The sequence below is a fragment of the Streptomyces sp. NPDC058701 genome (assembly GCF_042715295.1).
GTDB lineage: Bacteria > Actinomycetota > Actinomycetes > Streptomycetales > Streptomycetaceae > Streptomyces.
In genome coordinates, this window is sequence record NZ_JBHXSY010000006.1 from 231,670 (window position 1) to 288,103 (window position 56,434).

Annotated in this window: 49 protein-coding genes, 1 tRNA gene and 1 pseudogene (2 of these 51 running past the window's edge); 25 read left to right on the forward strand and 26 right to left on the reverse strand. The window is 73.1% G+C overall.

All coding sequences use genetic code 11. The annotated features are described in order from the left end of the window. Window positions 1-541 (forward strand): annotated as a pseudogene (locus ACFWW8_RS08960) (class E sortase) (its annotated part extends 140 nt beyond the left edge of the window); the annotation flags it as partial. A 103-nt stretch (window positions 542-644) separates the two neighbouring features. Continuing rightward, window positions 645-1,349 (forward strand): class E sortase, encoded by a 705-nt coding sequence (locus tag ACFWW8_RS08965; protein ID WP_386525764.1) that lies wholly within the window; start codon window positions 645-647, stop codon window positions 1,347-1,349. A gap of 264 nt (window positions 1,350-1,613) precedes the next feature. Here the strand turns inward: ACFWW8_RS08965 and pknB are convergent, their stop codons facing one another. The 6 genes from pknB to ACFWW8_RS08995 all read right to left on the reverse strand — a co-directional run bounded on the left by pknB (window position 1,614) and on the right by ACFWW8_RS08995 (window position 9,749). Then, window positions 1,614-3,665: a Stk1 family PASTA domain-containing Ser/Thr kinase gene (pknB, locus tag ACFWW8_RS08970; protein ID WP_386525590.1), complete on the reverse strand. Its 2,052-nt coding sequence runs from the start codon at window positions 3,663-3,665 to the stop codon at window positions 1,614-1,616. A 215-nt stretch (window positions 3,666-3,880) separates the two neighbouring features. Then, the gene (locus tag ACFWW8_RS08975; protein WP_386525592.1) at window positions 3,881-5,344 is read right to left on the reverse strand and encodes a peptidoglycan D,D-transpeptidase FtsI family protein; all 1,464 of its coding nucleotides are present in this window, start codon (window positions 5,342-5,344) and stop codon (window positions 3,881-3,883) included. Beyond that, window positions 5,341-6,765, reverse strand: a complete 1,425-nt coding sequence (locus ACFWW8_RS08980; protein WP_386525594.1) for an FtsW/RodA/SpoVE family cell cycle protein — start codon at window positions 6,763-6,765, stop codon at window positions 5,341-5,343. Before ACFWW8_RS08980 ends, ACFWW8_RS08975 begins: the two co-directional genes overlap by 4 nt. A gap of 31 nt (window positions 6,766-6,796) precedes the next feature. Next, window positions 6,797-8,257, reverse strand: coding sequence for a Stp1/IreP family PP2C-type Ser/Thr phosphatase (locus ACFWW8_RS08985; RefSeq protein ID WP_386525597.1), 1,461 nt, complete (start codon window positions 8,255-8,257; stop codon window positions 6,797-6,799). A 144-nt stretch (window positions 8,258-8,401) separates the two neighbouring features. Beyond that, window positions 8,402-8,905: an FHA domain-containing protein gene (locus ACFWW8_RS08990; protein ID WP_386525599.1), complete on the reverse strand. Its 504-nt coding sequence runs from the start codon at window positions 8,903-8,905 to the stop codon at window positions 8,402-8,404. A gap of 10 nt (window positions 8,906-8,915) precedes the next feature. Then, window positions 8,916-9,749, reverse strand: a complete 834-nt coding sequence (locus ACFWW8_RS08995) for an FhaA domain-containing protein (protein ID WP_386525601.1) — start codon at window positions 9,747-9,749, stop codon at window positions 8,916-8,918. 293 nt (window positions 9,750-10,042) lie between these two features. On the opposite strand from ACFWW8_RS08995, the gene ACFWW8_RS09000 reads away from it, so the two are divergent. The 6 genes from ACFWW8_RS09000 to ACFWW8_RS09025 all read left to right on the forward strand — a co-directional run bounded on the left by ACFWW8_RS09000 (window position 10,043) and on the right by ACFWW8_RS09025 (window position 15,758). After that, a tRNA-Leu gene (locus ACFWW8_RS09000) sits at window positions 10,043-10,125 on the forward strand. Between the two features lie 195 nt (window positions 10,126-10,320). Then, window positions 10,321-11,985, forward strand: coding sequence for a sensor histidine kinase (locus tag ACFWW8_RS09005; protein ID WP_386525603.1), 1,665 nt, complete (start codon window positions 10,321-10,323; stop codon window positions 11,983-11,985). A gap of 8 nt (window positions 11,986-11,993) precedes the next feature. Continuing rightward, window positions 11,994-12,653 (forward strand): response regulator, encoded by a 660-nt coding sequence (locus ACFWW8_RS09010; protein ID WP_386525606.1) that lies wholly within the window; start codon window positions 11,994-11,996, stop codon window positions 12,651-12,653. A 138-nt stretch (window positions 12,654-12,791) separates the two neighbouring features. Further along, complete coding sequence (locus tag ACFWW8_RS09015) at window positions 12,792-14,192, forward strand: DUF2252 domain-containing protein (RefSeq protein ID WP_386525609.1); 1,401 nt, start codon at window positions 12,792-12,794, stop codon at window positions 14,190-14,192. 232 nt (window positions 14,193-14,424) lie between these two features. Then, window positions 14,425-15,276 (forward strand): J domain-containing protein, encoded by an 852-nt coding sequence (locus ACFWW8_RS09020; RefSeq protein WP_386525767.1) that lies wholly within the window; start codon window positions 14,425-14,427, stop codon window positions 15,274-15,276. A gap of 137 nt (window positions 15,277-15,413) precedes the next feature. Next, on the forward strand, window positions 15,414-15,758 hold the full coding sequence (locus tag ACFWW8_RS09025) for a rhodanese-like domain-containing protein (protein ID WP_386525612.1): 345 nt from the start codon (window positions 15,414-15,416) through the stop codon (window positions 15,756-15,758). Between the two features lie 92 nt (window positions 15,759-15,850). Here ACFWW8_RS09025 and ACFWW8_RS09030 read toward each other — a convergent pair whose 3' ends face one another. From ACFWW8_RS09030 to paaA, 6 genes are all read right to left on the reverse strand, one after another. After that, window positions 15,851-16,999, reverse strand: coding sequence for an acyl-CoA dehydrogenase family protein (locus tag ACFWW8_RS09030; protein WP_386525769.1), 1,149 nt, complete (start codon window positions 16,997-16,999; stop codon window positions 15,851-15,853). A 160-nt stretch (window positions 17,000-17,159) separates the two neighbouring features. Then, on the reverse strand, window positions 17,160-18,275 hold the full coding sequence (locus ACFWW8_RS09035) for a 2Fe-2S iron-sulfur cluster-binding protein (RefSeq protein ID WP_386525614.1): 1,116 nt from the start codon (window positions 18,273-18,275) through the stop codon (window positions 17,160-17,162). Further along, window positions 18,276-18,788: a 1,2-phenylacetyl-CoA epoxidase subunit PaaD gene (gene paaD / locus ACFWW8_RS09040; RefSeq protein WP_386525616.1), complete on the reverse strand. Its 513-nt coding sequence runs from the start codon at window positions 18,786-18,788 to the stop codon at window positions 18,276-18,278. Continuing rightward, the gene (paaC, locus tag ACFWW8_RS09045; RefSeq protein ID WP_386525772.1) at window positions 18,782-19,474 is read right to left on the reverse strand and encodes a 1,2-phenylacetyl-CoA epoxidase subunit PaaC; all 693 of its coding nucleotides are present in this window, start codon (window positions 19,472-19,474) and stop codon (window positions 18,782-18,784) included. Before paaC ends, paaD begins: the two co-directional genes overlap by 7 nt. 77 nt (window positions 19,475-19,551) lie before the next feature. Further along, complete coding sequence (paaB, locus tag ACFWW8_RS09050; RefSeq protein ID WP_386525619.1) at window positions 19,552-19,836, reverse strand: 1,2-phenylacetyl-CoA epoxidase subunit PaaB; 285 nt, start codon at window positions 19,834-19,836, stop codon at window positions 19,552-19,554. Next, window positions 19,833-20,834, reverse strand: coding sequence for a 1,2-phenylacetyl-CoA epoxidase subunit PaaA (gene paaA, locus ACFWW8_RS09055; RefSeq protein WP_386525622.1), 1,002 nt, complete (start codon window positions 20,832-20,834; stop codon window positions 19,833-19,835). Before paaA ends, paaB begins: the two co-directional genes overlap by 4 nt. 134 nt (window positions 20,835-20,968) lie before the next feature. On the opposite strand from paaA, the gene ACFWW8_RS09060 reads away from it, so the two are divergent. The 3 genes from ACFWW8_RS09060 (at window position 20,969) to ACFWW8_RS09070 (ending at window position 24,225) form a co-directional block, all read left to right on the forward strand. After that, a complete protein-coding gene (locus tag ACFWW8_RS09060) occupies window positions 20,969-21,655 on the forward strand; it encodes a DUF5819 family protein (RefSeq protein WP_386525625.1) in 687 nt (228 codons plus the stop codon). A gap of 77 nt (window positions 21,656-21,732) precedes the next feature. Next, entirely contained in the window at window positions 21,733-22,995 is a 1,263-nt protein-coding gene (locus ACFWW8_RS09065; protein ID WP_386525628.1) for an HTTM domain-containing protein, read from the forward strand. A gap of 474 nt (window positions 22,996-23,469) precedes the next feature. After that, window positions 23,470-24,225, forward strand: coding sequence for a TrmH family RNA methyltransferase (locus ACFWW8_RS09070; RefSeq protein WP_386525631.1), 756 nt, complete (start codon window positions 23,470-23,472; stop codon window positions 24,223-24,225). Window positions 24,226-24,244: 19 nt separating this feature from the next. Here ACFWW8_RS09070 and paaN read toward each other — a convergent pair whose 3' ends face one another. Then, window positions 24,245-25,927: a phenylacetic acid degradation protein PaaN gene (gene paaN / locus ACFWW8_RS09075; RefSeq protein WP_386525634.1), complete on the reverse strand. Its 1,683-nt coding sequence runs from the start codon at window positions 25,925-25,927 to the stop codon at window positions 24,245-24,247. A 124-nt stretch (window positions 25,928-26,051) separates the two neighbouring features. Between paaN and ACFWW8_RS09080 the strand changes: the two genes are divergently transcribed. After that, entirely contained in the window at window positions 26,052-27,572 is a 1,521-nt protein-coding gene (locus ACFWW8_RS09080; RefSeq protein WP_386525636.1) for a 3-hydroxyacyl-CoA dehydrogenase, read from the forward strand. Then, on the forward strand, window positions 27,569-28,159 hold the full coding sequence (locus ACFWW8_RS09085) for a TetR/AcrR family transcriptional regulator (RefSeq protein WP_386525638.1): 591 nt from the start codon (window positions 27,569-27,571) through the stop codon (window positions 28,157-28,159). The genes ACFWW8_RS09080 and ACFWW8_RS09085 overlap by 4 nt, the downstream gene beginning before the upstream one ends. A gap of 111 nt (window positions 28,160-28,270) precedes the next feature. On the opposite strand, the gene ACFWW8_RS09090 is transcribed toward ACFWW8_RS09085, so the two are convergent. Further along, complete coding sequence (locus tag ACFWW8_RS09090) at window positions 28,271-28,831, reverse strand: Lrp/AsnC family transcriptional regulator (RefSeq protein WP_386525640.1); 561 nt, start codon at window positions 28,829-28,831, stop codon at window positions 28,271-28,273. A gap of 177 nt (window positions 28,832-29,008) precedes the next feature. On the opposite strand from ACFWW8_RS09090, the gene pdhA (ACFWW8_RS09095) reads away from it, so the two are divergent. Genes pdhA (ACFWW8_RS09095) through ACFWW8_RS09105 form a run of 3 tightly spaced genes read left to right on the forward strand, consistent with a single transcriptional unit; the run spans window position 29,009 to window position 32,513 of the window. Next, a complete protein-coding gene (gene pdhA / locus ACFWW8_RS09095; RefSeq protein ID WP_386525775.1) occupies window positions 29,009-30,142 on the forward strand; it encodes a pyruvate dehydrogenase (acetyl-transferring) E1 component subunit alpha in 1,134 nt (377 codons plus the stop codon). After that, complete coding sequence (locus ACFWW8_RS09100) at window positions 30,142-31,158, forward strand: alpha-ketoacid dehydrogenase subunit beta (RefSeq protein WP_386525643.1); 1,017 nt, start codon at window positions 30,142-30,144, stop codon at window positions 31,156-31,158. Before pdhA (ACFWW8_RS09095) ends, ACFWW8_RS09100 begins: the two co-directional genes overlap by 1 nt. Further along, complete coding sequence (locus tag ACFWW8_RS09105) at window positions 31,158-32,513, forward strand: dihydrolipoamide acetyltransferase family protein (RefSeq protein ID WP_386525645.1); 1,356 nt, start codon at window positions 31,158-31,160, stop codon at window positions 32,511-32,513. Before ACFWW8_RS09100 ends, ACFWW8_RS09105 begins: the two co-directional genes overlap by 1 nt. A 432-nt stretch (window positions 32,514-32,945) precedes the next feature. On the opposite strand, the gene ACFWW8_RS09110 is transcribed toward ACFWW8_RS09105, so the two are convergent. The 10 genes from ACFWW8_RS09110 to ACFWW8_RS09155 form a co-directional block, all read right to left on the reverse strand. Beyond that, window positions 32,946-33,923, reverse strand: coding sequence for an NAD(P)H-quinone oxidoreductase (locus tag ACFWW8_RS09110; protein WP_386525647.1), 978 nt, complete (start codon window positions 33,921-33,923; stop codon window positions 32,946-32,948). Window positions 33,924-33,986: 63 nt separating this feature from the next. Continuing rightward, complete coding sequence (locus ACFWW8_RS09115; protein WP_386525649.1) at window positions 33,987-35,087, reverse strand: potassium channel family protein; 1,101 nt, start codon at window positions 35,085-35,087, stop codon at window positions 33,987-33,989. Next, the gene (locus ACFWW8_RS09120) at window positions 35,075-36,457 is read right to left on the reverse strand and encodes a molybdopterin molybdotransferase MoeA (RefSeq protein WP_386525651.1); all 1,383 of its coding nucleotides are present in this window, start codon (window positions 36,455-36,457) and stop codon (window positions 35,075-35,077) included. The genes ACFWW8_RS09115 and ACFWW8_RS09120 overlap by 13 nt, the downstream gene beginning before the upstream one ends. Continuing rightward, the gene (locus tag ACFWW8_RS09125; protein WP_386525653.1) at window positions 36,454-37,425 is read right to left on the reverse strand and encodes an NTP transferase domain-containing protein; all 972 of its coding nucleotides are present in this window, start codon (window positions 37,423-37,425) and stop codon (window positions 36,454-36,456) included. The genes ACFWW8_RS09120 and ACFWW8_RS09125 overlap by 4 nt, the downstream gene beginning before the upstream one ends. Window positions 37,426-37,803: 378 nt before the next feature. Then, window positions 37,804-38,343, reverse strand: coding sequence for a bacterial proteasome activator family protein (locus tag ACFWW8_RS09130; protein WP_386525656.1), 540 nt, complete (start codon window positions 38,341-38,343; stop codon window positions 37,804-37,806). 95 nt (window positions 38,344-38,438) lie between these two features. Beyond that, window positions 38,439-41,300 carry an ABC transporter permease gene (locus tag ACFWW8_RS09135; RefSeq protein ID WP_386525658.1) on the reverse strand — a complete coding sequence of 954 codons (2,862 nt, stop codon included), beginning with the start codon at window positions 41,298-41,300 and terminating at the stop codon, window positions 38,439-38,441. Next, window positions 41,297-42,043 (reverse strand): ABC transporter ATP-binding protein, encoded by a 747-nt coding sequence (locus tag ACFWW8_RS09140; RefSeq protein ID WP_386525659.1) that lies wholly within the window; start codon window positions 42,041-42,043, stop codon window positions 41,297-41,299. The genes ACFWW8_RS09135 and ACFWW8_RS09140 overlap by 4 nt, the downstream gene beginning before the upstream one ends. A 25-nt stretch (window positions 42,044-42,068) precedes the next feature. Then, complete coding sequence (locus ACFWW8_RS09145; RefSeq protein ID WP_386525661.1) at window positions 42,069-42,761, reverse strand: PadR family transcriptional regulator; 693 nt, start codon at window positions 42,759-42,761, stop codon at window positions 42,069-42,071. 141 nt (window positions 42,762-42,902) lie between these two features. Then, the gene (locus tag ACFWW8_RS09150; protein WP_386525663.1) at window positions 42,903-43,541 is read right to left on the reverse strand and encodes a hypothetical protein; all 639 of its coding nucleotides are present in this window, start codon (window positions 43,539-43,541) and stop codon (window positions 42,903-42,905) included. A 168-nt stretch (window positions 43,542-43,709) separates the two neighbouring features. After that, window positions 43,710-45,362 (reverse strand): protein kinase, encoded by a 1,653-nt coding sequence (locus tag ACFWW8_RS09155; RefSeq protein ID WP_386525665.1) that lies wholly within the window; start codon window positions 45,360-45,362, stop codon window positions 43,710-43,712. Between the two features lie 230 nt (window positions 45,363-45,592). Here ACFWW8_RS09155 and ACFWW8_RS09160 point away from each other — a divergent pair, with 230 nt between their 5' ends. Then, window positions 45,593-47,179, forward strand: coding sequence for a protein kinase (locus tag ACFWW8_RS09160; protein ID WP_386525667.1), 1,587 nt, complete (start codon window positions 45,593-45,595; stop codon window positions 47,177-47,179). Window positions 47,180-47,193: 14 nt separating this feature from the next. Here the strand turns inward: ACFWW8_RS09160 and ACFWW8_RS09165 are convergent, their stop codons facing one another. Both ACFWW8_RS09165 and ACFWW8_RS09170 read right to left on the reverse strand, forming a co-directional pair. Further along, window positions 47,194-47,610, reverse strand: coding sequence for a pyridoxamine 5'-phosphate oxidase family protein (locus ACFWW8_RS09165; protein WP_386525669.1), 417 nt, complete (start codon window positions 47,608-47,610; stop codon window positions 47,194-47,196). A 109-nt stretch (window positions 47,611-47,719) separates the two neighbouring features. Further along, window positions 47,720-48,382, reverse strand: a complete 663-nt coding sequence (locus tag ACFWW8_RS09170; protein WP_386525671.1) for a response regulator — start codon at window positions 48,380-48,382, stop codon at window positions 47,720-47,722. A 325-nt stretch (window positions 48,383-48,707) separates the two neighbouring features. Between ACFWW8_RS09170 and pdhA (ACFWW8_RS09175) the strand changes: the two genes are divergently transcribed. The 8 genes from pdhA (ACFWW8_RS09175) to ACFWW8_RS09210 all read left to right on the forward strand — a co-directional run. Beyond that, the gene (gene pdhA, locus ACFWW8_RS09175; RefSeq protein WP_386525673.1) at window positions 48,708-49,916 is read left to right on the forward strand and encodes a pyruvate dehydrogenase (acetyl-transferring) E1 component subunit alpha; all 1,209 of its coding nucleotides are present in this window, start codon (window positions 48,708-48,710) and stop codon (window positions 49,914-49,916) included. Window positions 49,917-49,921: 5 nt separating this feature from the next. Then, the gene (locus ACFWW8_RS09180; RefSeq protein WP_386525675.1) at window positions 49,922-50,902 is read left to right on the forward strand and encodes an alpha-ketoacid dehydrogenase subunit beta; all 981 of its coding nucleotides are present in this window, start codon (window positions 49,922-49,924) and stop codon (window positions 50,900-50,902) included. A gap of 31 nt (window positions 50,903-50,933) precedes the next feature. Then, entirely contained in the window at window positions 50,934-52,382 is a 1,449-nt protein-coding gene (locus tag ACFWW8_RS09185; protein WP_386525777.1) for a dihydrolipoamide acetyltransferase family protein, read from the forward strand. Window positions 52,383-52,511: 129 nt separating this feature from the next. Then, window positions 52,512-53,204, forward strand: a complete 693-nt coding sequence (locus tag ACFWW8_RS09190) for a GNAT family N-acetyltransferase (RefSeq protein WP_386525677.1) — start codon at window positions 52,512-52,514, stop codon at window positions 53,202-53,204. Between the two features lie 85 nt (window positions 53,205-53,289). Beyond that, window positions 53,290-54,054: a hypothetical protein gene (locus ACFWW8_RS09195; RefSeq protein WP_386525680.1), complete on the forward strand. Its 765-nt coding sequence runs from the start codon at window positions 53,290-53,292 to the stop codon at window positions 54,052-54,054. A 173-nt stretch (window positions 54,055-54,227) separates the two neighbouring features. Next, entirely contained in the window at window positions 54,228-54,470 is a 243-nt protein-coding gene (locus ACFWW8_RS09200; protein WP_386525682.1) for a glutaredoxin domain-containing protein, read from the forward strand. Window positions 54,471-54,543: 73 nt separating this feature from the next. Beyond that, window positions 54,544-55,119 carry a TIGR04222 domain-containing membrane protein gene (locus ACFWW8_RS09205; protein WP_386525685.1) on the forward strand — a complete coding sequence of 192 codons (576 nt, stop codon included), beginning with the start codon at window positions 54,544-54,546 and terminating at the stop codon, window positions 55,117-55,119. A 185-nt stretch (window positions 55,120-55,304) separates the two neighbouring features. Next, a protein-coding gene (locus ACFWW8_RS09210) for a C1 family peptidase (protein WP_386525688.1) crosses the window boundary here: on the forward strand, window positions 55,305-56,434 show its 5' portion. 754 nt of this gene lie beyond the right edge of the window; only the first 1,130 of its 1,884 coding nucleotides appear in the window; its start codon is at window positions 55,305-55,307; its stop codon lies off the right edge, out of view.

A 56,434-nucleotide genomic window follows, 5' to 3' on the forward strand; every position in this document is an offset into this window, starting at 1 on the left:
CTGGGAACGGGCGCCGGAGGCCGGGACCGGCGCCCCGCCGGTCTCGGCGTTCGAGCCGGGGCAGGGCTTCGCCATCCTGCACATCCCGAAGCTGGACGTGAAGGTCCCGGTGGCGGAGGGGATCAGCAAGCCGAAGGTGCTGGACCGCGGGATGGTCGGGCACTACGCCGAGGGCTCGCTCAAGACGGCGATGCCCGCGGACCCGCAGGGCAACTTCGCGGTGGCGGGCCACCGGAACACGCACGGCGAGCCGTTCCGCTACATCAACCGGCTGGTGCCGGGCGATCCCGTCGTGGTCGAGACGCGGGACGCCTACTACACGTACGAGATGACCTCCGCGCTGGCGCAGACGCCGCCGGCGAACGTCGCGGTGCTGAAGCCGGTGCCGGAGGGCTCGGGGTTCACCTCTCCCGGCCGGTACATCACGCTGACCACCTGCACCCCGGAGTTCACCAGCACCTACCGGATGATCGTATGGGGCAGGATGACCGGAGAACGCCCTCGCAGCGAGGGTCCGCCTCCCGCGTTGACCAGCTCGTAGCCGCCCGAAGGACGAATCAGCAGTGTCCCCTTCCCGCCACCGCCGCCGTCCTGCCGGCGCTGTCGCCCCGCCCGACGCCCTTTCCGCCGACGGCGGGCCCGCCGTGCGGCGCAGCGTCCTCGCCGGGTTCCTGAGCCTGCTGGGCGAGCTCCTGATCACGGTGGGCCTGGTGCTGGGCCTGTTCGTCGCGTACTCCCTGTGGTGGACGAACGTGCTTGCGGACCGGCAGGCGTCGGCGCGCGGCGACGCGGTCCGCCAGCAGTGGCTCGTCCCCTCCCCGTCCGCCTCTGAGCCCGCGAAGCCCGCGGAGCCGGGAGCCCTGGACACCGGGGGCGGGGTCGGCTTCCTGCACGTGCCGGCGATGAGGAACGGCGAGGTGCTGGTCAAGCGCGGCACCGCGCCTGACGTGCTGAACGACGGCGTGGCCGGGTACTACACCGAGCCGGTGAAGTCGGCGCTGCCGTGGGACGCGTCCGGGAACTTCTCGCTCGCCGCGCACCGGGACGGCCACGGGGCGAAGTTCCACCACATCGACAAGCTGAGGAACGGCGACGCGATCGTCTTCGAGACGCGCGACACCTGGTACGTCTACAAGGTCTTCGCGGAGCTGCGGCAGACCTCCAAGTACAACGTGGACGTGATCAGTCCGGTCCCGAGGGAGTCGGGTCGCACGGCCCCCGGCCGGTACATCACGCTGACGACCTGCACGCCCGTGTTCACCTCGAAGTACCGGTACGTCGTGTGGGGCGAGCTGGTCCGGACGGAGAAGGTGGACGCCGACCGCGGTCGCCCGGCGGAGCTGCGCTGAGGCCACCGGCGGCACGGCCGGCGGCGGTGCCCCGAGGACGACCCGAGGACGACCCGGGGGGACCCGCACCCGGGGCCGTCCTGGCGCCCCTGGAGACCCACCGGCCCCGTGGGCACGCGCCCGGGCCCGGTGGCCCCCCGAGCGGCCTCCACGGCCGCGTCACGGCCCGCAGCGAGGCCCGTACGACGAAGGTCCGGCCCCTCCCTCAGGAGGGGCCGGACCTTTCCGTGCCGGTGCCGCGCGCGCCGCGGCCCGCGCCCGGCGCTAGCGCCCGCCCAGACCGCCGATGAAGCCGCCGCCGCCGTTGTTGCCGTTGTTCCCGCCGTTGTTGTTCCCGCCGTCCTGCTGGCCCGGGAGGGTCCGGACGTTGACGGGCGTACCGCTGGGGAGCGTGGTGTTCGCCGGCGGATCGGAGACGATCACCGTCGCCTTGTCGTCCGTCGGGCCCGACAGCACGGAGCCGAAGACCAGGTTGGCCCGCTTGAGTTCGTCCTTGGCCTGGTCGACCGTCTTGCCGGCCAGGCTGGGCACCTGCGCCGTCGCCGCGGCCTTGGCGACGGTGATGTTGACCGTCTTGCCGATCTCGATCGGCTCGCCGGCCGCGAACTGCTGCGCGATGACCGTCTTCGGGGTGGCGCCGGGGGACTCGGTCTCCGTCGTGCTGCCGAGCTTGAGCTTGGCGGTGGTCAGGAGCCTGACCGCCTCTTCCCTCGACTTGCCCAGCAGGTCCGGGACCGTGGTCTTGGACTGCTCCTTCGCCACCGTCAGCGTGATGACGTCGTTCCTCTGGGCCTGGGTGCCGGCCTTGGGGTTCTGCTCCAGGACGATGCCGGGGGTGCTGTCGGACTCCTGGGTCTTGCGCTCGACCTGGAAGCCCTTGCCCTTGAGCGTCGTCTCCGCCACCTCGAACGGAACCCGCAGTACGTCGGGCACCGCCACCGCGGGCGCCCCCGAGGAGATCTTCACCTTGACGACGGAGTCCTTGTCGACCTTGGTGCCGGCCTCGGGGTTCTGCGAGCAGACGTTGCCCTTGGCCTGGCCCTCGCAGGGCTCGTCGGCTTCCTTCTCGACCTTGACCCCGGCGTTGACGCCGCTCCTCTGCGCCTGCTCCAGCGTCTGGCCGACGAGCTTGGGCACCGCGGGGCGGTTGTCGGCGCCGTCGCCCCAGAGGGAGCGGCCGATGAGGATCGCGCCGACGAGGACGAGGATGCCGGCCGCCACGAGGAGGATCGTGGACGCCTTGCTCTTCTTCTGGCGGCGGTGCGGGCCCTGGTCGTAGCCGCCCTGGTCGCCGTACCCGTACCCGCCGTCGCCCCCGCCGGGGGGCATGGGCGACATCATCGCGGTCTGCCCGTTCTCGGCGGTGCGCAGCGCGGTGGTGGGCTGGTCGTAGCCCTGGTGGCCGTAGCCGTAGCCGTGGCCCTGGTCGGGGTAGCCGTAGCCGGCCGCGCCCATGGAGGCGGTGGCGGCGACGGGCTGGCCGTCGAGGCAGGCCTCGATGTCCGCGCGCATCTCGTCGGCGGACTGGTAGCGGTAGTCGGGGTCCTTGACCAGCGCCTTCAACACGATCGCGTCCATCTCGGGCGTGATCTCGGAGTCGAAGTTGGACGGCGGCTGGGGCTCTTCCCGTACGTGCTGGTAGGCGACGGCCACAGGGGAGTCGCCGACGAACGGGGGCCGGACGCAGAGGAGTTCGTAGAGCAGGCAGCCGGCCGAGTACAGGTCGGAGCGGGCGTCGACCTGCTCGCCCTTGGCCTGCTCGGGCGAGAGGTACTGGGCCGTGCCGATGACCGCCGCGGTCTGCGTCATCGTCATGCCGGAGTCGCCCATGGCGCGCGCGATGCCGAAGTCCATGACCTTGACCTGGCCGGTGCGGGTCAGCATCACGTTGGCGGGCTTGATGTCGCGGTGCACGATGCCGGCGCGGTGCGAGTACTCCAGCGCCTGGAGGATGCCGATGCACATCTCCAGGGTGCGCTCGGGCAGCAGCTTGCGGCCGGAGTGCAGGAGCTCGCGCAGGGTGGACCCGTCGACGTACTCCATCACGATGTACGGGATCGAGATGTTGTCGACGTAGTCTTCGCCGGTGTCGTAGACGGCGACGATCGCCGGGTGGTTCAGGGACGCGGCCGATTGGGCCTCGCGCCGGAACCGGGCCTGGAAGGACGGGTCGCGGGCGAGGTCGGCACGCAGGGTCTTGACGGCGACGGTACGGCCGAGCCGGGTGTCGTGGGCGAGGTAGACCTCGGCCATCCCACCACGGCCGAGCACGTGGCTCAGCTCGTACCGGCCGCCGAGGCGCCGCGGCTCTTCCATAACGTTCCAGCCCTCTCCGTCAGTCCCGACCGCACCTGTGTGTGGTCCGGCGGTGTGCTGTTCGCGCAAAGGCTACCGGCCGATCGTCGGTGATCGGTTCGTGGCCACAGGCTGATACCGGACCGGTACCGTACGCTCGTATCCGTCCGGAACCAGTGACGCGGATCACCCCGTCGCCGCCCGCCGTTCGCGGTTCGTGCCCGGCTCGCACCGGCTCACCCCTGGCTCTTCAGCACGGCTTCCATCACGGCCTTCGCGACCGGGGCCGCGAGTCCGCCGCCGCTGATGTCCTCGCGGTCCGCGCCGCTGTCCTCGATGACGACGGCGACGGCGACGGGCGAGCTGCCGTCCGGGGCCTCGGCGTACGAGATGAACCAGGCGTACGGGCGCTTCTTGTTGCCCTCGCCGTGCTGGGCGGTACCGGTCTTGCCGCCGACCTTCGTGCCCTTGATCTTGGCCTGGGTGCCGGTGCCGGTCTCGACGACGTTGACCATCATCTCCTGCACCTTCTGCGCGTTGGCGGCGGAGAGGGGCCGGCTCATCTCCTGCGGCTCGTGCTTCTCGATGAGGTCGAGGTTGGGCGCGGTCAGCTGGTCCACCATGTACGGCTTCATCAGCTTGCCGTCGTTGGCGATGGCGGCGGTGACCATGGCCATCTGGAGCGGGGTGGCGGCGGTGTTGAACTGGCCGATGGAGCTCAGCGCGTTGCCGTCCGGGCTCATCTTCTTGTCGTAGACGCTGGCGAAGGCGCGGACCGGGATGTCGACCTTGTCGTTGTTGAAGCCGAACTTCTCCGCGGTCTCCACCATCTTGTCGCGGGTCACCTTGTTGCCGAGGTTCGCGAAGACGGAGTTGCAGGAGACGCGCAGGGCCTCGTTGAGCGGGGCCTTCTCGCAGCCGCTCGCGTGGTTGACCATCGGCGTCCTGGTGCCGGGCAGGATGTACGGCTCCGCGGTGTCCGTCGGCGCGTTGATGTCGGTGACGACACCGTGCTCCAGGGCGGCGGCGGCCGTGACGACCTTGAAGGTCGAGCCCGGCGGGTAGGTCTCGCGCAGGGCGCGGTTGACGAGGTTCTTGTCCTCGGCGTCCTTCAGCGAGACCCAGGCCTTCTCGTCGTCCTTGGAGTTGCCGGCGAAGCTCGACGGGTCGTACGAGGGCGTGGAGACCAGGGCCAGGATGGCGCCGGTGCGCGGGTCGATCGCGGCGACCGCGCCCTTGTTCTTGCCCAGCTTGGCGAAGGCGGCCCGCTGGGCGTCGGGGTTGAGCGTCGTGATGACGTTGCCGCCCTGCTTCTTCTCCCCGGTGAACATGCCGACCGTGCGGTCGAAGAAGAGCCGGTCGTCGTTGCCGGTGAGGATGCCGTCCTCGAGCGATTCGAGCTGGGTGGAGCCGAAGGCCTGCGAGGCGTAGCCCGTCACGGGGGCCCACAGGGGGCCCTCCTCGTAGGTCCGCTTGAACTCGAAGTCGCTGCCGTTCGTGGCGACCGAGCCGGTGATCGGCTTGCCCTTCACGATGATGTTGCCGCGCTCCGTCGCGTACTGGGCGATCTGGACCCGGCGGTTCTCCTTGCGCGTGCTGAGCTCCTCGGCCTGCACGTACTGCAGCCAGTTGGTTCGGATCAGCAGTGCGAGGACGAGCAGCCCGCAGAACAGCGAGATGCGGCGCAGGGGCTTGTTCATGACGGGCGGACCACCTGGGTCATCTCGGAGTCGGGGGACGGAGCGGGAGCCGGAGCAGGTCGGCGTGCGGTGTCGCTGATCCGGATGAGGATCCCGATGAGGGCCCAGTTGGCGAGGACGGAGGAGCCGCCGGAGGCGAGGAAGGGCATCGTCATGCCGGTGAGGGGGATGAGGCCCATGACCCCGCCGGCGACGACGAAGATCTGGATGGCGAAGGCGCCCGACAGTCCGATGGCGAAGAGCTTGCCGAAGGGGTCGCGGGCGGCGAGGGCGGTGCGGACGCCCCGCTCGATGATGAGCCCGTAGATCAGCAGGAACGCCATCACGCCGGCGAGTCCGAGCTCTTCTCCGACGGTGGAGAAGATGAAGTCGGAGTTCGCGGCGAAGAGGATCAGGTCGGAGTGGCCCTGGCCCAGGCCGGTGCCGAGGACGCCGCCGGAGCCGAAGCTCATCAGGGACTGGCCGACCTGCTCGCAGGCGCCCGAGGTGGCGTAGCAGGCGAAGGGGTCGAGCCAGGCGGTGACGCGGGCCTGGACGTGGCTGGCGAAGGAGGCGACGACGACGGCGCCGCCCACCGACATCAGCAGGCCGATGACGATCCAGCTGGTGCGCTCGGTGGCGACGTACAGCATGATCACGAACATGCCGAAGAAGAGCAGCGAGGTGCCGAGGTCGTTCTCGAAGATCAGGACGAGCAGGCTCATCGCCCAGATCATCAGGATCGGGCCGAGGTCGCGGCCGCGCGGCAGGTAGAGGCCCATGAAGCGGCGGCTGGCCAGCGCCAGGGCGTCGCGCTTCACCATCAGGTAGCCGGCGAAGAAGATCGCGATGACGATCTTCGCGAACTCGCCGGGCTGGATGGAGAACCCGCCGACGCTGATCCAGATCTTCGCGCCGAAGACGTCGGCGCCCAGGCCCGGGATGACGGGCAGGATCAGCAGGACCAGGGCGCCGGCCATCGAGATGTACGTGAACCGCTGCAGGACGCGGTGGTCCTTGAGCAGCAGCAGGACGGCGGCGAACAGGGCGATGCCGATGGCCGTGTAGAGCATCTGGTTGGGCGCGGAGGGGGAGAAGTTGCCGAAGGAGCGCTTCGCGAGGTTCTGCAGCCGCTCGGACTGGTCCAGGCGCCAGATGAAGACGAGGCCGAGTCCGTTGAGCAGGGTGGCCAGCGGCAGCAGCAGCGGGTCGGCGTACTTCGCGTAGCGGCGCACGACGAGGTGCGCGACCCCGGCGAGCGCGCCGAGGCCGAGGCCGTAGGCGAACATGCCGGGCGGCAGCGTGCCGTTGATCGCGAGACCCACGTTGGCGTAGGCGAACATCGGGATGACCACGGCGAATCCGAGCAGCATCAGCTCGGTGTTCCGCCGGCTCGGCAGCTCGATGGCGCCGATGGTGGTCGTGTTGGTGACAACGCTCATGGTGTGGCAGGCCCCCTGCGCCCGCGTGTGTCTACTGCTTTCCGCACAGGCCGACCAGCTGCTGCTCCGCGGGAGTCAGGCCGGCGGCGGGTGTCTGGTTCTGCGCCTCGGCGTTGCGGCGCTCTTCGTCCTTCTTGCAGGCGGACACCTGAAGACCGAGGTCGTCGATCTTCTCGCGCGCGCCGTCCAGGCTGCTCTCGCTGATGGTGGCCTGTACGAGCTTCAGCTTGAAGGGCGGGAGGTACTTCAGTTCGATGTCGGGTCGGTCGGTCTCCACCTCGGAGAGCCCGACCGGCCCGAGCTTCTGGCTGATGCCCTTGAAGAGCGCCACGTGGTCGCCCTTGACGCCGATGTAGTACTGGGTCTGCGTCCAGCGCCATCCGGCGTAGAGGCCGCCGCCGATGACTCCGGCGACGAGCAGCAGCATCAGCGTACGGGTGGTCCACTTGCGCCCTTTGCTGCGGCGCCTGCGGGGCTTGTCGTACGTGTCCTCGTACCCGGAGTCGGGGTCGTAGCCGTCGGCTTCGCCGAAGCTGCCGTACCCGCCGCCGCCCTGGCCGGGGTCCGCGTACCCGTAGCCGGGGGCGTCGCCGCTGCCGGGCGGGCCGAAGGAGCCGGCGGGCGGGGGGGCCTGGCGGCCGAGCCCGGAGGCGCGGCCGGCCGGGGTGTGCATGGCGTTGCCGCCGTCGAAGAGCTGGTGCTGGTTCTCGGCGACCGCGCCGACGACGACCGGGGTGTCGCTCACCTGGGCGGCGAGCGTGTCGCCGCTGTCGGTGTCGAGGACGTCGGCGACGATGCAGGTGATGTTGTCCGGACCGCCGCCGCGCAGCGCGAGCTGGATCAGGGACTGCACGGTCTCGCGGGGGCCGTGGTAGTCGGCGAGGGTCTCTTCCAGGGTCTGGTGGGAGACCACGCCGGACAGCCCGTCGGAGCAGATCAGGTAGCGGTCGCCGGCCCGGACCTCGCGGATGGAGAGGTCGGGTTCGACGATGTCGCCGCTGCCGAGCGCGCGCATCAGGAGGGAGCGCTGCGGGTGGGTCGTCGCCTCCTCCTCGGTGATGCGGCCCTCGTCGACGAGGCGCTGCACCCAGGTGTGGTCCTGGGTGATCTGGGTGAGGACGCCGTCGCGCAGCAGGTAGGCCCGGGAGTCGCCGACGTGGACGAGGCCGAGGCGCTGGCCGGTCCACAGGAGGGCGGTCAGGGTGGTGCCCATGCCCTCGAGCTGCGGGTCCTCCTCGACCATCGTGCGCAGTTGGTCGTTGGCCCGCTGCACGGCGGTGGAGAGCGAGGTGATGATGTCGGAGCCCGGGACGTCGTCGTCGAGCTGCACGAGGGTCGAGATCACCTCGGAGCTGGCGACCTCGCCGGCGGCCTGGCCGCCCATGCCGTCGGCGATCGCGAGGAGCCGGGGCCCGGCGTAGCCGGAGTCCTCGTTCCCCTCCCGGATCATGCCCTTGTGCGATCCGGCGGCGAACCGCAGGGACAGACTCATGCGCACCTGCCCTGTCGACGCTGCCTCCGGGTACAACCGGTCTCGAGCCACACTGCCCACCCTCCGGTCGGGAGCGCGCACGGGTCCGTTTCCCCGGTGGGACGGATCTCCGCGGCTCGCTCGCTCCGCTCGCTCATTCTCGTACTACTTCCGCAGCTCGATGACGGTCTTGCCGATGCGGATCGGGGCACCCGGCGGAATGGGCGTCGGGGTGGTCAGCCGGTTCCGGTCGAGATACGTGCCGTTGGTGGAGCCGAGGTCCTCGACGATCCACTGCCCGTCACGGTCCGGGTAGATCCTGGCATGACGGCTGGACGCGTAGTCGTCGTCCAGCACGATCGTCGAGTCGTGGGCGCGGCCCAGCGTGATCGTCTGGCCCGCGAGGGCCACCGTGGTGCCCGTGAGGGTGCCCTCGGAGACGACGAGTTTGGTCGGCGCACCGCGGCGCTGGCGCTGCTGGGGAGGGGTCGTCTGGCGGCCCCCCGCCTGCTGCTGGGCACCGGCAGCCGCGCCGCCGCGGCGGGAGCCGCGCTGCGTCACCCTCGTACCGAAGAGGTCGCTGCGGATGACCTGTACGGCCACGATGACGAACAGCCACAGAACGGCTAGGAAACCCAACCGCATGACCGTCAGGGTCAGCTCTGACATTGCCCCCGCTTCACCCTTCGGCTTGCCGGTAAATGATGGTGGTGCTGCCCACGACGATCCGCGAGCCGTCGCGGAGCGTAGCGCGGGTGGTGTGCTGCCCGTCCACCACGATGCCGTTGGTGGATCCGAGATCCTGGATCGTCGAGGGCGTTCCGGTCCGGATCTCACAGTGCCGGCGCGAGACGCCGGGGTCGTCGATCCGCACGTCGGCTTCCGTGCTTCGGCCGAGTACGAGCGTGGCGCGCGAGATCTGGTGGCGGGTGCCGTTGATCTCGATCCAGTGCCGTCGCGGGGCGCCCGGGGAGGACGCGGGCGCGGCGCCGCCGGGGGCGGGCCGACGCCCTGCGGCGCCGCCGGGAGGCGGGCCCGCGGGCATGGGCGGGGCGGCGACCGGGGGGTACCCGTAACCGCCCTGCTGCTGGTTCTGGGGCGCTGCCGGGCCGCCCTGGGGGGCCTGCGGCTGCGAGGTGCTGGAGGCGAGGGTGCGACTGCGGACCCGGTAGAGCCCGGTGTCGAGGTCGTCGGCCTTCTCCAGCTGGACCTTGATGGGGCCCATGAAGCTGTAGCGCTGCTGCTTGGCGTAGTCGCGGACCAGGCCCGCGAGCTCGTCGCCGAGCTGCCCCGAGTAGGGGCTCAGGCGGTCGTAGTCGCCGGTGCTGAGCTCCACGATGAAGTCGTTGGGGACGACGGTCCGCTCACGGTTCCAGATGGTGGCGTTGTTGTCGCACTCCCGCTGGAGGGCGCCGGCGATCTCGACGGGCTGGACCTCGGACTTGAAGACTTTGGCGAAGGTGCCGTTCACCAGACCTTCGAGTCGCTGCTCGAACCGCTTCAGGACTCCCATGGGGCACCTCCTCCGTCGTTGTCGCCCTGTACTGCTTACTGATCGTATCCACGCGTGGCGGATTCGGCTGGTTCCCCATCGGTCCTGTGTGCAGGAGTGTTGGTCCTCACAGGCGATCGTAGGGGCGTGCAAGGGACAGTGTCCCGCACCGGGGGCGGAGTGCGGGAGGGGCCGTCCCCGGCGGGGTGCCGGGGGCCGTGGAAAGGGATGTGAATCCACCCCGTTCCACGTGCTAATCTTTCGACGTCGCCAGGGGAACGGCCCGAAAGGGAAGATCCACTGGAGTGCTGCTCGGGCGAGTGGCGGAACGGCAGACGCGCTGGCTTCAGGTGCCAGTGTCCTTCGGGACGTGGGGGTTCAAATCCCCCCTCGCCCACATCGGCGGAACGGTCGTCATCGCGAAAGCGGTGGCGGCCGTTTCGTGTTTCCCGCCTCGTGCGGCTCCGCGGTCCTCTTCGTCTCCGCTTCCGCTCCTCCTGGTCCCCGGACACCAGACTTTCGTCGCGGGGGTCACGACGAAAGAGGGCGGCCGACGCGGTGGGCGGGTGTCTAGGGTCGTCGCGTGGATGTCATGGCGAAGACGCGTGCGGGCTGGGACCGGCTGAGGGGGCCAGAGCCCTGGACCCGGCGGATGCTGGCCGGTGACCTGGTCCTGGCCGGTGTGCTGGCCGTGCTGGGGCTGGGCGTCGAGGAGCTAGACAACGGCTCCGGGCGCCGGATGCTGGTGAGCGCCCTGGCCGTCGTGGTGCTGACGCTCCTGCGCCGGCGGTTCCCCGGCAGCGCCCTCGTGGTCGGATCGGCGGCGAGCAGCGTGCTGCCCGGGGTGTTCCTGGTCACGATTCCTCTGGGCTGGTCCGCGGGGCGCCGGATCGTCGGGGTGGGCCGGGCGCTGTCCGCCTTCACCCTCGCCTTCCTCGCCGCGACCGGATTCAGCCTGCTGTCCCAGTGGGACCAGATGCGGCCGCTGCTCGTGATCGTGTTCACGACGCTGATGTTCCTCGTGGCGACGGTGGTGCCGGGTCTGGCCAGCCGGTACTGGTCGCAGCGCCGGACGCTGCTGCGGGCCCTCCAGGAGCGCAACGGGCAGCTGCTGCGGGAACGGGCGATGGTCGCGGGCCAGGCGCGGCTGCGGGAGCGGCAGCGGATCGCGCAGGACATGCACGACAGCCTGGGCCACCAGCTGGCGCTGATCTCGGTGCACACCGGTGCGCTGGAGGTCGATCCGAAGCTGACGGACCGCCAGCGCGAGGCGGTGGGGGTGCTGCGGCAGGCCTCGGTGGCGGCGATGCACGAGCTGCGCGAGGTCGTCGGCATCATGCGCGACGGGGTGGAGGCCCCGGTGCCGGTGGAGGAGGCCCAGTCCCCGGCACGCGGCGTGGCCGGGATCGCGGGGGTCGTGGAGGCGGCGCGGGGTGCGGGGACGGACGTACGGCTGACGACGTCGGGGCAGCCGCGGGAGCTCGTCGCGGCCTGTGACCACGCGGCGTACCGGATCGTGCAGGAGGCGCTGACGAACGCGTACAAGCATGCTCCGGGGGCCTCGATCGCGGTGGAGCTGCGGTACGAGGACGACTCGCTGGTGGTGGAGATCGCCAACGGTGTCGCGACCGGTCCGGGGGTCGGCGAGGTCGTGTCGGGCGGGCAGGGGCTGACGGGGCTGCGCGAACGGGCCCGGCTGGTTGGCGGGATGGTGCACGCGGGTGCGGTCGAGGGCGGCGGCTTCCGGGTCGCGGGGGTGCTCCCGTACGGGGCCGGGGTGGCGGACGTGGCCGACGACTTCGGGCAGGGGGCCGTGGTGGGAGAACCGAAGGGCGACTCCCCGATGGACTGGGCGGCGGTGGACCGGGAGCTGGCCGTACGGGCCCGCAGCCGGTCCGGCGGCATAGCGCTGGGATGTGGGATCGCGTCCGCGGCCGTGGTGGTGCTGTTGGTGGCCCTGGTGGCCGGAGTGGTGATGCTGGGAGGGTCGGTGAGCAACGTGATGATCGACCGGAGCGAGTACGACGCCGTGCGGCTGGGCGAGCCGGAGCAGGCGGTCCGCGACCGGCTGCCGGACGGGGACAGCATCTTCACCGGGGGCATGGACCGGAAGGGGCCGCCGCGGCCGGAGGGGTCGAGCTGCCTGGTCCTGTTGTCGACGGAGGATGCGCCGGACCTGACCACCGACGTCGCGTTCCGGTTCTGCTTCCAGGACGGCAAGCTCATCGACAAACAGTCCTACCAGGTCAAGCAGTAGGAGTTCGGGTGACAGCCGAAGTGATCCGCGTGGTGATCGCGGACGACGAGCCGTTGATCCGGGCCGGGATCAGGATGATCCTGACCTCGGCTCCGGACATCGAGGTGGTGGCGGAGGCGTCGAACGGGCGCGAGGCCGTGGACCTGGCCCGCGCGCACGGGCCGGACGTGGTCCTGCTGGACATTCAGATGCCGGTGATGGACGGGCTGACCGCGCTGGGGGAGCTGAAACGGGCCGTTCCGACGGTGCGGGCACTGATCCTGACCACCTTCGGGGAGAAGGAGAACGTGCTGCGCGCCCTGTCCCAGGGCGGCGCGGGGTTCCTGCTGAAGGACTCGGCGCCGGGCGAGCTGATCGGGGCGGTGCGGGCGGCCGCGGCCGGGGACGCGTACCTCTCTCCGGGTGCGACGCGGCACGTGGTGGACCAGCTGTCCTCGGGGAGGGCGGCGGTGCGCGGCGAGGAGGCGCGCCGGCAGGTGGCGGAACTGAGCGAGCGGGAGCGCGGGGTGCTGGCGCTGCTCGGGGAGGGCCTGTCGAACGCGGACGCGGGCCGGCGGCTGCACATGAGCGAGGCCACGGTGAAGACGTACGTGAGCCGGATCCTGGCGAAGCTGGGGTGTGAGAACCGGGTGCAGGCGGCGCTGCTGGCGAGGGACGCCGGGCTGTAGGGCTGCCCCGAGGGGGCCGGCGGGGCCGGGCGGAAGCGACGAGGGCCGGCGCCGGGGTCCTCGGTGCTGGCCAGGATGCCGGGCTGTCGGTACGGTCAGCCCGTTCTGGCGATTGAGTGGACTGGTGGGGCGGCGCACATGACGGCGGCAGCGGGGCAGCGGATACCGCAGGTGGAGGGGTTCGCGCCGAGAGTGGTGGACGGATCGCCGAAGGAACACGGCAAGGCCCTGCGCGGACGCGTGCCGCGCTCGGCGCACGCCGTCTTCGAGGCGCCGGCGGACCGCCCGGACGCGGTGCGGGCGGTGGAGGAGTCCAACGCTGGCCGGGTCGCCGGGCTGACTCCGATCCGGGTGGGGCGGATGGCTGCGAACCCGTTCGCGTTCCTGCGCGGGGCGGCCGGGCTGATGGCGCACGACCTGTCCGGCGGCCCGGTCACCGGGGTCGGCGCGCAGATCTGCGGGGACGCGCACGCGGCGAACTTCGGGCTCTACGGGGACGTGCGCGGCCGTCTGGTCATCGACCTCAACGACTTCGACGAGACCGTCTTCGGCCCGTGGGAGTGGGACGTGAAGCGGCTGGCGACCTCGCTGGTGCTGGCCGGGCGGGTGGCCGGAGCCGACGAGGACACCTGCCGGGCGGCGGCGCGGGACACGGCGGGCGCCTACCGGCGGACCATGCGGCTGCTGGCGAAGCTGCCCGCCATGGACGCCTGGAACGCCATCGCGGACGAGGAGCTCGTCTCGCACGCCGACGCCCGGGATCTGCTGGGGACGCTGGAGCGGGTGTCGCAGAAGGCCCGCAACAACACCTCCGCCCGGTTCGCGGCGAAGTCGACCGCGGCCGCGGCGGACGGCAGCTGCCGCTTCGTGGACGCGCTGCCCGTGCTGCGCCGGGTCGGGGACGCGGAGGCGGCCGCGGTGGCGGCCTCGCTGGGCCCGTACCTGGAGACCCTGACGGGCGACCGGCTGCCGCTGCTGGCCCGGTACGCCATCCACGACGTGGCGTTCCGGGTCGTGGGCACCGGGAGCGTGGGTACGCGCTCGTACGTGGTGCTGCTCATGGACCACCGGGGCGAGCCGCTGGTGCTCCAGGTGAAGGAGGCGCGGCCCTCGGCCCTGCTGCCGTACCTGCCGGCCCTGGGCTTCCCCGCGCCCCCGCAGGAGCACGAGGGGCGCCGGGTGGTGGCCGGGCAGAAGCGGATGCAGGTGGTGTCGGACATCATGCTCGGCTGGACCACGGTGGAGGAGCGGCCCTTCCAGGTGCGGCAGTTCCGCAACCGCAAGGGCAGCGTGGACCCGACGGCGCTGACCGCGGAGGAGTTCGACGACTACGGGCGGATGACCGGGGCGCTGCTGGCGCGGGCGCACGCGCACAGCGTCGACCCCCGGCTGCTGGCCGGGTACTGCGGGAAGAACGAGGAGCTGGACGAGGCGGTGGCCGCCTTCGCGGTGGCCTACGCCGACCGGACCGAGGCGGACCACGCGGATTTGGTGGCGGCGGTACGGGCGGGACGGATCGCGGCGGAGACCGGGGTCTGACGGTCCGGGCCGGCGGGGCGGGCCGGCGGTCCGGGCCGGCGGGGTCGGTGCCGGGCCGGCGGGCGGGCTTCGGGGGCTGGGTCTTCGGGGGCGCGGCCGGCGGAGTCGGTGCCTCGCGCGGTGTGCCTCCTGCCGCGGGCGGTGTTTCACGTGAAACACCGCCCGGCCGGACGGGCCGTAGGCTGGCCGCGTGAGCGAGCAGACCGAACAGACCGAGCAGCCTGAGCAGCCCGTGCAGTCGGCCCCCGGCGGCCCCGGTGATTCCGGCGGCCCCGGTGACGCCGGCGGTTCCGGTGACTCCGGCGCGGAGCGTCCCGAGGCGCGGTTGGAGCGGGCCGTGCGCGCCGCCGAGCAGGCGCTGATCGAGTTCGAGATCGCGGTGGAGACCTTCCGCGTGGAGGTGGAGAACTTCTCCCGCCTGCACCACCAGAAGCTCGGGCCGATGTACTCGCGGCTCGACGAGCTGGACGCGCTCATCGCCGAGGCGAAGGCGGCCCGTAGCGGTGATCCCGACGACCTGCGGCGGGCCAAGGAGGCGCGCGCGCTGGTGATGCCGATGCCGGGCGTGGACGAGCTGTTCCACGACTGGATGGACTCCGACGGGATCTCCGACGACGCCGGCGCGATGCTCACCGACCGTCCGGTGCGGCCGCCGCAGCGGGTGCGCCCCTCGGAGGAGGTGCGCCGCCTGTATCGCGAGCTGGTCCGCCAGGCCCACCCGGACCTCGCCCAGGACGAGGCCGAGCGGGAGCGCCGGGACGCCTTCATCGCACGGGTGAACGCCGCGTACGGGCGGGGCGAGGAGCAGCAGCTGCGCGAGCTCGCCGAGGAGTGGGCGGCCGGTCCGGCGCCCGAGCAGGCGGTTCCGGGCGAGACCGAGGGGCTCTACGCCCGGCTGGAGTGGCTGTCGCGCCGCAAGGAGCTGCTGGCGCTGGTCGCCAAGGACCTGGAGGACAGTGCGATCGGGTCGATGCTCCGGATGGCGCCGGAGGACCCGGACCGGCTGCTGGAGGAGATCGCGGAGCAGCTGCTGGCGCGGGTGTCCGAGCGCGAGGCGGAACTGGCTGCCCTCGCCGCTCCCTGAGGGGTGCTGCGGCCCTCCCCCGCCCGCGGGGTACACGGCCCGGCCGCGGCAGGCCCTACGGGGTCCCGGCGGCAGCGGGCGCCAGCGGCGCGGTCCGATAGGTTGGACTCCCCATCTGCGATGAGAGAAGGCCACGCATGAACTTCGGACCGCTTCCCTCGGTGGACGCCGCCGCGGTGCCCTCCGAAGGCTTTGTCCTCGACGTCCGCGAGGACGACGAATGGGCGGCCGGCCACGTCGAGGGCGCGCTGCACATCCCGATGAGCGACTTCGTGAACCGCTTCGGCGAGCTCACGCAGGCCGCCCCGGACGGCGCCCGCGTGCACGTGATGTGCCGCGTGGGCGGGCGCTCCGCGCAGGTCACCCAGTACCTCGTCCGCCAGGGCATCGACGCCGTCAACATCGACGGCGGCATGCAGGCATGGGACGGGGCCGGGCGCCCGATGGTGACGGACAACGGGAACCCGCCCTTCGTGCTTTAGGACTCCGGGGCTCCAGGGCTCCAGGGCTCCGGCGCTCCAGGGCTTCGGGGCGGATCACGCGGCGCGGGCCGGGCGCCGGGCCGGACCCGGTGTCATGCGAGGGAGTGGGCGGCGAGCAGGTCGCCCAAGGCCTCCTCGTGCGCGGCGGCCGGGCCGAGCTGGAGCTCCAGCTGCTTGGCCCACGCGTGGTAGCGGTGCAGCGGGTAGTCGGTGTCGGCGCCGAACCCGCCGTGCAGGTGCTGTGCGGTCTGCACGACCCGGCGCACTCCCTCCGAGGCCCAGATCTTGGCGACCGCCACGTCACCGGAGCTCGGGAGCGGACCGCCGGCCCCGCCGGTCGCGGCGTCGAGGCGCCAGGCCGCCTGCCAGAGCGTGACCTCCATGGCGCGCAGGTCGATGTAGCGGTCGGCGGCCTGGACGGCGACGGCCTGGAAGGTGGCGACGGGGAAGCCGAACTGCTCGCGCTGGGCGGTGTACCGGCTGGTCATGGCGAGCACCCGCTCACCGAGGCCGAGCGCGAGGGCGCAGGTTCCGGTGGCGAGGAGCTGGCGGAGCCGTTCCCAGGCGCCGGGGGCTTCGATGAGGTGCGAGGCCGGCACCCGTACGCCGTCCAGGGTGAGTTCGGCGAGGCGCTCCCCGCTGGTGGAGGACTGCTCGGCCAGGGTCAGACCCTCGGTGACGCGGGGGACGAGCGCGAGGACGGCCTCTCCCCCTCCGGTGTGGGCCGGTACGGCGATCCAGTCGGCGCTCTGGGCCCAGGGGACGGCGGTCTGGACGCCCTCCAGGGTCCACCCGTCACCGTCACTGTCCCGGCGGGCGGTGACGGCGAGTTCGGCGGGGTCGTGGCCGGAGCGGCCGTGCGCGGCGGCGGTGAGGACGAGCGTTCCGTCCCCGGCGCCGGGCAGCAGCGCGGCGGTCAGCTCGGGCCCGCCGTGCGCCTGGACGGCCATGGCGGTGGCACAGTGCTCCAGCAGCGGTACGCGGGCCAGTACCCCGGCGGCCTCGCGGAGCACCAGGCACAGGGCGATGGCGTCGAGGCCGGCGCCGCCGTGTTCCTCGGCGAGGACCAGGCCGAGCAGGTCGGACGAGGCGAGCTTGGCCCACAGCGGCCGGTCGAAGTCCTGGGCGACGGCCCCGGGGGTGAGCGCGGGGCTCGGCACGCTGTCGGGCGCGACATCCGCGAACACGGCCTTCGCCGCCTCGACGGCGGCCTGTTGTTCCTCGGTGAAGGTGAAGTCCACTGCCTGTCCTCCCGCGCGCACCCGGTCCATCCTGTCCTGACGGTGCGTCAAGATAGAACAAGTTCTTGAAAATGCACAGCCTGGTGCCGGACCTGGGCGGAAGGGCGCGCGAGGACGGCCGGGACGGCGTTCGGTCGGCGGTCCGGGGCGGCGGTCCGGGTCAGCGGTCGAAGTCGATCTCCACTTCCTCCGTCACGGCGTGCGACTGGCAGGCCAGGACGAACCCGGCCTCCGTCTCCTCCTCTTCGAGGGCGAAGTTCCGCTCCATCCGCACCTCGCCCGTCACGAGGAAGGCCCGGCAGGTGCCGCACACACCGCCCTTGCAGGCGTACGGGGCGTCGGCGCGATTGCGCAGCACCGCGTCCAGCAGGGACTCCCCGTCGCGGACCGGCCAGGTGCCCGACCGGCCGTCGAGCCGTGCGGTGACGCGCCCGTGGGCGGGCGCGGCGGACGTGGCCGCACGGGTGGGTGCCGCCGTGTCCTCGACGTGGAAGATCTCCTCGTGGACCCGGTTCCGGGCGACGCCGAGGGCGCCGAGCGCCCGTTCGGCGCCCTGCACCAGGCCGTACGGCCCGCACAGGAACCAGCCCGTCACCTCGGCGACCGGCAGCAGGGCGGGCAGCAGCGCCGCCAGTCGCTCCTCGTCGAGGCGGCCGGAGGGCAGGCCGGCCTCCTGTTCCTCACGGGAGAGGATCGTCACCAGCTGGAAGCGGGCGGGGTAGCGGTCCTTGAGGTCGGCGACCTCGTCCAGGAACATCGTCGACGCGGCGCTGCGGTCGCTGCGCACGAGACAGAACCGGGCGTCGGGCCGGGCGGCCAGCAGGGTCGCGGCGATGGACAGCACGGGGGTGATCCCGCTGCCGCCGACGACGGCGGCGTAGTGCCCGCCGGCCGGTGCGGCGGCCGGGTCCAGGACGAACCGTCCGGCCGGGACCATCACGTCGAGCACGTCCCCGGCTGCGATCTCCTTGTGCGCGAACGTGGAGAACTCGCCGCCCTCCACCAGCCGCACCCCGACGCGGAGCAGCTCGGGGCCCGGGCCGTCCGGGGCCGGTGCGGCGGAGCAGATCGAGTACGTGCGGCGGACCTCCACCCCCTCGGGAGTGGTCCGGCGCAGGGTCAGGTGCTGGCCGGGGGCGTGCCGGTACTCGGCGCGCAGGTCGCCGGGGACCTGGAGGACCAGGGCCACCGCGTCCTCGGTGAGGCGCTCGACCGAGGCCACCGTGAGCGGGTGGAACGCGCCGTGCCGGGTGGCCGGCCGGAGTGCCTCGGCCATCTACAGCTCCTTGAAGTGGTCGAACGGTTCGCGGCAGGCGACGCAGCGGCGCAGGGCCTTGCACGCGGTGGAGGAGAAACGGCTAAGCAGTTCGGTGTCGGTGGACCCGCAGTTCGGGCAGCGCACCGAGAGGGTCAGCGGGACGGGACCGCCGGCCGCATGCGGCCGGGGCGGGGCGATGCCGAACTCGGCCAGCTTGCGGCGTCCTTCGGCGGAGATGTCGTCGGTGGACCAGGCGGGGGCCAGGACGGTGGCCACCCGCACGTCGGGCATGCCGCGGTCGTTCAGGACCCGCTCGATGTCGGCGGACATCGCCTCGATGGCCGGGCAGCCGGTGTAGGTGGGGGTGAGGGTGACCTCGACGTGGCCGTCCTCGCACACCCGCACCCCGCGCATGACGCCGAGCTCGGAGAGCGTGAGGACGGGCAGCTCGGGGTCGGGCACGGAGCCCGCGAGCTCGGCCAGTTCGGCTTCGAGCCGGGTCGTCGCGGCCGTTCCCGCGCCGGTCACCACGACGCCCCCGGGTGGCTGCGGTGCAGGTGCTGCATCTCTGCGAGGAGCCTGCCGAACGGCTCGGTGTGCAGGCCCTGCCGGCCGGCTCCGGCCGCCCAGGCCCCGGTGCGCGGCCCTTCGGGCAGCGCCAGCCCGGCCCGCTCCAGCACGGCGGTGACGGCGGCGAGCCAGCGTGCCTCCAGGGCGGCCGGGTCCAGCCCGTCGAGACCCTCCACGGGCTGGAACATCTCACCCGTGTACCGCCACAGCGCGTCGAGGGCCGCCCGCATGCGGGCGCGGCTCTCCGGGGTTCCGTCACCGAGGCGCAGGGTCCACTGCTCGGCGTGGTCGCGGTGGTAGGCGGTCTCCTTCACGGCCTTGGCCGCGAGCGGGGCGAACGGGCCGTCGCCCCGGGCCAGTTCCCCGTAGAGCTCGTGCTGGTAGAGGGAGAAGAACAGCTGACGGGTGATGGTGTGGGCGAAGTCGCCGTTCGGCTGCTCGACCAGCTGGAGGTTGCGGAAGGACCGCTCCTCGCGCAGGAACGCGAGCTCGTCCTCGTCGCCGACCAGGGACAGCAGGACGCGGGCCTGGCCGAGGAGGTCGAGGGCGATGTTCGCGAGCGCGACCTCTTCCTCCAGGACGGGGGCGTGGCCCGCCCACTCGCCGAGGCGGTGGGAGAGGATCAGCGCGTCGTCCCCGAGGGCCAGGGCCGCCGCAGCGGAGCTGTCGCGGAGGGTGCCGGGTCCGGCCTCGCGGGCGGTTCCACGGGCGGTGTCGGTGCCGGTCACAGGTGGCTCAGCCCCTCCGGGACGTCGTAGAAGGTGGGGTGCCGGTAGGGCTTGTCGGCGGACGGGGCGAAGAACGGGTCCCGCTCGTCCGGCGACGAGGCGGTGATCTCGGTGGAGGGCACCACCCAGATCGAGATGCCCTCGCCGCGCCGGGTGTAGAGATCGCGGGCGTTGCGCAGGGCCATCTCCGCGTCGGGGGCGTGCAGGCTGCCCGCGTGCGTGTGCGACAGGCCGCGCCGCGAACGCACGAACACCTCCCACAAAGGCCAGTTCTGCGTCATACCCGTGCCTCCTCGGTCTGTCCGTCGTTCTTCGCGGCCTGCTTGTCCGCATAGGCCGCCGCCGCGTCGCGCACCCAGGCGCCTTCCTCGTGCGCCGCGCGCCGGCGGCCGATCCGCTCCGCGTTGCAGGGGCCGTTGCCCTTGAGCACGTCCCAGAACTCGGTCCAGTCGATCGCGCCGAAGTCGTGGTGCCCCCGCTCCTCGTTCCACTTGAGGTCCGGGTCGGGCAGGGTCAGGCCCAGCGACTCGGCCTGCGGGACGGCGATGTCCACGAAGCGCTGGCGCAGCTCGTCGTTGGAGTGGCGCTTGATGCGCCAGGCCATCGACTGCGCCGAGTGCGACGAGGCGTCGTCGGGCGGGCCGAACATCATCAGGGACGGCCACCACCACCGGTCGACCGCGTCCTGCGCCATCGCGTGCTGTGCCTCGGTGCCCCGCGAGAGGGCCATGAGCAGCTCGAACCCCTGGCGCTGGTGGAAGGACTCCTCCTTGCAGATCCGGACCATGGCGCGGGCGTAGGGCCCGTAGGAGCAGCGGCAGATCGGCACCTGGTTGGTGATGGCGGCACCGTCGACGAGCCAGCCGATCGCACCGACGTCCGCCCAGGTCAGGGTGGGGTAGTTGAAGATCGAGGAGTACTTCTGCTTGCCCGCGTGGAGCTTGTCGAGCAGCTCGTCGCGGCTGGTGCCCAGCGTCTCGGCGGCGCTGTACAGGTACAGCCCGTGGCCGGCCTCGTCCTGGACCTTGGCCATCAGGATCGCCTTGCGGCGCAGCGAGGGCGCGCGGGTGATCCAGTTCGCCTCGGGCTGCATCCCGATGATCTCGGAGTGGGCGTGCTGGGCCATCTGGCGGACCAGGGTCGCGCGGTACTCCTCGGGCATCCAGTCGCGCGGCTCTATGCGATCGTCCGCCGCCACGGCGGCGTCGAAGGCGGCTGCGAGCCGCACGAGGTCCGTGTCGTGCGTGCCGTGTCCCGTGTCCGGGGTCACTGCCGTCATCCCGGCTCCCTGTCTGAGTCTGCCGTCCGCCCGACCGACCGATCGTTCGGTTCATCCTCTTCAATGGTGAGACGGCGGCCCGTAGGGTGTCAACCTCTGTGGTGAACCTGTGGACGGCCGATGATCGGGGCGGGATGGATTCGAACGAGCGAAAGCCCGCCGAGGGCACTGCTCAGCCCCCGCCTCCACCCCCGGTGCAGCCTCCGCCGAGGCCGCCCGGAATCGCCGGTCTGAGCACTCCGTACCGCGTCGTCGCGGCCCTCGCCCTCGGGGCGGTCGCCGTGGCGGCCTGCTCCCACCTGGCACTCGTCTTCCTGCACGTGGCGCCCGCGAACACGGTCAGCCGGGAGCACGCGCGGACGATCGACGGCTGGATCTATCCCGAGTTCGAGCAGAACTGGAAGCTCTTCGCGCCCAACCCGCTCCAGCAGAACATCGCGGTCGAGGTCCGGGCACAGGTGCGGACCGGCGGCGGCGACCTGATCACCACCGGCTGGCGCGACCTGTCCGCCGAGGACGGCGCGGAGATCCGCCACAGCCTGCTGCCGAGCCACACCGAGCAGAACGAGCTGCGGCGGGCCTGGGACTTCTTCACTGGCTCCCACGACGCGGACAACAAGCCGAGCGGCGAGCGCGGCGAGCTGTCCGAGGAGTACCTGCGGCGGATCGCGATGGACCGGATCGGGCCGGACCACCGGGACGGGCACGTGCTGCGGATCCAGCTGCGCTCGGTGACGAGGGCGGTGCCCGCGCCCGAGTGGAGCACCGAGACGACCGACACCCAGACGTACTACCGGGAGCTGCCGTGGTGGACGGTGTGAGGCCAGGGGGCCCGGGGGGCCCGGGGGGCCCGGGGGGCCCGGCGGGTCCGGCAGGTCCGGGTCCCGGGGAGGGTTCGGTGCCGGGGCCGAGGGCGGTGGCCGGGAGGCTCCGGGCTTCGGCCGGGCGGGGGCTGGCGAAGGTCTCCGGGCAGGCCCTGGGCCCGTACCAGAGCGCCGTCATCCGCATCGGCTTCAGCGGGACCTGGCTCTTCTTCCTGCTCCGGGAGATCCCGAACCGCGCCGAACTGTACGGGCCGGACGGCCCGTGGAGCTTCGGGCTGGCGGAGCGGCTGATCGCCTCGAACCGGGCCTTCACCGTGCTGATGTGGTCCGACTCCACCCTGTGGTTCGAGATCGTCTACGCGGTGTCCGTGCTGGCGAGCGCGGCGCTGATGCTGGGCTGGCGGACCCGCGGCACGTCCGTGGTGTTCATGGTCGGGGTGCTGTCGCTGCAGAACCGCAGCGTCTTCATGGGGGACGGCGGGGACAACGTCATCCACCTGATGGCGATCTACCTGGTGCTGACGCGGTGCGCGCAGGTGTGGTCGCTGGACGCCCGCAGGGCCCGTCGGCGCGGTTCGGCGACGGCCGGCGCCGGTGGGCCGGTGCTGTGGGGGGTCCTGGGCGCGGCGTTCGCGTACGGGGCGGCGACCGGGCGGTTCGGTTACGGCTGGCTGGCCGCCTTCGCGACGCTGTGGGTCGCCACCGCGCTGTGGTGGATGGTCGACCGGTACGAGGCGGAGGGGGAGGGGCGGGCGACGCTGGACGTCCTGGCGAACCTGCTGCACAACGCGGGCATGCTGGTGATCATGGCGGAGGTCTGCCTGATCTACGCGACCGCGGGGTGGTACAAGATCCAGGGCTCGCGGTGGCAGGACGGAACCGCGCTGTACTACCCGCTGGGGCTGGACTACTTCACCCCGTGGCCGGGGCTGTCGGCGCTGGTGGCGGGCAGCGGGACGCTGGTGATGCTGCTGTCGTACGGGACGGTGGCGGTACAGGTGGCGTTCCCGTTCACGCTGTTCAACCGGCGGATCAAGAACGTGCTGCTGGCGGTGATGATGCTGGAGCACGCCGGGATCGCGGTGCTGCTGGGCCTGCCGTTCTTCTCGCTGGCGATGATCGCCGCTGACGCGGTGTTCCTGCCGACGGGGTTCCTGGTGTGGTTCGGGGCCCGGGTCGGGGGTCTCCGGCCGGGGGGCGGGGTGTCTTCGCCCGTGCCGACCGCGGGCTCGGCCTCGGTGCCGGTGGGTGGGGCCGGTTTGCTTCCGGCGCCTGCCGAGGGGGAGTCCGCGGCCGTCCCGACGCCGGATCCGGAGCCGAGCCCGAGCGGGCGCTGACCCCGACCTGCGGCGCCGTTCCCGGGGGCTCCGCCCCCCGTCCCCCGCGCCTCAAACGCCGGCAGGGCTGGATGAGGGCCTCAAGCGGGCGCGGGGCGGGGGAACTCAGGGGGGCCACGGCTGAGGGCGGCTCCGGGCGTCGGCGGACGTGCCGGGGCGCCGTGAGCGGGCGCGGCGTGGGGCGTGGGCCTGCAGCGTTCGCGCGGCTGTGTGGGGTGTGCCTGGGGCGTTCGCGGGGCTGTGGGGGCGCCTGGGGCGTTGGCGGGTTTGTGTGGGGTGGGCCTGCAGCGTTCGCGCGGTTGTGCGGGGTGTGCCTGGGGCGTTCGCGGGGCGCCAGCAGAGTTGGCGGGGCTGTGGGGGGCGCCTGGGGCGTCGCCGGGGTTGTGCGGTGGGCCTGCAGCGTTGGCGGGGGCCTTCGGTCCGCTCGGAGTTGGGTGGGGCTCGAACGGGCGGGGTGGGTCGTAGGGTCGGGGGATGAGTGAGGATGCGGGAGTCGGGGACAGCGCGCGGGTGTGGCGGGAGGGCGCCGGGCGGGGGGACCTCGTGCTGCTGGACGGGTTCCACGCGCTGAAGCACGCCCTGCGCTTCGGGGCGCGGGTCGAGGTGGTCGTCGCCGACGATCCCGCCGCCGTACGGGCCCTCGCGGCCGAGCTCGCCCCGGACGTCGGGCCCGAAGTGGACCGGCTCGTGCGCCGGGCGGAGCTGAAGGACCTGTTGGCCCGCGTGCACCCCACCGGGGTGGCCGCACTGGCCGTACGGCCCGACCGGGAGGCCGGCCGCGCCGCGCTCGGGCGGCTGCCGCGGCCCGCGCCGGTGGTGGTGCTCGACAACCCCCGCAACCTCGGCAACGTCGGGGCCGTCGTCCGCCTGGCCGCCGGCTTCGGCGCGACCGGCGTGGTCACCCGCGGCGACCTCGACCCCTGGCACCCGAACGTGGTCCGGGCCGGGGCCGGGCTGCACTACGCCACCACCGTGGACCGGGTCGAGCTGGAGGAACTGCCCCCGGGGCCGCTGTACGCGCTCGACCCGGAGGGCGAGGACATCCGCTCCCTCACCCTCCCGGACGACGCCCTGCTCGCCTTCGGCTCCGAGCGCCACGGCATTTCGCCCGAGCTGCGCGCCCGGGCCGACCACCTGGTCTCCCTGCCGATGCGGCCGCAGGTCTCCAGCTACAACCTGGCGACCAGCGTGGCCATGACCCTCTTCCACTGGGGCGGCCCGAAGGACTGACCGGCCGCCCCCGGGAGCCCTACGCCTGGCGGCGGACCTCCACCACGCGGAACCGGTTCGCGACGAAGGCACCGTCGCACAGGGCCGCGTTGGCCGCCGGGTTGCCGCCGGAGCCGTGGAAGTCGGAGAACGCGGCGGTCTGGTTGACGTACACCCCGCCGGTCAGGTTCAGCGAGAGCTGCGCCGACTCCTCCAGGCAGACCTCCTCGATGGCCCGCTCGGTGTCCGCCGACGTCGTGTACGCGCCGACCGTCATGGCGCCCTTCTCGCGCACCGTGCGGCGCAGCAGGTCCAGCGCGTCCGCCGTGGAGTCGACCGCCACCGCGAAGGAGACCGGGCCGAAGCACTCGGAGAGGTAGGCCGCGTCCGGGTCCGGCTTGCCGGCGTCGAGCTTGACCACGACCGGGGTGCGGACGACCGCGTCGGGGAAGTCGGGGTTCACCACCTCGCGGGAGGCCAGCGCGACCTCACCGAGGGAGGCGGCCGCCTCCAGCCGGGCCTTGACGTCCGGGTTGACCAGGGCGCCCAGCAGCGCGTTGGCCCGGGCGTCGTCGCCCAGCAGGCCGCCGACCGAGGCCGCGAGGTCGGTGACGACCTCGTCGTACGTCTTGTGGCCGGCGTCCGTGGCGATGCCCTCGCGGGGGATCAGCAGGTTCTGCGGGGTGGTGCACATCTGGCCGCTGTACAGGGACAGCGAGAAGGCCAGGTTGGAGAGCATGCCCTTGTAGTCGTCGGTGGAGTCCAGGACGACGGTGTTGACGCCGGCCTTCTCCGTGTACACCTGCGCCTGGCGGGCGTTGGCCTCCAGCCAGTCACCGAACTCCGTGGAGCCCGTGTAGTCGATCAGCTTGATCTCGGGGCGCACCGCCAGGGTCTTCGCGATGCCCTCACCGGGCCGCTCCACGGCCAGCGCGACCAGGTTCCGGTCGAAGCCGGCCTCGGCGAGCACCTCGCGGGCGACCCGGACGGTCAGAGCCAGCGGGAGGACGGCGCGCGGGTGCGGCTTGACCAGCACGGCGTTGCCCGTGGCCAGGGAGGCGAACAGGCCCGGGTAGCCGTTCCAGGTCGGGAAGGTGTTGCAGCCGATCATCAGGGCGATGCCGCGCGGGACCGCCGTGAAGCTCTTGCCGATCTCCAGCGGGTCGCGCTTGCCCTGCGGCTTGGACCAGTCGGCGCTGCCGGGGACGCGGGTCTGCTCCTCGTACGCGTAGGCCACGGCCTCCAGGCCGCGGTCCTGGGCGTGGGGCCCGCCCGCCTGGAACGCCATCATGAAGGCCTGGCCGCTGGTGTGCATCACCGCGTGCGCGAACTCGTGGGTGCGGGCGGAGATGCGGGACAGGATCTCGATGCAGACCAGCGCGCGGGTCTCGGGGCCAGCGTCGCGCCAGGCGCCCATGCCGGCGCGCATGGCGGGCAGCAGGACCTCCGGGTCGGCGTGCGGGTACTCGACGCCCAGCTCCGGGCCGTATGGCGACACCTCGCCGCCGACCCAGCCGTCCGTACCGGGCTGGTCCAGGTCCAGCCGGGTGCCGCGCAGGGCCTCGAAGGCGGCGAGCCCGTCGGCCGGGGCGGTCTCCCCGTACGCCTTGGGGTGTTCGGGGTGCGGGGACCAGTAGGCACGGCTGCGGATCGCCGACAGGGCCTGGTCCAGGGTGGGCCGGTGCTGGGCGGACAGCTGGGGGACGGTGAGCTCGGCGGCCATCAGGGACCAACTCCTCATTGAGCCGGGCGAAGGAGAGCAGACTGGAGTTAGAGTAACCGAACGATCGGTCGGGACAAGAGGGCCCGGCGGACCTGTGGATAAGTCGGTGCGGGAGGATCGGGTCATGACAGCAATCGAGCGGTCCCGGACTGTGGCGGTCGTCGGCGCGGGCACCATGGGCCAGGGCATCGCCCAGGTCGCCCTCCTCGCAGGTCACCGCGTGCTGATCTACGACATCAACGCCGCGCTCGCCTCGGACGGCGCCGGCATCGTGCAGGACCGCGTCGAGCGCATGGCGGCCAAGGGCCGCATCGACCGGACCGAGGCCGAGGACGCGATCTCCCGGATCGCGCCGGCCGCCGGTCTCGCGGACCTCGCCGCGGCCGCCCTCGTCGTCGAGGCGGTCGTCGAGGACGCCGGGGTCAAGCGCGCGCTCTTCCGGGCCCTCGAAGAGGTCGTCGCGCCGGACGCGCTGCTGGCCACGAACACCTCCTCCCTCTCCGTCACCGAGCTCGCCGCCGGCCTCGCGCACCCCGGCCGCTTCCTCGGCCTGCACTTCTTCAACCCGGCCCCGCTGCTCCCGCTGGTCGAGGTGGTCAGCGGCTTCGCGACCGACCCGGCCGCCGCCGAGAGCGCGTACGCCACCGTCCTCGGCTGGGGCAAGACGCCGGTCCGCTGCGCCGACACCCCCGGCTTCATCGTGAACCGGATCGCCCGCCCCTTCTACGCCGAGGCCTTCGCGGTGTACGAGGAGCAGGGTGCCGACCCGGCCACGATCGACGCCGTGCTCCGCGAGAGCGGCGGCTTCAAGATGGGCCCGTTCGCGCTGACCGACCTGATCGGCCAGGACGTCAACGAGGCCGTGACCCGCTCGGTGTGGGAGTCCTTCTTCCGCAGCCCCAAGTTCACCCCCTCCCTCGCGCAGTGCCGCCTGGTCCAGTCGGGCCGCCTCGGCCGCAAGTCGGGGCACGGCTGGTTCCCGTACGGTCCGGACGCCGTCCTGCCGCAGCCGCACACGGCCGGGCCCGAGGAGGCGCCCGCCGAGGTCACCGTCGTCGGCGACCTGGGTCCGGCGTCCGAGCTGGCCGCCCTGCTGGAGGAGGCCGGGATCGCCGTCACGGCCACCGAGCACGGCGGCCCGTACATCCAGCTGCCCGGCGAGGGCCAGCTGGTCCTCGCGGACGGCAAGACCTCCGTCGAGTTCGCCGACGTCGTCTACTTCGACCTCGCGCTCGACTACCGCGGCTGCACCCGCGTCGCGCTCTCCGCGAGCGCGGACACCAGCGAGCGGACCCTGGCGGAGGCGGTCGGCCTCTTTCAGAAGCTCGGCAAGAAGGTCTCCGTCATCGGGGACGTCCCCGGCATGATCGTCGCGCGGACGGTGGCGATGCTGATCGATCTCACCGCTGACGCCGTCGCCCGCGGGGCGGCCAGTGCCGAGGACGTGGACACCGCGATGCGGCTCGGCGTCAACTACCCGCTCGGCCCCGCCGAATGGCACGACCGGCTCGGCCGGGACTGGGCGTACGACCTCCTCCACCACCTCGACGAACGGTGTCCCGGCGGTCGGTACGCGCCCTCGCTGGCGCTGTTCAAGCTGGGCTACGCGGCGGGCGACGAGGACGAGTCGGGGGACACGGAGTGACGACGGCCAAACGGGACACCTACACCCCCGAGACGCTCCTGTCCGTGGCCGTGCAGGTCTTCAACGAGCGCGGCTACGACGGCACGTCGATGGAGCACCTGTCCAAGGCCGCCGGCATCTCCAAGTCCTCGATCTACCACCACGTCGCGGGCAAGGAGGAACTGCTGCGCCGGGCCGTCAGCCGCGCCCTCGACGGGCTGTTCGCCGTCCTGGAGGAGCCGGCCGCGGTGCGCGGGCGCGCCGTCGAGCGCGTCGAGTACGTCACCCGCCGCACGGTGGAGGTCCTGGTCTCCGAGCTGCCGTACGTGACGCTGCTGCTGCGCGTACGGGGCAACACCCGGACCGAGCGGTGGGCCCTGGAACGGCGCCGCGAGTTCGACCACCAGGTCGCGGAACTCCTCAAGGACGCCGTGGCCGAGGGCGACCTGCGCGCGGACGTGGACATCCGCCTCGCGACCCGTCTGCTCTTCGGCATGGTGAACTCGCTGGTCGAGTGGTACCGGCCGCATCCGGGCACGAGCCAGGACCAGCTCGCGGACGCGGTGGTCAGCATGGCCCTGGACGGCCTGCGGACCGTCCGGGACTGACCTCGGGCGCCCGGCCGGCTCGGGGCACGGTTCGCCCCCGGACCGCCCCCGGACCGCCCCGGGAGGGGTCCGCGCCGTACGCACCGCGCCGTACGCACCGCCCCGTACGGCCTAGTCCTCCGTGATCGTCGGTCCGGTGGGCTGGCCCGGTCCCGGGGCCAGCAGGTCCGTCTCCTCGAACACCAGCAGGGTGCGGGTGGAGAGCACCTCCGGAATGGACTGGAGGCGGGTCAGCACCAGCTCGCGCAGCGTGCGGTTGTCCGGGGTGTGCACCAGGAGCAGCACGTCGAAGTCCCCGCTGACCAGTGCGATGTGCGCGGCGCCCGGGAGCTCGCGGAGCTGTTCGCGGACCGTGCGCCAGGAGTTCTGGACGATCTTCAAGGTGATGTAGGCGGAGGCGCCCTGACCTGCCCGCTCGTGGTTCACGCGGGCGGTGAACCCGCGGATCACCCCGTCGTCGATGAGCCGGTTGATGCGGGCGTACGCGTTCGCCCGCGAGACGTGCACCTGCTCCGCCACCGACCGTATCGACGCGCGGCCGTCCGCCTGCAGCAGCCGCATGATCGACCGGTCGATCGGGTCGAGGGGGCGGGGCGGCACCGGAGGGACCCCGGAGGGGCCCCCCGGCGGGACCGGCGCGGAACCCGCGCCGGCCATTTGTTCATCCGGCATTGCCCGATGCCTCCCTCTCCTGGACGTCCTGCACCCATCCCAGGGCCCCGGCGCCAGTTTGTCCACAGCCTGGAGCCGCCTGTAGCCAAATTGCGCGGACAACCGAACAATCGGTAGGTGAGGCGCCTCACACCCGAGGCGTCCCTGCCCGCTTCCCACGAGGAGGTGTACGCCGCCATGACGGTCCAAGAGCTGCCCGGTGCCGGTGCGTCCCACCGGTCCACCCCGCCGCCCGCCTGGAGGCCCCGCACGGACGCCGCTCCGCTGCTCCCGGACCCCGAGCCCTATCGGGTGCTGGGCACCGAGGCGGCGGACCGGCTCGACCCCGTGCTGATGCGGCGCTGCTACGCCGAGCTGGTGCGCGGCCGCCGCTACAACGCGCAGGCCACCGCGCTCACCCGGCAGGGCCGCCTCGCCGTGTACCCCTCCACCGTCGGCCAGGAGGCCTGCGAGATCGCGGCCGCCCTGGTCCTGGAGGAGCAGGACTGGCTCTTCCCGAGCTACCGGGACACCCTGGCGGCCGTCGCCCGCGGACTGGACCCCGTCCAGGCGCTCACGCTGCTGCGCGGCGACTGGCACACCGGCTACGACCCGCGCGAGCTGCGGATCGCCCCGCTGAGCACCCCTCTCGCCACCCAGCTGCCGCACGCCGTCGGACTGGCGCACGCGGCCCGGCTGCGCGGGGACGACGTGGTGGCCCTCGCCATGGTCGGAGACGGCGGCACCAGCGAGGGCGACTTCCACGAGGCGATGAACTTCGCGGCGGTCTGGCAGGCACCGGTGGTCTTCCTGGTGCAGAACAACGGCTTCGCGATATCCGTCCCGCTCGCCAAGCAGAGCGCCGCCCCGACCCTGGCCCACAAGGCCGTGGGGTACGGGATGCCCGGCCGGCTGGTCGACGGCAACGACGTCGCCGCCATGCACGAGGTGCTCTCCGAGGCCGTCCGGCGCGCCCGGGCCGGTGGCGGACCGACCATGATCGAGGCGGTCACGTACCGCATCGAGGCCCACACCAACGCCGACGACGCGACCCGCTACCGCGGGGACGCCGAGGTCGAGGCGTGGAAGGCGCACGATCCGGTCCTGCTGCTGGAGCGCGAGCTGACCGCCCGCGGCATCCTCGACGAGGAGGGCATCCGGGTGGAGCGCGAGGCGGCCGAGGAGATGGCGGCGGCGCTGCGCGAGGGGATGAACGCCGATCCCGTGCTGGACCCGATGGACCTCTTCGCGCACGTCTACGCGGAGCAGACCGGCCGGCTGCGCGAGCAGGCGGCCACGCTCCGTGCGGAGCTGGAAGCGGAGGACGAGTGATGACGACGGCCACGGCGAAGGCCAAGGCACCGGCCAAGCCGGCCACGATGGCGCAGGCCCTCACCCGGGCGATGCGCGACGCGATGGCGGAGGACCCGACCGTCCACGTCATGGGCGAGGACGTCGGCACGCTCGGCGGGGTCTTCCGGATCACGGACGGGCTGGCGAAGGAGTTCGGCGAGGAACGCTGCACGGACACCCCGCTCGCGGAGGCCGGCATCCTCGGCGCCGCGGTGGGCATGGCGATGTACGGGCTGCGGCCCGTCGTCGAGATGCAGTTCGACGCGTTCGCGTACCCGGCCTTCGAACAGCTGATCTCGCACGTGGCGAAGATGCGCAACCGCACCCGGGGCGCGATGCCGCTGCCGATCACCATCCGCGTGCCGTACGGCGGCGGGATCGGCGGGGTGGAGCACCACAGCGACTCCTCCGAGGCGTACTACGTGGCGACGCCCGGCCTGACCGTGGTGACCCCGGCGACGGTCGAGGACGCGTACGGGCTGCTGCGCGCGTCGATCGCGAGCGACGACCCGGTGATCTTCCTGGAGCCGAAGCGGCTGTACTGGTCGAAGGCCGACTGGTCGCCGCAGGCACCGGCGCAGGTCCCGGGCATCGGGAAAGCGCTCGTGCGGCGCAGCGGCACGAGCGCGACCCTGATCACCTACGGGCCGTCGCTGCCGGTGTGCCTGGAGGCGGCCGAGGCGGCCCGCGAGGAGGGCTGGGACCTGGAGGTCGTGGACCTGCGCTCGCTGGTCCCCTTCGACGAGGACACCGTCGTGGAGTCCGTACGCCGGACCGGGCGCGCGGTGGTCGTGCACGAGGCGGGCGGATTCGGCGGACCCGGCGCGGAGATCGCGGCCCGGGTCACCGAGCGGTGCTTCCACCATCTGGAGGCACCGGTGCTGCGGGTGACGGGCTTCGACATCCCGTACCCGCCGCCGATGCTGGAGAAGTACCACCTGCCCGGTGTGGACCGGATCCTGGACACCGTGGCCCGCCTGCAGTGGGAGAACTGATGCCGCAGGTGATGGAGTTCAAGCTGCCGGATCTCGGCGAGGGCCTGACGGAGGCCGAGATCGTGCGCTGGCTGGTGGCGGTCGGCGATGTCGTCGCCATCGACCAGCCGGTCGTCGAGGTCGAGACGGCCAAGGCGATGGTGGAGGTGCCGTGCCCCTACGGGGGCGTGGTCACCGCCCGTTTCGGTGAGGAGGGGCAGGAGCTTCCGGTGGGGGCTCCGCTGATCACCGTGGCGGTGGGCGCGGCCGCGGGGACGGAGCCGGAGCCGGAGGACTCCGGTTCGGAGTCCGGCGCACCGGAGTCCTCCGGATCGGGGAACGTGCTGGTGGGCTACGGCACGGACCACTCCCGCCCGGCGCGTCGGCGGCGGGTGCGACCCGCCACCGCCGAGGCCGCGGCTCCCGCTCCGGCCCGTGCCCCCGCCGCGGTCCGTGCGCCCGCTCCTGCGGCCGCGGCGCCGGTCTCCGCCCCGGCGGCCGTCTCCGCCGGGCCGGTGGCCGTCATCTCGCCGATCGTGCGCAAGCTGGCCCGGGACCACGGGGTCGACCTGCGGGCGCTGCGCGGGTCGGGCCGCGAGGGCCTGATCCTGCGCGCGGACGTCGAGGCGGCGCTCTCGGCCGCGCCGGCCGCCGCCGAGGCCGCCCCCGTGGAGGCGGCCGGGGTGCGGGGCGAGCGGGTTCCGCTGAAGGGCCTGCGCGGGGTCGTCGCGGAAAAGCTTTCGCGCAGCCGCCGGGAGATCCCGGACGCCACCTGCTGGGTGGACGCCGACGCCACCGAGCTGATGGCCGCCCGTACCGCGATGAACGCCGCGGGCGGGCCGAAGATCTCGGTGCTGGCCCTGCTGGCGCGGATCTGCACGGCCGCCCTCGCCCGGTACCCGGAGCTCAACTCCACGGTGGACCTGGCGGCGGGCGAGATCGTCCTGCTCCCGGCGGTGAACCTGGGCTTCGCCGCGCAGACCGAGCGGGGCCTGATGGTCCCGGTGGTCCGCGACGCGCAGGGCCGCAGCGCGGAGGCCCTGTCGGCGGAGTTCGCCCGCCTGACGGAGCTCGCGCGGGCGGGGAAGCTGGCACCGTCCGACCTGACGGGCGGCACCTTCACCCTGAACAACTACGGGGTGTTCGGGGTCGACGGCTCCACGCCGATCATCAACCATCCGGAGGCGGCCATGCTCGGCGTCGGCCGGATCATCCCCAAGCCGTGGGTGCACGGCGGGGAGCTGGCGGTGCGGCAGGTCGTCCAGCTGTCGCTGACGTTCGACCACCGGGTGTGTGACGGGGGAACGGCGGGGGGTTTCCTCCGCTACGTCGCGGACTGTGTCGAGTCGCCGGCGGTGCTGTTGCGCGGCCTGTAGCTCGGGCGCGGGCCCGGCGGGGTGGTGGTCCGGCTCCGCCGGGACGGGCTGCTGTCGTTCCCCGTCCTGCCGTGCCGTGCGGTGGCGCTTTCGCGCCGTGGTGGCTTCCGCCGGGCCGGTGCCGGTGCGGTGGTCGGTGGGGTGCCGGTGCCGGTGCCGCTGCCGCTGCGCGGGGCTGGTCCCCGACCCGCCCTTCCACCGTTCCCCGGGCGCTGCCCGGACCCGCCGGGGCTCCGCCCCGGACCCCGCGCCTCAAACGCCGGCGGGGCTGAGGATTGGCCCCCGGCGGGGTCGGTGGGTCAGGGGGGGCGCGGGGTTGGGGGGTTACCGGGTCACCGGGCCCTCGGCAGGGACGGTGGGTCGGTGGGTCACCGGGCCCTCGGCAGGGACGGTGGGGCGGTGGGTCACCGGGCCCTCGGCGGGGGCGGTGGGTCAGGTTGTCAGCAGCAGTTTGCCCACGTGGCCGCTGGACTCCAGGACCCGGTGCGCGTCCGCGGCCCGGGCCATCGGAAACGTCTCGTGCACCACCGGCCGCACCCGCCCCGCCGCGATCAGGGGCCATACGTGCTCGCGTACGGCCGCGATGATGGCGGCCTTCTCCTCCAGCGGCCGCGCCCGCAGCGAGGTGGCGGTGATCGCCGCCCGCTTGGCCAGCAGCGCGCCCAGGTTCAGTTCGGCCTTGACCCCGCCCTGGAGGCCGATCACCGCCAGCCGGCCGTTGACGGCCAGGGCGTCCAGGTTCCGCGCGAGGTACTTCGCCCCCATGATGTCGAGGATCACGTCCGCCCCGGCACCGCCGGTCGCGGTCCGCAGTTCCGCCACGAAGTCCTGCTCGCGGTAGTCGATCAGGACGTCCGCGCCCAGTTCCGCGCAGCGCGCCAGCTTCTCGGGGCCGCCCGCCGTCACCGCGACCGTGGCACCCACCGCCTTCGCCAGCTGGATCGCCATCGTCCCGATGCCGCTGGATCCCCCGTGCACGAGCAGGGTCTCACCGGGGCGCAGCCCGGCCACCATGAAGACGTTGGACCACACCGTGGCGACGACCTCGGGCAGCGCGGCGGCCGTCACCAGGTCCACGCCCGCCGGGACGGGCAGGAGCTGCCCGGCCGGAACGGCCACCTGCTGCGCGTACCCGCCGCCGGACAGCAGCGCGCAGACCTCGTCTCCCACCGACCAGCCGGACACGCCGGGCCCGATCGACGCGATCCGGCCGGAGCACTCCAGGCCGGGAAAGCGGGAGCTGCCGGGCGGAGGGTCGTAGAAGCCCTGGCGCTGGAGGACGTCGGCGCGGTTCACGGCGCTCGCCGCGACCTCGACGAGGACCTCGCCCTCGCCCGCCACCGGATCGGGTACGTCGGTCCAGACGAGGGCCTCGGGGCCGCCGGGCTGCTCGATGGTGATCGCATGCATGGCCCGGAGGCTACGCGAACGAGCCCCCGCGGCGCAGCATCCGCCGGGGCGGCGCCGGTGCTCCTACTCGGCGGGTCCCAGTATCACCGGCGGTGAACTCGGCGGCGCCGCCCGCACGATGGTGATGAGGCGGTCCGTCAGCTGCAGCGGGCTGGCGTGCGAGTCGTCGTACGCCAGCAGCCGGTGCCCGCGCAGCACGCTGACCACGAGGTCGTTCGTCTCCCGCACCGACTTGCCGACCTCGGCCTTGGTGACCGGCCGTTCGATCAGGTCGAGGCCGCTGCCCTGCTGGATCAGGTCCTCCATCACCGTGCCCGCGCTGGGGCTGAGGACCGACAGACCCAGCAGCCGGCCGGCCGCGCTCGCGCTGGTGATGACCGCGTCCGCGCCGGACTGGCGCAGCAGCGGAGCGTTCTCCTCCTCGCGCACGGCGGCGACGATCTTCGCGCCGCGGTTGAGCTGGCGGGCGGTCAGCGTCACCAGGACCGCCGTGTCGTCCCGCTGGGTGGCGATGACGACCTGACGGGCCTTCTGGAGCTCGGCCCGCAGCAGGACTTCGGAGCGGGTGGCGTCGCCGACGACCCCGGTGAAGCCCTCCGCGTTCGCCATGTCGATCACCTTGGCGCTCGGGTCGACGATGACGACCTGCTCCTTGGAGAGGCCGGTGGCCAGCAGCGTCTGCAGGGCGGAGCGGCCCTTGGTGCCGAAGCCGACGACGACCGTGTGCTCACGCAAGTTCTTCCTCCAGCGGTTCAGCCGCCACTCTTCTCGGGTCCGCTCGGTCAGCACTTCCAGGGTCGTGCCGACCAGGATGATCAGGAACAACACCCGCAGCGGGGTGATGAACAGGACGTTCACCAGCCGCGCGCTGGCGCTGTACGGGACGATGTCGCCGTACCCGGTCGTCGAGAGGGTGACGGTGGCGTAGTAGAGGCAGTCGAGGAGGTCGACCTCCTCGTTGGCGTTGTCGTGGTAGCCGGCGCGGTCGAGCCAGACGATGAGGACCGTCAGGAACAGTACGAACAAGGCCATCACCAGGCGCTTGGTGACCTGGGCGAGCGGCCTTTCGACGATGCGTTTGGGCAGCTTGATGCGCCGGGAGACGAGCTTCTCGTCCGCCCCCCGGGCCATGGCGTCCTGGCCGTGGAGTTTCACGTGAAACATCCTCCCGAAGCCCAGGGCAGATCGAGAATCTCCAGCTCCTGTCCCGACCGTGCTCCGTGCGCCGGTACGACGGCCAGCGCGTCGGCGGCCGCCACCCCGCGCAGCATCGCCGGTCCGTTGTAGCGAAGCGGTACGGCGTGTTCGCCGTTCAGCAGAACCGGCACCAGCCGGGTGTCGTGCGGGTGCCCCGGGACGTCGCCCTGAACCGCCGCCGCGTAGCGCGGGCGCCGACGGCGGCCCGCGAGGGCGCGCAGCAACGGTTCGGCGAGGGTGAGCAGCCCGGAGACGGCGGCGAGCGGGTTCCCGGGCAGGCCGACCACGTACCGCGCGTCCGACGGGTCGCCGACGCGGGCCAGCAGCATCGGGTGTCCGGGCCGTACGGCGACCCCGTCGACGAGCAGTTCGGCGCCGGCCCGGCGCAGGACCGGGTGGACGTGGTCGACGGGCCCGGATGCGGTGCCGCCGGTGGTGACGATCACGTCGGCGGTGGAGGTGGTGACGGCCTTCAGCAGGGCCTCGGCCCCGGCGGGGTCGTCGCCGAGCCGACGGGTTCCGGTGACCTCGGCGCCGAGGCGGGTGAGCCAGGGGGCGAGCAGGGGGCCGAGGGCGTCGCGGATCAGGCCGTCGTGCGGGAGGCCGGAGGTGAGCAGCTCGTCGCCGAGCACCAGGATCTCCACGCGGGGTCGGGGCCGGGTGGTCAGCTCGTCGTACCCGGCGGCCGCGGCCAGGCCGAGCACGGCCGGGGTGACCAGGGAGCCCGCGGGCAGCAGCAGGTCGCCGGAGCGGCACTCCTGGCCGCGAGGGCGGATGTCCTGGCCGGTGAGGACGCGCCGGTCGGCGAAGAGCTGGGCGCCGTGCTCGCGGCAGTGCTCGCTGCGGATCACGGCGGTGGTCTCGGCGGGGATCCGGGCCCCGGTGGCGATCCGTACGGCCTCCCCGTCGGTGAGGGGCCCGGGGCGTTCGGAACCGGCGAGGGCGTCGTCCCCGGTGCGTACAGTCCAGGGGCCGGGGCCGGCGACGGCCCAGCCGTCCATGGCGGAGGTGTCGAAGGACGGCAGGTCGGTCAGCGCGTCCAGGGGCGCGGCCAGCACCTCGCCGAGGGCGTCGGCGAGCGGAACCCGGTGGGTGCGGGGCCGTGCGGCGGTCCCGGCGCGGACAGCGGTGTCCCGGGCCCGCTGCCAGGCGGCGGCGCGGTGGTCCTCGGCTCCGGCGGCCGGTCCGGAACCGGGGGTGCGGCTGACGAGGGCCAGGGCCTCTTCGAGGGCCTGCTCGGTGGAGCCGGCGGGCCCGGCGGCTCCGGCGGACTCGGCAGGCCCGGCCGTTTCCGTCGGGGTCCCGTCCAGGGCGTGGCCGGCGTCGGTGGGGGTCATCCGGAGCCGTTCTGTCGGGGGCCGGCCTGTCGGGGGGCGGTGGTGGCGTCGGTCTCGGCGCCGGCGTCGGTGGTGGCCCCGGGCCCGGTTCCGGGGGCGTCCTCGGTCTCTGCCTCCGCGGCCCAGCGCAGGGCCAGGTCGGCGGCCTTGCGGGTGGCCTCGGCGACGGCTTCGACGGGGTCGGCGCCGGCGGCTTCGGCCCGGGCCGCCGCGTAGCCGACCAGGAAGGTGGTCAGCGGGGCGGCGGGCCGGGCGACGCCGTGGGCGGCGTCACGGGCGAGGTCGAGCAGGGCTGCGGTGTCGACGCTCAGGTCGATGCCCAGCTCGTTCTTGACGGCGGTGATCCATTGCTCCAGCACGGTTCCATGCTCCCTGATCCGGGCGCGGGCGGCGGCGAGATCGTCCCAGGTGTCGCAGTCGAAGGAGGCGAGTGGCCCCGCGTCGACCCGGGCGAGGTCCAGCGCGGCGGTGAGCGAGCGCAGCGGGAGCCCGGCGAGGCCGTCCCGCTCGGCGGCGAGGCGGGCCAGCGCACGGCGGAGCGGGGCCGTCCGGTAGACGGCGACGAGGGGCTGGTCGCGGCCGTCGGGGTCGCGCAGCAGCGCGCCGTCCCGCCGGGTGTCGCGGCCGGGGTCGGTGTGACCGCCGGGGGCGGCCAGCAGGGTGCGTACGGTCGCCCGGTCCAGGAACGGCAGGTCGGCGGAGAGGACGAGCACCCGCTCGGCGGTGGTCCCGCGCAGCCCGGCGTCCAGCGCGGCCACCGGGCCGCCGCCGGCCGGCTCCTCACAGGCCCAGCGCACCGGCCGGACGGTGGCCCGGCGGCCGCCGACCACGACGGTGGTGACGGCGTCGGGGCAGGCGTCGAGGACGCGGTCGAGGAGGGTGCGGCCGCCGACGCTCAGCGCGGGCTTGTCGGCCCCGCCGAGTCGCCGGGCGGCGCCGCCCGCCAGGACGATCGCGTCGTAGCTCATGCCCCTGAGTATGCGCGGCCCATGTCCCCGGCGGACACCCGCCCTTACCCACCCCTTACCCCCACCCCTCCGGACCCCGCCGGACCTGCGCCTCAAGCGCCGGCGGGGCTGGGGGTGTGGCGCGGATGCCGGGGTGCGCATGCTTGCGGGCCCGTGCCGGGGTGCGCATGCCGGCGGGCCCGTGCCGGGGCGCGCATGTCGGCGGGCCCGTGCCGGGGCGCGCGTAACGGCGGGGCTGGGGGTGTGGCGCGGATATCGGGGCGCGCGTACCGGCGGGCCCGTCTCGGGGCGCGCATGCCGACGGGCCCGGTGCCGGGGTGCGGCGCCGGGCCCGTCGGGTGGGGGCGGCCGGCGGAGGGGGTTCGGCGGCCGCCGGGGTTACAGGTAGGGGCCGGAGCGGATGGCCCCGTGGCCGCCGTCCTCGTCGTCCTCGTGGGAGGCACCGGGCGGGAGCGCGCGGCGCATCTGTTCCAGCTGGGCCCGCGCCGCCATCTGCTGCGCGAACAGGGCCGTCTGAATGCCGTGGAAGAGTCCTTCGAGCCAGCCCACGAGCTGGGCCTGCGCGATGCGCAGTTCCGCCTCGGAGGGGATGGCCTCCTCGGTGAACGGGAGCGACAGGCGCTCCAGTTCCTCCACGAGCTCGGGGGCGAGGCCGTCCTCCAGCTCCTTCACCGACGCGGCGTGGATGTCCTTGAGCCGGACCCGGCTCGCCTCGTCGAGAGGCGCGGCACGTACCTCTTCCAGGAGTTGCTTGATCATGCTTCCGATCCGCATGACCTTGGCGGGCTGTTCGACCATCTCCGTCACCGGGACCTCGCGCGACTCGTCATCGGCGCCGCCGACCGCCATCCCGTCCTGTCCCACGATCAGGACGTTCGGGGGGCTTTCCTGCGACCGTTCACTCCTCGGCATCTCCATGCCGTCATTGTCTCGCACACCTTCGTACTCACACGGTGTGCCCCCGTACGGGCGTGATCCACCCTGTACGGGGGCACCTGCATCACTCCGTGCGGCTATCCGGCCGCCCGCCGTGCCAGCGCCCCGTTCGACCGGGTGACCAGCGCCGCCAGCAGCGCCGCGCCCAGCGGGACCACGATCAGCAGTCCGCCGAGGGTTTCCCACGGCACGGCGACCGGCACGTACGGCACGGCCTCGGTGACCGAGTCGCCCATGGCGCGGGCCTTGGCGTAGAGCGCCTCCATCTCGCGCCGCTGGGCGAAGCGCAGCCCGATCGCGGGCAGCAGCCCGGCCGCCGAGCCGAGGACGACGCCCATCAGGGCGACCACCCCGCACTGGAAGCCGCTGAGCGTGCGCCGCACCCGCGGGGCGGCGCCGACCGCCGCCAGGGTCTTCAGGTCGGCCTCCGCGTCCGCCTGGGCGAGGCCGGTGGCGATGCCGGCGGCGCCGATGGTGACCAGGCCGGCGAACACGGTGAGGATGAGGAGCCCCATGTCGCCCCCGCTCTGGTAGCCGGACTCGATGGAGACGCGCGCGTCCACCCCCATCCGGTCGATGTCCCCGTCCAGTGCCTGCCGCTGCTTGCCGGTGGCCGTCCCGTCGAGGGTGAAGTAGCTGCCGGACGGGGCGGTGGACAGGCCTGCGGCCTTGGCCGCGGAGGGCGGCAGGATCAGCTGGCTGCCCCAGGAGTTGACGGTGTCGGGGGCCTGGTGGACGGTCAGGACCTTGTCCTGGCCCGGCGGGTCCTCCCGCCGCATGGAGGCGCCTTCGGCGGCCGCCGTGTCGGTGACGACCCGGATGGTCACCTTGCCGTCCTTGACGATGCGCTTGTCGAAGGCGACGGGCCGGCCCGCCGCGAGGGCGGAGACGGTGCCGGGGTCGGAGACCGCGAGGACGCGCATCAGCGCCTCGTCGGCGACGATCGTGCCGTACGGGCTGGAGGGGCCGCCGCCGATCCGCGACGCGTCCGCGCAGCGCCAGTCCGCGCGCAGCTTCCTGGCCTCCTCGGCGCTGAACGACGCGGGTCCGTTCTCGGCCTCGTAGAGCGGGCAGCGCTGGTCCTTGGGCGTGATGATCTCGGCCCGGCCGCACGTCGGGTCGGAGGAGTACTCCTCGCAGCCCGGCTTGCCGACGACGAGCCGGTCCACGTCCGCCCGGGTGGCGACGGGGAGTTGCCGGGACAGGGCCTCGCGCAGGGCCGGCATCTCCTTGTGGGCGCTGCCGTCGGTGGTGAGGACCCCGACGCCGTGCGGGAGGCTGGCCACGTACTCGTGGCGCATCTGGAGGTCGTGGCTGTGCTCGTACGTGGCCACCGCGACGGTGCCGGCGACGGCGGCCAGTACGGCGGCCACGGCCGGTGCCGTACGCCCGCGGTTGCGGACGGCGTCGCGCAGCGCGAGCCGCGGCGACAGCGGCAGCCAGCGCCCGAGCCGGCCGAACAGACCGACGAGGGTGGGGGTGAGGGCGACGATGCCGAGCTCGGCGAGGGCGCTGCCGCCCGCGACGACGGTGGGGCCCATGTCGGAGGCGCTGCCGTACAGGGCGATCGCGGCGCCGGCGGCGACGGCGACCAGGCCGACGACGGGCAGGACGCGGTTGGCCTTGCGGACTCCCCGGCGGCCGGTCAGCGAGGCCAGGACGGTCTGCCGCGAGGCGGTGACGGCCGGGACGATCGCGGCGAGCAGACCGGTCACCACGGCGAGCAGGGCGATGCCGGCCAGTTCCAGCGGGCGGACGTCGAAGCCGCCGAAGCGGACGCCGAGCTGGTCCTCCAGGAGGGGCCGCAGCGCGATGGTGAGCGCCACGCCGACGCCGGTGCCGATGACCGCGGCGGCGGCGCCGATGACCAGGCCGCCCGAGAGCACGATGGCGCGGATGTGGCGGCGGTCGCCGCCGTTGGAGCCGACCAGGCCGAGCTGGCGGCGCGAGCGCCGGGCGCCCACGGCGAAGGCGGGTCCGGCCAGCAGGCAGATCTCCAGCATGGCGAGGGCGACGACGGTCGCGAGCACGGCCATCTCGGCGGCGTCCGTGCCGTTCAGTCCGTAGGAGTCCTTGGACTGCTGCTGGTAGAGCGGTACCTCGGAGTCGGCGGGCGGGTTCAGGATGACGGCGCGGGAGACGACGATCGCGCCGTTGGCGTTGGCCGCCTTGACCATGTTCCACGTGAAACCGGCGCCGCCGACCTTGATCAGGTAGCTGTCCTCGGCCCGGACGCCCGAACTCCCGGCGGCCTGCAGGGCCGCGTCGAGCGGGGCGAACAGGGTCCCGGGCGGGGCGGTGATCTGGGGCTTCTTCAGCTCGGAGGGCAGCTCGTACGCGCCGACGATCCGGTACGCGGACTTCGCGCCGCGCGGCAGCACCGCGGAGCCGACGAAGAGGCCGGACTCCTCCAGGAAGGCGTTGGTGGCGATGACCTCGCCCGCGGCCTGCGGGAGCCGGCCGCGGTCGAGCGTGAGCAGACCGGCCGTCAGGGGGCTGTGCGTGTCGAGTTCGCGTATGTCGGTGTCGAGGAGACCGTGCCGGGTGCGGACCTTGGCGTAGCCGGTGCTCTCCTTGACGGCCCGGGCACCGGCCGGGAGCGCGGCGAGCACCGGGTCCGCCGCGCCCTCAGCCGGCTTGGACCGCGTCGGGTCGTAGTTGTCGTAGCCGCCGACGGGTGCGGAGGCGTCCCCCTGGGGGCTCTGATAGACGGGGCCGTAGTGCGAGTCGGTCAGCCGGGCGTCGGCCGCGCCGATCTTGCGGGACAGGGACTGCTCGGCCGAGAGGTCGGCGCTGCGGAGCGCGAGGTCGGCGGCGCTCACGCCGACGATGGGGAGCGCGATCATGGCGAGTACGAGGGCGCTGCGGCCCTTGGCGCGCCAGGCGTCGCGGCGGGCTATCCGGATCGCGGCGATCCAGGAGTGGTACCAGGAGATCACTGGCCGGCCGCCCGCCCCGAGAGCAGGGAGTCGGCGTGGCTGCGCAGGGTCTCGTCGACCACGCTGCCGTCGCGCAGGAAGACGACGCGGTCGGCCCAGGCGGCGAACCGCGGTTCGTGGGTGACGAGGACCCCGGCCGCTCCCGCGTCGCAGCGGGAGCGCAGCAGGGCGAGTACGGACTCGCCGGTCTCGGAGTCGAGGGCCCCGGTGGGCTCGTCGGCGAGGACGAGGCGGCGGTCGCCCACCAGGGCGCGGGCGATGGCCACGCGCTGCTGCTGGCCGCCGGACATCTCGTCGGGAAAGCGGTCGGCGAGCTGGCGCAGGCCCATCTCCTCCAGCGCGGCGAGCGCGGAGACGCGGGCCTTGCGGGCGGAGACGCCGTCGAGCTCCCGGGGCAGGGCGACGTTCTCGGCCGCGGTGAGGGCCGGTATGAGGTTGTAGTCCTGGAAGACGTACCCGATGCTGCGGCGGCGCAGGGCCGCGAGCTGCTTGCGCCCGACGGTGGTGATGTCGGTTCCCTCGACGATCACCCGCCCGCTCGTCGGGGTGTCGAGGCCGCCGGCCAGGGTGAGCAGCGTGGACTTGCCGGAGCCGGACGGGCCCATGACGGCGACGAGTTCGCCGGGGAAGACGGAGAGGTCGATGCCGCGCAGGGCGTGGACCTCGGTGGCGCCGCTGCCGTGGGTGCGGGCCAGTTGGTCCAACTGCAGCACGGGCGACTGGGACGGGCGCTGGTCAGGCATGAGGGGGTCCCCCTGGGACGGTGGATCAGCCCCGCCGCGTACGGGCGGTGCGGGGCGGGGTGGTGGTCGGTTCGGTACGGGAGGAGCCCGGGGCGGCGGCGGCCGCGGCCGCCGACGGGTCCACGGGCTCGGCGGCCTGGGGCGGTCGGGGTGCGTCGGCTCTCCGGTCGGCCGGCAGGGAGAGCCGTACGAGCCGGGCCTCGCAGTGGTCGAGCCAGCGGGCCTCCGCCTCGGTCTGGAAGATCAGCTGTTCCAGGACGAGGAGCCAGGCCACGTCGTCGCGTTCGCGGGTGTCCCCGTTCTCGACGGCGGCGAGTGCCCGGGCCTTGAGCCGGGTGTAGTCCTGCATCGCCCGGATGGTGGCGTGGCGCTGGGACTGGATGACGGCGCGGATGTCCACGCCGGGCGAACCGACGGCCATGGCGAGCTTGATGGACAGTTCGTCACGGGGCGGGTTGGCCCGGTCGACCGGGCGCTCGTACCACTCGCGCAGTTCGGCGCTTCCGGTGTCGGTGATGACGTAGAGGGTGTGCCCGGCGGCGTCCTCTCCGCCGGGGGCGACGAGGCCGTCGCGTTCCAGACGGGCGAGGGTGGTGTACACCTGCCCGACGTTCAGGGGCCAGGTGGAGCCGGTGCGGGATTCGAACTCGGTACGCAGCTGTGAGCCGTACCGGGGACCCCGTTCCAGCAGGGCGAGGAGGCCGTGGCGGATCGACATACCGAGTATGTATACCCAGTATGTTCACGCTGGGCAACCATCCTCCGGCGTACGTCCTGAGGGGGAGGCGGGCCCCGCCGCGGTCCGCGGCGGGGTGCGGTGCCAGGCGTCGCGAGCCGGGCGGGACGTCTGAAACCCGCCCTAGATCCCCCGGCGCAGCCGCGCTCCGAGGTAGCCGAGGCCCACTCCCATCAGGGCGCACCCGGTGCCCAGCGGCAGCAGGTGTGCGGCGAGGTCGGCGGCCCGCTCGTTCGGCGCGGTGCCGAGTGCGGTGGTGGCCCGGGGGGTGGGGGTCGGTTCGGGCTCCGGCGGTGCGGCGGGCCGGGTGCGGGGCCGGACGGCCAGCGGGCGGGAGGCGACCATGGCCTCCCGGTTCACCGGGTCGGTCACCGGCCGGCCCGGCCGTTCCCGCCCGACGCCGGGGGCGCTGCCGGCCAGGTCCCCGTAGGCGTGGTCCGGCCGGCCGGGCAGCGGTTCGTCCCCGGGCGGCGGTTCGTCCCCGGGCGGCGGTTCGTCCCCGGGCGGCCCGCCGACGGGAAGCCGGCGGTGCGCGGGCGCCGCGCCGGCGGCGGGGGCGGGGGCGGCGACAACGGCGGTAGGGGCGGGAGCCCCGGCGGCGACGGCGGCGGTGACCGGAGCCCCGGCGGCGGCGCCGGGAACCGTGAGCGCGTGGGCGGCCGGCGCGGCCGTCGCGAGCGCGGCGGCCGCCAGCGCGGCGCAGACCAGCAGGCATGGCGGACGGATCCGGGTGCGGCGCCGGGGGTGGAAGCCTTTGAACACGGGGTGCCCCTCCCGTCCCGAGCGACCGAGGTGTCTCGCTCAGATTTACATAGTGGGGCAAAAGCGGCATCCCGGGCCCCCCATCGGGGTGTCCGGGATGCCGGTGTGTCAGATTCCGCGGCGCCGCGCGTGCGTGGAGCCGCGTGTGCGCGGAGCCCGCGCCGCGTCCTACTCCGGGTAGCCGGTGGACACGGTCAGCGTGTACTCCGTGCCCTCCTTCTCGATCTTGTCGCCGGCGTTCGGGGACTGGGAGAGCACCGTGTCCTTGCCGAACACCGCCTCGTCCTTCTCCACGATCTTGTACTTGCCGCCCGAGGCCTGGATGCACGCCTTCACCGACAGCAGGTTCTTGTACTTCAGGTCCGGCGCGATGTACTTCCCCGCCTCGCTGTAGTGCTTCGTCGGCTCCTTGCACTTGGACGCGTCGATCGTGCGCGACACGTCCGCGTCCTTGAACCCCGGCTTGGCCGTGGCGGAAGCCGACGTCGAGCTGCCCGGGGAGGCGTTGTCGTCAGGGTCCTTGTCGCCACCGCTCATCACGATCGCCGTGATCAGACCGCCGACGGCCAGCAGCGCCACCGCGACCGCGCTCACGACCACGGGCGTGTTCCGCTTCCCGCCGCCCGCGGAGCCCCCCTGGCCCTGCGCGCCGCCCGCCGCCGGCGAGATCGTGTAGGGCGGCGGGGTGTGCGGCGCGTACTGCTGCGGCGCGGGCGTGTGCGGGTAGGCGTAGCCGCCCTGCGCGTGCGCCTGCGGAGCCGGCGTCGGGTTCGGCGCGTACGGGGACGGCGCCGGGGTGGGCTGCGGCTGGTACGGCTGCTGCACGGAGTGCTGCGGCGGCGCCTGGAAGCCGGAGTCGACCGGCGGGAACACGGCCGAGGAGACGCCCGCGCCGCTGCCGCCCGCGTGCGCTCCCGGGACGATCACCGGGGCGCCGGTCTGCCCGGAGCCCAGCACCCGCGCGACCTCGTCGCCCATGGCGGCGGCGGTGGGGAAGCGCTCGTTCGGGTTCTTCTTCAGGGCCCGCGCCACCAGCGCATCCATCGCCGGGGTCACCGAGCGGTTGATGGAGGACGGGGCGACCGGCTCCTCCTGCACGTGCGCGTACGCGATGGCCAGTGGCGAGTCCGCCTCGAAGGGGAGCCGGCCGGTCAGCAGCTGGAACAGCATGATGCCGACGGAGTAGAGGTCGGAGCGGGCGTCGACGCCGCGCCCCAGCGCCTGCTCCGGGGAGAGGTACTGGGGGGTGCCGACGACCATGCCGGTCTGCGTCATCGAGGTGACCCCGGACTGCATGGCGCGCGCGATGCCGAAGTCCATCACCTTGACCACGCCGCGCTTGTTCACCATGACGTTGCCCGGCTTGATGTCCCGGTGGACCAGACCCATCTCGTGGCTGGTGTCCAGCGCGGCCAGCACGTCGGCCGTCACCTTCAACGCCTTGTCCGCGGGCATCGCCCCGTACTGGCGGACGTCCTCGTCGAGCACCGAGCCGAGCGGCCGGCCCTCCACGTACTCCATGACGATGTAGGGCATCACCGCGCCGCCCAGTTCGCCCTCGCCGGTATCGAATACCGAGACGATGTTCGTGTGCGACAGTTTGGCTACAGCCTGGGCCTCGCGGCGGAAGCGCTCCCGGAACGACTGCTCGCGACCGAGGTCGCTGTGCAGGGTCTTGACGGCGACCTGCCGGTCGAGCGCCGAGTCGTAGGCCAGGTACACGGAGGCCATGCCGCCCTCGCCCAGCAAGTCCCTTAGCTGGTAACGGCCACCGGCCAGAGAGCCGCCCGCGTACTGGCCCTGAGTGCCGTCCTGGCTCATGACTGTTGCTTCCCCTCGGGATGTGTCCCTACGCCTCTGGCTGAGCGCATGTCGCGCCCAGTCTGCCGGAGGGCAAGCACACGTCAAGCCGCGTACCCGATCCGTGACCACACGGGCACAGGGCGGCTTTGTCCGAACGGCGAGCGGTTCGGAGGCTGTAGCGTTCACCGGAACAGCAAAGAAGAGGACAACCGCTGAGCGGCGGCCGAGAGAGACGACGGCGAGGACTGATGGCACCCGAACCCGAGGGAAACGGCGCCGGGATGGCCGACGGTCCTGAGCACTGGGGCGCCGGCGGCCTGGTGGGCGACGGCCGTTACCGGCTGACCCACCGCCTGGGCCGCGGCGGCATGGCCGAGGTGTTCGCCGCCGAGGACGTACGCCTGGGTCGCACCGTCGCCGTGAAGCTGCTGCGCGCGGACCTTGCCGAGGACCCGGTCTCCAAGGCCCGCTTCACGCGCGAGGCGCAGTCCGTCGCCGGCCTCAACCACCACGCCGTCGTCGCCGTCTACGACTCGGGGGAGGACCGGGTCGGCCCGAACACCGTCCCGTACATCGTGATGGAGCTGGTCGAGGGCCGCACCATCCGCGAGCTGCTGCTCAGCGCCGAGGCCCCGGGCCCCGAGCAGGCGCTCATCATCGTCTCCGGCGTCCTCGAAGCCCTCGCGTACTCGCACCAGCACGGCATCGTGCACCGTGACATCAAGCCGGCGAACGTCATCATCACCGAAGCCGGCGCGGTGAAGGTCATGGACTTCGGCATCGCCCGTGCCCTGCACGGCGTGCAGTCGACGATGACCCAGACCGGCATGGTCATGGGCACCCCGCAGTACCTGTCGCCCGAGCAGGCCCTCGGCAAGGCCGTGGACCACCGTTCCGACCTGTACGCGACCGGCTGCCTGCTGTACGAACTCCTCGCGCTGCGGCCCCCGTTCACCGGCGAGACCCCGCTGTCGGTGGTCTACCAGCACGTCCAGGACGCGCCGATCCCGCCCTCGCACCTGCCCGAGGGCGGTTCGATCCCGCAGGAGCTCGACGGGCTCGTCATGCGCTCCCTCGCGAAGGACCCGGACGACCGGTTCCAGAGCGCCGAGGAGATGCGCGGGCTGACCCAGTACGCCCTCCAGATGCTCCACGACCAAGGGCCGAACACGGGCACCTGGAACACCGGCCCGGTGACCATGTCCCTGCCCCACGGGCGGGGTCCGGCCGCGACCACGGCCATGTCCGTGGGGGGCTCCGGCGGGCACCAGCAGTACCCGGCGCACGCGACGACCTCGCAGTTCCAGAAGCCGATGGTGCCGCCGATCAACCCGGACGACGGCTCGGCCTTTCCCGGCGGCGGCCGCGGCGGCCAGGGCGGCTACGACCGGTACGACGACCACGGCAACGGCGGCGGCCGCTGGAAGATGTGGCTGTTCGCGGTGCTCGCGATCATCGCGGTCGCGGGCGGCGTGGCGTACGCCGTCAGCACCATGGGCGGCGGCGGCAAGAAGGGGGAGCCGACCAAGCCCCAGACGTCCCAGAGCACGCCCGGCACCCAGCCGAGCCAGCCCGGGACCGAGGTGAACCCGTCGCCGCGCGCGACTCCGGAGACCAGCGACCCCACGTACAACCAGTCGTCGCCGACGCCGAACCGCACGCGGACGCAGAGCCCGAGCCCGACGCCGTCCGCTTCGGCGAGCCCGTCCACGACGCCGTCGTCGACGCCCTCCACGAAGCCGTCGACGACTCCGTCGACCAAGCCGTCGGCGACCCCGTCGACCAAGCCTTCCGTGACGGCGTCCTCGGATCCGGAGCCCCAGAGCGAGGAGTGACCCGCGCGGAGGGCTCAGAGCGCGTGCTGATACGCGCGTTCGGGATGACCCGCCAGGGAGTGCACGATGACGAACTGGGGTTCGATCCGCATGTAGACGGGGTCGAAGAGCGCGCCGTCCACGAAATGCGGACCGGGACCGAATAGCTCCAGTTCCGTGTTGGTCGGTTCGACGACCCGGGCGGTCCCGGTGAACTGGACCGACCACAGACGCGGGTCCCGGGAATTGAAGTTGTCGGCTCCATAGGCCACCACGCTGCCGTTGCACGCCTGGTGGTATCCGAAACCGGAGTGCATTCTCAGCACGACCTTGCCGTCCACCACGATGTGGCGGGCGAGGGCGAGGAAGGGCAGCGCGCGCATGCTCGTGGCCACCCGGCCGTACGGCACCCGGCGCAGCAGTTCGACGGCGTGGAGTTCCTCTGGGGACATGCCGTCCACTGTCCGGTACCGAAACGGCGCCGGGAAAGAGGATCCCGCCCCGATGATCGGGGACGTTGGTCCCGAATGGACCGTTTCCCCGCGGGCGGGCGCCCCCGAGTCAGCGGCGCTTCTCCGCCTGCAGGCGGGCGACGTACGCGGCGGCCTGGGAGCGCCGCTCCATGCCCAGCTTCGACAGCAGGCTGGAGACGTAGTTCTTGATCGTCTTCTCGGCCAGGTGCAGCCGCTCGCCGATGACGCGGTTCGTCAGGCCCTCGCCGATCAGGTCGAGGATCTTGCGCTCCTGGTCGGTGAGGTGGGAGAGGCGGTCGTCGCCCTTCCCGTTCTTGCCGTCGCGCAGCCGTTCCAGCACCCGGGCGGTCGCCACCGGGTCGAGCAGGGACTTGCCGGCGGCGACGTCACGCACGGCGCCGAGCAGCTCGTTCCCCCGGATCGCCTTGAGGACGTAGCCGGAGGCGCCGGCCATGATCGCGTCGAACAGCGCCTCGTCGTCGGCGAACGAGGTCAGCATCAGGCACTTGATGTCCTCGTTCTGGGAGCGCACCTCGCGGCACACCTCCACACCGCTGCCGTCCGGCAGGCGGACGTCGAGGACGGCCACGTCCGGGCGGGTGGCGGGGATGCGGACCAGGGCGTCGGCGGCCGTGCCGGCCTCGCCGACGATCTCGATGTCCTCTTCGACCGACAACAGCTCATGAACGCCCCGACGTACCACTTCGTGGTCGTCCAGGAGGAATACCTTGATTTTTCCGTCTTCGCGCACGAAGTCAGTTTCACACACTCACCCCTTCCCTGCCGGAGTTACCCGGGATAACGTGCCGTTGTTCCGGCCCCCTGCAAGGCTGTGACCAGTACGTGTTCCCGGTTCCGCGGATTTACTTGGAAATCCAAGCAAAAACGCAGGTCAAACGGGGTTTCGCAGTTATGCGGCGTACTGGGTAACGTGCATTGCGCAGGGCACTCGCCGGGGCACCTGTCACGCCTGAATCCCGTACCGGACGCGCACCCACCCCGTGCGCGGGTAGGGACGCAGGTGAGCCGCACTGGACCCCGGAGAACCCGGGTGCCGGACCGACGGAGGAGCACACGTGACCGTGGAGAGCACTGCCGCGCGCAAGCCGCGACGCAGCAGTGGCACCAAGCGGGCGGCAGGCGCGGCAAGCGCCCGCAAGACCGCCGCTGCCACCGCACAGACGCAGGACGCCGTACCTCAGCTCGTACAGCTGCTGACCCCCGAAGGGGACCGGGTCGACGCCACGGGCAGCGCCGAACTGGCGGAATTCGCGCCCTTCGTCGCCGACATCACCACCGAGGACCTGCGCGGGCTCTACCGCGACATGGTCCTGACCCGTCGCTTCGACGGCGAGGCCACCGCGCTGCAGCGCCAGGGCGAGCTGGGCCTGTGGGCCTCGCTCCTCGGCCAGGAGGCCGCGCAGATCGGCTCCGCGCGGGCGCTGAACGACGACGACTACGTCTTCCCGACCTACCGGGAGCACGGCGTCGCCTGGTGCCGCGGGGTCGACCCGACCAACCTGCTCGGCATGTTCCGCGGTGTGAACCACGGCGGCTGGGACCCGACGATCAACAACTTCCACCTGTACACGATCGTCATCGGCTCGCAGACGCTGCACGCGACCGGCTACGCGATGGGCGTGGCCAAGGACGGCGCCGACTCGGCGGTCATCGCCTACTTCGGCGACGGCGCGTCCAGCCAGGGCGACGTCGCCGAGGCGTTCACGTTCTCGGCCGTCTACAACTCCCCCGTGGTGTTCTTCTGCCAGAACAACCAGTGGGCGATCTCCGAGCCCACCGAGCGCCAGATGCGCGTACCGCTCTACCAGCGCGCCCAGGGCTTCGGCTTCCCGGGCGTCCGCGTCGACGGCAACGACGTGCTGGCCTGTCTGGCCGTGACCCGCTGGGCCCTGGACCGCGCGCGCCGCGGCGAGGGCCCGACCCTGGTCGAGGCGTTCACCTACCGGATGGGCGCGCACACGACCTCCGACGACCCGACGAAGTACCGGCGGGACGAGGAGACGGCGGCCTGGGAGGCGAAGGACCCGATCCTGCGCCTGAAGACCCACCTGCTGGCCTCCGGCGGCGCCGACGAGGCGTTCTTCGCCGAGCTGGAGACCGAGAGCGAGGCGCTGGGCAAGCGCGTGCGCGAGGCCGTGCGGGCCATGCCCGACCCGGACACCATGGCGATCTTCGAGAACGTCTACGCGGACGGGCACGCGCTCGTCGACGAGGAGCGCGCGCAGTTCGCCGCCTACCTCGCGTCCTTCGAGGGTGGGGAGTGACCGCCATGGCCATCGAGAAGATGTCGCTCGCGAAGGCGCTCAACGAGTCGCTGCGCAAGGCCCTGGAGACGGACCCCAAGGTCCTCATCATGGGAGAGGACGTCGGCAAGCTCGGCGGCGTCTTCCGGATCACCGACGGACTGCAGAAGGACTTCGGCGAGGAGCGGGTCATCGACACCCCGCTCGCCGAGTCGGGCATCGTCGGCACGGCGATCGGGCTCGCGCTGCGCGGCTACCGGCCCGTCGTGGAGATCCAGTTCGACGGTTTCGTCTTCCCCGCGTACGACCAGATCGTCACGCAGCTCGCGAAGATGCACGCGCGCGCCCTGGGCAAGATCAAGATGCCGGTCGTCATCCGCATCCCGTACGCGGGCGGCATCGGCGCGGTCGAGCACCACTCGGAGTCCCCGGAGGCGCTGTTCGCGCACGTCCCCGGCCTGAAGGTGGTCTCGCCGAGCAACGCCTCGGACGCCTACTGGATGCTCCAGCAGGCGATCCTCAGCAACGACCCGGTGATCTTCTTCGAGCCGAAGCGGCGCTACTGGGACAAGGGCGAGGTCGACGTCGAGGCCATCCCGGACGCGCTGCACGCCTCCCGGGTGGCCCGCGAGGGCTCGGACATCACCCTGGCGGCCTACGGGCCCATGGTGAAGGTCTGCCTGGAGGCCGCCGCGGCGGCCGCCGAGGAGGGCAAGTCGGTCGAGGTCGTGGACCTGCGCTCGATGTCCCCGGTGGACTTCGACGGCATCCAGGCGTCGGTGGAGAAGACCCGCCGGCTCGTGGTCGTCCACGAGGCGCCGGTGTTCCTCGGCGTGGGCTCGGAGATCGCCGCCCGCATCACGGAGCGGTGCTTCTACCACCTGGAGGCGCCGGTCCTGCGCGTGGGCGGTTTCCACGCGCCGTACCCGCCGGCCCGCCTGGAGGACGAGTACCTGCCCGGCCTGGACAGGGTGCTCGACGCCGTCGACCGCTCGCTGGCGTACTGAGGAGAGCCCTGTGACGATCCGCGAATTCAAGATGCCCGATGTGGGCGAGGGCCTCACCGAGGCCGAGATCCTCAAGTGGTACGTCCAGCCGGGTGACACGGTCACCGACGGCCAGGTCGTCTGCGAGGTGGAGACGGCCAAGGCCGCCGTGGAGCTGCCGATCCCGTTCGACGGTGTCGTGCACGCCCTGCTCTTCGAGGAGGGCGTCACGGTCGACGTCGGCCAGGTGATCATCTCCGTGCAGACCGCCCCGGGCGCCGCCTCGGAGGCCCCGGTCCAGGAGGCGGCCCCGGCCGCCGCGGCAGCGGCCCCCGCCGCCGCCGAGGAGCCGGCCCCCGCGGCCCGCCAGCCCGTGCTGGTCGGGTACGGGGTCTCCACCGCCTCCACCAAGCGCCGCCCGCGCAAGGCCCCGGCGGGCACGGCCGCGCAGAACGGCACGGGGGCCCCGGCTCCCGCGGCCCCCGCGGCGCCGGTCCCGGCGGCCGTCCCGGCGCAGGCGAACGGCAACGGCAACGGCAACGGCAGCGCCCACGCCGCCGCGGAACGGCCGCTGGCCAAGCCGCCCGTGCGCAAGCTCGCCAAGGACCTCGGCATCGACCTGTCCTTCGTGGTGCCCACCGGGGACGGCGGGGTCGTGACCCGGGAGGACGTCCACGCGGCGGCCGCCGCGGCGATCGCCCCGCAGGCCGTGGCGCCCGCTCCGGCCGCGGCTGCGGCCGTCGTGCCGGCCGCGGCCGGGGTCTCCGTCCCGACCGCCGCCGTGGCGGTCGCACCGGGGGCGCGGGAGACCCGTATCCCGGTCAAGGGCGTCCGCAAGGTGACCGCCCAGGCGATGGTCGGCTCCGCGTTCACCGCGCCGCACGTCACCGAGTTCATCACCCTCGATGTGACCCGCACGATGAAGCTGGTCCAGGAGCTCAAGGCCGATCCGGACCTGGCGGGCCTGCGCGTCAACCCGCTGCTCCTCATCGCCAAGGCCGTCCTGGTGGCGATCCGCCGCAACCCGGACGTCAACGCGTCGTGGGACGAGGCGGCCCAGGAGATCGTGCTCAAGCACTACGTCAACCTGGGCATCGCGGCGGCCACCCCCCGGGGGCTGATCGTCCCGAACATCAAGGACGCCCACGCCAAGACCCTCGGCGAGCTGTCGGAGTCCCTGTCCTCGCTGGTCGCCACGGCCCGTGACGGCAAGACCTCCCCGGCGGACATGCAGCAGGGCACCCTCACCATCACCAACGTGGGCGTCTTCGGCGTCGACACCGGTACGCCGATCATCAACCCCGGCGAGTCCGCCATCCTCGCGGTCGGTGCGATCAAGCTCCAGCCGTGGGTCCACAAGGGCAAGGTGAAGCCGCGCCAGGTCACCACCCTGGCGCTGTCGTTCGACCACCGTCTCATCGACGGCGAGCTCGGCTCCCGTTTCCTGGCCGACATCGCGGCGGTCCTGGAACACCCGCGCCGCCTCGTCACCTGGGCGTAGCACCGCAGTTGCACTGCACGGATGGCCGGTTTCCGATCCTGGGGGCCGGCCATCCGTGTGTCCCCCAGGGCTCCGCGCAAGCCTCCGGGCTGAGCAACGTGTGCGAATCGGGGGTGGCCGATCGCCTCGGTGACCTTCGGCTTCGAAACCGCACGGCTGCCCCCGCACCCGGAGCCGGAGTGGGCGGACAAGCCGTACAACACCCTGCGCTTCTGCTCGGAGTTCACCGGCGTGACCGGCCTGCGCGTGGCAGGCATCGTCGCGGATGCGGAGCGCAGCGTCCGGATCACCGGGGGGCTCGCCGGACCGATCGAGCGGCTGCGCTACGAGTGGACCCCGGAGGCCGGGACCGCCCCGCCCACCGGCCGGCTCGTCTTCCGCGACGGCACCGACGAGGAGTTCCTGGACGCCTTCACGCGGCTCTCCCGGGACAGCCTGGACCTGGCCACCCGCACCGAGCTGCTGGTCAAGGACGCCGGGGAACTGGCCCGCGCGGACATGGCGTTCTACCTCGGCTGCCCGGGCGAGCGGTCTTGGTGGCGCCTGGCGCACCTGCCCGACGGCACCCTCGCGGGCCTGGCCGTCCCGTCCGCGACCCCCTACCACCGCAACGTCGGCTACCTGGGCGTCGTACCGGAGCAGCGCGGGAAGGGGCTGATCGACGAGGTCCTCGCCGAGATCACCCGCTTCCACGCGGCCGCGGGCGCCGACCGCGTCACCGCGACCACCGACACCGTCAACGTGCCGATGGCGGCGGCCTTCGACCGGGCCGGGTACGAGGTGACGGAGATCCGTCTCGTCCTGGAGGACCCGGACCGGTGAGACGGGGAGCGGCGTGCGGGGCCGGGCGTCGCGGATCCCGGCGCCGAAGGGGGATTCCCGTACCCCGAGGCGGTACCCTCCCGGCGTGCCGATAGCCGAATTGCAGGTGTACTCCGTCGAGGTGGCCGACGCCACGGGCGGCGTGTGCGTGGTCCGGTGCGTGGGCGGGGTGGCGCGCGCCGGGCAGGTGTACGCGGCGGGGGAGCTGCGGCTGGGCCTGCGCCGCATCGAGCGGTACGGGCGGACCGTCGCCTCCTTCGACGCCGGACACGTCGCGAAGGTCCACCTCACGGGCGCCGTGGTAGCCCTGCTCAGCCGGGGACAGGTGCTGACGGCGGTGCCGCCGGTCGGGCACGCGCTGGAGGTGCTGGAGGAGTGGCTGGCCACCGGCCCGCCGCTGGGCGACGAGCCGCGACCGCGGTCCCTGCACACCCTCGCCGCCGGACGGATGCGGGACGAGCGGGCGCCGGACGCGATCCGGCTGCGCTGGGGCGCCGTGGCGCTGGCCGCCGCCGACCGCTGCGCACGGGCCGAGGGGGCCGACGCGCTGGCCCGGGGGGCCGAGCTGGCGGCCGTACGGGGCTACCTGATCCGGGAGTTCGGCCCGGGACGCGGCGGCGACCCGGCGGCCCTGTGCCGGGAGCTTCTGGCGCTGATCGACCTGACCCCGCGGGCGGCGGCCGCGGAGGCCCGCGCCTGGCGGGACCTCCCGCGCGCGCGGATCCTGCACCTGCGCCGCATCAAGAACCTGCTCCCCTGGCTGGTCCTCGTACGACCGCACCTCGCGGACCGCGACCCGCTGGCCGGGGCCGTGGACGAGTGGGCCGCGGTCCGCCCCCGACTGCCGTGAGCGAAAGGAAGGGGGGCGGGCGTCCGGAGGGCTCCGAAAACCCCGGTGTGCCGAAAACCGGTGTGCCGGAGGCCGGTGGGGCGGCGGACGCCGCGGTTACTGTGGGGCGCGGGGCGCGCGGCCCCGATCGCGGAACTCGACGAAGGGCGGCCGGCGTGCGCGGTGGTGGGGCGGTGACGGCGGTCACCCTGTACTGGCGGCCCGGGTGCCCGTACTGCATCGGGCTGCGCGCGCGGCTGCGGCTCGCGCGGATTCCGTACCGGAAGGTCGACATCTGGCGGGACCCGGAGGCGGCGGCCTTCGTGCGGAGCGTGGCCGGCGGGAACGAGACCGTGCCGACGGTGGTCGTCGGCGACGGGCCGGCGATGGTCAATCCATCGCTCGGACGGATCCGCCAGGCGCTGGCCGCCGCCTGACGGAACCTCAGGTTCACCTCTGAACTCAGGCCCTCCTGGTTCGGCCCGGCCGGGCGGTGGACATCAACTCGGCGTGGACGTCGTGGACATGTACGAGGCGGCCCTCCTCGCGGGAGGACCGCGCCGGGTGGCCGAGGTGGCGGTACTGGGCCTGCGCGACCGCGGGGCCGTCACCCTGACCGGGCCCCGGGTGCGGGCCGCGCGGGAGTCCGCGGACGGCGCGCACCCCGTCGAGCGGGCGGTGCTGCGGCAGTGCCCGCGCGGGAAGGCGCTCTCCGTCGTGCTGGCCGCCGTCGCCGCCGGGCCGGAGGTCGCCGGGGTCCGGCGCGCGCTGGCCGAGGCGGGGCTGCTGGGCCGGCGGCGCCCCACGGCGGCCGGGCGGCGGGCGCTCGCGGCGGCGCGGGCGGAAGGGCGCTGGCCGGCGTACGTCTTCGAGGGCTGGCCGGTACCGCCGAAGCGGCGGCGTTCCACCCGGCACGCCCCGCTGGACACGAGCATGATCGGCCGCGCCCTGGACCGCATCGGCCGCACCCTGGACCGGAGCACGGACCGCGCCGAACGGGCCGACCGTGCCGAACACGGGGACCACCCCGGCCACTCCTGCGGAGGCGGAGGCGGAGGCGGGGGCGGAGGCGGGGGCGGCGACTGAGCCCCCCATGGCCTCCACCGCGCCGCCCCCCGGTGGCGGCTCCGCCGTGTCTCCCGGCCCCCGACGGAGCCGGAACGGCACGCCCCCCGTGCCTCCGCGCGACCGCCCGGACCCCCTTGACGCCCCCCTCGGGCCGGGGGACGCTCCCGTGTCTCGCATCAAACGGTTGCAGCTGGGGGGCCGCTATGCCGGAGGAGACCGTGCGGACGGTGGGGGAGCTGCGGGCGCGGCTCGCGGGGCACGGGGCGCGGTGGTCGGTCCTGGAGCACCTGGCCGACGCGGAGCCGCTGCCGCGGCCCGCGCTCGGCCTGGAGCCGGGGGCGAACCTGACCACCGCCGAGGACGCGGGCACGGTCGACCTCCGCGCGCTGATCGGACGGGAGAGCGGCAATCCGCACCTCACCCGGCGGCGCGCCGCGCACGGCCTGCTGCCCGGGGCGGCTGCCGCCGCGGCCCGGCCCGCGGCCGTGGACTGGCGCGGCCGCTGGGGGTGGCCCTGGCTCACCAAGGTGAAGGACCAGAACCCCTGCGGCTCCTGCTGGGCCTTCGGCGCGGCCGGGCTGGTGGAGTCCATGGCCCGGATCGAGCACTGCGTCTGGGCCGAGCGCTCCGAGGGGGACGTGCACGACGGGCTGAAGTCCACCTGTGGGCAGGGCGGCAACCCCGAGACGGCCCTGGACTGGGTCAGGGCCAACGGCGGTCTCGCCGACCCGGACTGCTGGCCGTACGGCACGCCGCCCGCGGGCTTGCCGGCCGCCCGCCGCGACGCCTGGCGGGCCGAGTACACGCCGAGCTGGGACCGGTCCGGGAGGACCGTACGGATCGCCGACTACGTCCGGCTCGGTGACGTGGAGCAGCAGAAGGTCTGGCTGGACACGGTGGGCCCGCTGACGGCCTGCTTCGACGTGTACGACGACTTCTTTGCCCTCGGCTCCGGCGTCTACCACCACACGGCCGGGCAACTCGCGGGCGGACACTGCGTGTTGATCGTCGGCTATGACGACGCGGCCGGCTGCTGGCTGTTCAAGAACTCCTGGGGCACGGGCTACCACGTGGGCGGCTACGGCCGGATCGCCTACGGCGAGGTCAACATCGACCACTGGGCCAAGTGCGGCCTGCGCGGCACCAACGTCGACCCGTGGAGCAAGCGCCGGCTGCACGCCGGCAACGTCTACGAGAGCGGCAACGGCCGCGCCCACCGCAACTTCGAGCTCCTCGCCACCACGACCGGCGGACGCCTCCAGCACTGGTGGCGCGAGGGCGACGCGCCGTTCGCCTGGACCCGCGCCGAGGCCTTCGCGCACGATGCCTCCGG

Bases quoted from the DNA above. Each gene is read 5' to 3' on its own strand.
- ACFWW8_RS09035 (WP_386525614.1), bottom strand. From the start codon at position 18,275: ATGGCCGAGGCACTCCGGCCGGCCACCCGGCACGGCGCGTTCCACCCG.
- ACFWW8_RS09140 (WP_386525659.1), bottom strand. From the start codon at position 42,043: ATGCCTGACCAGCGCCCGTCCCAGTCGCCCGTGCTGCAGTTGGACCAA.
- pdhA (WP_386525775.1), top strand. From the start codon at position 29,009: ATGACGGTCCAAGAGCTGCCCGGTGCCGGTGCGTCCCACCGGTCCACC.
- ACFWW8_RS09180 (WP_386525675.1), top strand. From the start codon at position 49,922: ATGGCCATCGAGAAGATGTCGCTCGCGAAGGCGCTCAACGAGTCGCTG.
- ACFWW8_RS09105 (WP_386525645.1), top strand. From the start codon at position 31,158: ATGCCGCAGGTGATGGAGTTCAAGCTGCCGGATCTCGGCGAGGGCCTG.
- ACFWW8_RS09005 (WP_386525603.1), top strand. From the start codon at position 10,321: ATGGCGAAGACGCGTGCGGGCTGGGACCGGCTGAGGGGGCCAGAGCCC.
- ACFWW8_RS09160 (WP_386525667.1), top strand. From the start codon at position 45,593: ATGGCACCCGAACCCGAGGGAAACGGCGCCGGGATGGCCGACGGTCCT.
- ACFWW8_RS09110 (WP_386525647.1), bottom strand. From the start codon at position 33,923: ATGCATGCGATCACCATCGAGCAGCCCGGCGGCCCCGAGGCCCTCGTC.
- ACFWW8_RS08975 (WP_386525592.1), bottom strand. From the start codon at position 5,344: ATGAACAAGCCCCTGCGCCGCATCTCGCTGTTCTGCGGGCTGCTCGTC.
- ACFWW8_RS09145 (WP_386525661.1), bottom strand. From the start codon at position 42,761: ATGTCGATCCGCCACGGCCTCCTCGCCCTGCTGGAACGGGGTCCCCGG.
- ACFWW8_RS08985 (WP_386525597.1), bottom strand. From the start codon at position 8,257: ATGAGTCTGTCCCTGCGGTTCGCCGCCGGATCGCACAAGGGCATGATC.
- ACFWW8_RS09015 (WP_386525609.1), top strand. From the start codon at position 12,792: ATGACGGCGGCAGCGGGGCAGCGGATACCGCAGGTGGAGGGGTTCGCG.
- ACFWW8_RS09185 (WP_386525777.1), top strand. From the start codon at position 50,934: ATGCCCGATGTGGGCGAGGGCCTCACCGAGGCCGAGATCCTCAAGTGG.
- ACFWW8_RS09125 (WP_386525653.1), bottom strand. From the start codon at position 37,425: ATGAGCTACGACGCGATCGTCCTGGCGGGCGGCGCCGCCCGGCGACTC.
- paaA (WP_386525622.1), bottom strand. From the start codon at position 20,834: ATGACGGCAGTGACCCCGGACACGGGACACGGCACGCACGACACGGAC.
- ACFWW8_RS09080 (WP_386525636.1), top strand. From the start codon at position 26,052: ATGACAGCAATCGAGCGGTCCCGGACTGTGGCGGTCGTCGGCGCGGGC.
- ACFWW8_RS09115 (WP_386525649.1), bottom strand. From the start codon at position 35,087: ATGTTTCACGTGAAACTCCACGGCCAGGACGCCATGGCCCGGGGGGCG.
- ACFWW8_RS09025 (WP_386525612.1), top strand. From the start codon at position 15,414: ATGAACTTCGGACCGCTTCCCTCGGTGGACGCCGCCGCGGTGCCCTCC.
- paaN (WP_386525634.1), bottom strand. From the start codon at position 25,927: ATGGCCGCCGAGCTCACCGTCCCCCAGCTGTCCGCCCAGCACCGGCCC.
- ACFWW8_RS09070 (WP_386525631.1), top strand. From the start codon at position 23,470: ATGAGTGAGGATGCGGGAGTCGGGGACAGCGCGCGGGTGTGGCGGGAG.
- ACFWW8_RS09100 (WP_386525643.1), top strand. From the start codon at position 30,142: ATGACGACGGCCACGGCGAAGGCCAAGGCACCGGCCAAGCCGGCCACG.
- ACFWW8_RS08980 (WP_386525594.1), bottom strand. From the start codon at position 6,765: ATGAGCGTTGTCACCAACACGACCACCATCGGCGCCATCGAGCTGCCG.
- ACFWW8_RS08990 (WP_386525599.1), bottom strand. From the start codon at position 8,905: ATGTCAGAGCTGACCCTGACGGTCATGCGGTTGGGTTTCCTAGCCGTT.
- ACFWW8_RS09060 (WP_386525625.1), top strand. From the start codon at position 20,969: ATGGATTCGAACGAGCGAAAGCCCGCCGAGGGCACTGCTCAGCCCCCG.
- ACFWW8_RS09090 (WP_386525640.1), bottom strand. From the start codon at position 28,831: ATGCCGGATGAACAAATGGCCGGCGCGGGTTCCGCGCCGGTCCCGCCG.
- ACFWW8_RS08995 (WP_386525601.1), bottom strand. From the start codon at position 9,749: ATGGGAGTCCTGAAGCGGTTCGAGCAGCGACTCGAAGGTCTGGTGAAC.
- ACFWW8_RS09120 (WP_386525651.1), bottom strand. From the start codon at position 36,457: ATGACCCCCACCGACGCCGGCCACGCCCTGGACGGGACCCCGACGGAA.
- ACFWW8_RS09155 (WP_386525665.1), bottom strand. From the start codon at position 45,362: ATGAGCCAGGACGGCACTCAGGGCCAGTACGCGGGCGGCTCTCTGGCC.
- pknB (WP_386525590.1), bottom strand. From the start codon at position 3,665: ATGGAAGAGCCGCGGCGCCTCGGCGGCCGGTACGAGCTGAGCCACGTG.
- ACFWW8_RS09165 (WP_386525669.1), bottom strand. From the start codon at position 47,610: ATGTCCCCAGAGGAACTCCACGCCGTCGAACTGCTGCGCCGGGTGCCG.
- paaB (WP_386525619.1), bottom strand. From the start codon at position 19,836: ATGACGCAGAACTGGCCTTTGTGGGAGGTGTTCGTGCGTTCGCGGCGC.
- ACFWW8_RS09130 (WP_386525656.1), bottom strand. From the start codon at position 38,343: ATGGAGATGCCGAGGAGTGAACGGTCGCAGGAAAGCCCCCCGAACGTC.